The organism is Streptomyces sp. NPDC107550, from assembly GCF_055639095.1.
The window spans coordinates 1-55,268 of record NZ_JBVKBC010000005.1; the positions used below are offsets into that span (position 1 = coordinate 1).

General features: G+C 73.4%; 52 protein-coding genes, 2 tRNA genes, 1 pseudogene and 1 riboswitch (1 of these 56 running past the window's edge). Of the genes and pseudogenes, 29 read left to right on the forward strand and 26 right to left on the reverse strand.

The annotated features are described in order from the left end of the window. Positions 1–461 precede the first annotated feature (461 nt). On the reverse strand, positions 462–1,016 hold the full coding sequence (locus tag ACZ7LY_RS09000; RefSeq protein WP_471623863.1) for a MarR family winged helix-turn-helix transcriptional regulator: 555 nt from the start codon (positions 1,014–1,016) through the stop codon (positions 462–464). A gap of 184 nt (positions 1,017–1,200) precedes the next feature. On the opposite strand from ACZ7LY_RS09000, the gene ACZ7LY_RS09005 reads away from it, so the two are divergent. Continuing rightward, positions 1,201–2,478, forward strand: a complete 1,278-nt coding sequence (locus tag ACZ7LY_RS09005) for an MFS transporter (protein WP_471623864.1) — start codon at positions 1,201–1,203, stop codon at positions 2,476–2,478. 314 nt (positions 2,479–2,792) lie between these two features. Here the strand turns inward: ACZ7LY_RS09005 and ACZ7LY_RS09010 are convergent, their stop codons facing one another. Both ACZ7LY_RS09010 and ACZ7LY_RS09015 read right to left on the reverse strand, forming a co-directional pair. Then, on the reverse strand, positions 2,793–4,433 hold the full coding sequence (locus ACZ7LY_RS09010; protein WP_471623865.1) for an ATP-binding SpoIIE family protein phosphatase: 1,641 nt from the start codon (positions 4,431–4,433) through the stop codon (positions 2,793–2,795). Between the two features lie 164 nt (positions 4,434–4,597). After that, complete coding sequence (locus tag ACZ7LY_RS09015; RefSeq protein ID WP_471624151.1) at positions 4,598–5,959, reverse strand: NAD(P)/FAD-dependent oxidoreductase; 1,362 nt, start codon at positions 5,957–5,959, stop codon at positions 4,598–4,600. Positions 5,960–6,427: 468 nt separating this feature from the next. On the opposite strand from ACZ7LY_RS09015, the gene ACZ7LY_RS09020 reads away from it, so the two are divergent. Both ACZ7LY_RS09020 and ACZ7LY_RS09025 read left to right on the forward strand, forming a co-directional pair. Then, positions 6,428–7,222, forward strand: a complete 795-nt coding sequence (locus tag ACZ7LY_RS09020; protein WP_471623866.1) for a TetR/AcrR family transcriptional regulator — start codon at positions 6,428–6,430, stop codon at positions 7,220–7,222. A 259-nt stretch (positions 7,223–7,481) separates the two neighbouring features. Beyond that, positions 7,482–9,503: a sigma-70 family RNA polymerase sigma factor gene (locus ACZ7LY_RS09025; RefSeq protein WP_471623867.1), complete on the forward strand. Its 2,022-nt coding sequence runs from the start codon at positions 7,482–7,484 to the stop codon at positions 9,501–9,503. Positions 9,504–9,533: 30 nt separating this feature from the next. Here the strand turns inward: ACZ7LY_RS09025 and ACZ7LY_RS09030 are convergent, their stop codons facing one another. Further along, positions 9,534–12,884 carry an AfsR/SARP family transcriptional regulator gene (locus ACZ7LY_RS09030; protein WP_471623868.1) on the reverse strand — a complete coding sequence of 1,117 codons (3,351 nt, stop codon included), beginning with the start codon at positions 12,882–12,884 and terminating at the stop codon, positions 9,534–9,536. A gap of 185 nt (positions 12,885–13,069) precedes the next feature. Then, positions 13,070–15,160, reverse strand: a complete 2,091-nt coding sequence (locus ACZ7LY_RS09035) for an asparagine synthase-related protein (RefSeq protein WP_471623869.1) — start codon at positions 15,158–15,160, stop codon at positions 13,070–13,072. A gap of 626 nt (positions 15,161–15,786) precedes the next feature. Between ACZ7LY_RS09035 and ACZ7LY_RS09040 the strand changes: the two genes are divergently transcribed. The 4 genes from ACZ7LY_RS09040 (at position 15,787) to ACZ7LY_RS09055 (ending at position 21,190) form a co-directional block, all read left to right on the forward strand. Beyond that, complete coding sequence (locus ACZ7LY_RS09040) at positions 15,787–17,208, forward strand: MFS transporter (RefSeq protein WP_471623870.1); 1,422 nt, start codon at positions 15,787–15,789, stop codon at positions 17,206–17,208. A 149-nt stretch (positions 17,209–17,357) separates the two neighbouring features. After that, the gene (gene lhgO, locus ACZ7LY_RS09045; RefSeq protein WP_471623871.1) at positions 17,358–18,557 is read left to right on the forward strand and encodes an L-2-hydroxyglutarate oxidase; all 1,200 of its coding nucleotides are present in this window, start codon (positions 17,358–17,360) and stop codon (positions 18,555–18,557) included. Positions 18,558–18,940: 383 nt separating this feature from the next. Further along, complete coding sequence (gene trmB / locus ACZ7LY_RS09050; RefSeq protein WP_471623872.1) at positions 18,941–19,774, forward strand: tRNA (guanosine(46)-N7)-methyltransferase TrmB; 834 nt, start codon at positions 18,941–18,943, stop codon at positions 19,772–19,774. 99 nt (positions 19,775–19,873) lie between these two features. After that, positions 19,874–21,190: a PrsW family intramembrane metalloprotease gene (locus tag ACZ7LY_RS09055; protein WP_471623873.1), complete on the forward strand. Its 1,317-nt coding sequence runs from the start codon at positions 19,874–19,876 to the stop codon at positions 21,188–21,190. 61 nt (positions 21,191–21,251) lie between these two features. Here ACZ7LY_RS09055 and ACZ7LY_RS09060 read toward each other — a convergent pair whose 3' ends face one another. The 6 genes from ACZ7LY_RS09060 to ACZ7LY_RS09085 all read right to left on the reverse strand — a co-directional run bounded on the left by ACZ7LY_RS09060 (position 21,252) and on the right by ACZ7LY_RS09085 (position 26,055). Beyond that, a complete protein-coding gene (locus ACZ7LY_RS09060) occupies positions 21,252–22,202 on the reverse strand; it encodes an aldo/keto reductase (RefSeq protein ID WP_471623874.1) in 951 nt (316 codons plus the stop codon). A 215-nt stretch (positions 22,203–22,417) separates the two neighbouring features. Continuing rightward, positions 22,418–23,470, reverse strand: coding sequence for a M23 family metallopeptidase (locus tag ACZ7LY_RS09065; protein ID WP_471623875.1), 1,053 nt, complete (start codon positions 23,468–23,470; stop codon positions 22,418–22,420). 11 nt (positions 23,471–23,481) lie between these two features. Then, positions 23,482–23,617: riboswitch (cyclic di-AMP (ydaO/yuaA leader) on the reverse strand. Positions 23,618–23,883: 266 nt separating this feature from the next. Next, complete coding sequence (locus ACZ7LY_RS09070; protein ID WP_471623876.1) at positions 23,884–24,987, reverse strand: PP2C family protein-serine/threonine phosphatase; 1,104 nt, start codon at positions 24,985–24,987, stop codon at positions 23,884–23,886. A 202-nt stretch (positions 24,988–25,189) separates the two neighbouring features. Beyond that, positions 25,190–25,263: transfer RNA gene (locus tag ACZ7LY_RS09075), tRNA-Met, on the reverse strand. A gap of 74 nt (positions 25,264–25,337) precedes the next feature. Further along, entirely contained in the window at positions 25,338–25,793 is a 456-nt protein-coding gene (locus ACZ7LY_RS09080) for a tellurite resistance TerB family protein (RefSeq protein ID WP_471623877.1), read from the reverse strand. Positions 25,794–25,881: 88 nt separating this feature from the next. Beyond that, positions 25,882–26,055 (reverse strand): hypothetical protein, encoded by a 174-nt coding sequence (locus ACZ7LY_RS09085; protein WP_471623878.1) that lies wholly within the window; start codon positions 26,053–26,055, stop codon positions 25,882–25,884. Positions 26,056–26,277: 222 nt separating this feature from the next. Between ACZ7LY_RS09085 and ACZ7LY_RS09090 the strand changes: the two genes are divergently transcribed. After that, the gene (locus ACZ7LY_RS09090; RefSeq protein WP_471623879.1) at positions 26,278–26,559 is read left to right on the forward strand and encodes a hypothetical protein; all 282 of its coding nucleotides are present in this window, start codon (positions 26,278–26,280) and stop codon (positions 26,557–26,559) included. 81 nt (positions 26,560–26,640) lie between these two features. Here the strand turns inward: ACZ7LY_RS09090 and ACZ7LY_RS09095 are convergent, their stop codons facing one another. After that, entirely contained in the window at positions 26,641–27,051 is a 411-nt protein-coding gene (locus ACZ7LY_RS09095) for a rodlin (RefSeq protein ID WP_471623880.1), read from the reverse strand. Positions 27,052–27,341: 290 nt separating this feature from the next. Between ACZ7LY_RS09095 and ACZ7LY_RS09100 the strand changes: the two genes are divergently transcribed. Further along, positions 27,342–27,539: a hypothetical protein gene (locus tag ACZ7LY_RS09100; protein WP_471623881.1), complete on the forward strand. Its 198-nt coding sequence runs from the start codon at positions 27,342–27,344 to the stop codon at positions 27,537–27,539. Positions 27,540–27,641: 102 nt separating this feature from the next. Here the strand turns inward: ACZ7LY_RS09100 and ACZ7LY_RS09105 are convergent, their stop codons facing one another. Continuing rightward, complete coding sequence (locus ACZ7LY_RS09105; protein ID WP_471623882.1) at positions 27,642–28,052, reverse strand: rodlin; 411 nt, start codon at positions 28,050–28,052, stop codon at positions 27,642–27,644. Between the two features lie 261 nt (positions 28,053–28,313). Here ACZ7LY_RS09105 and ACZ7LY_RS09110 point away from each other — a divergent pair, with 261 nt between their 5' ends. From ACZ7LY_RS09110 to ACZ7LY_RS09125, 4 genes are all read left to right on the forward strand, one after another. Continuing rightward, entirely contained in the window at positions 28,314–28,724 is a 411-nt protein-coding gene (locus ACZ7LY_RS09110; protein WP_471623883.1) for a rodlin, read from the forward strand. A 302-nt stretch (positions 28,725–29,026) separates the two neighbouring features. Next, positions 29,027–29,260 (forward strand): chaplin, encoded by a 234-nt coding sequence (locus tag ACZ7LY_RS09115; protein ID WP_471623884.1) that lies wholly within the window; start codon positions 29,027–29,029, stop codon positions 29,258–29,260. Between the two features lie 95 nt (positions 29,261–29,355). Continuing rightward, positions 29,356–30,084, forward strand: coding sequence for a chaplin family protein (locus tag ACZ7LY_RS09120; protein WP_471623885.1), 729 nt, complete (start codon positions 29,356–29,358; stop codon positions 30,082–30,084). A 424-nt stretch (positions 30,085–30,508) separates the two neighbouring features. Beyond that, positions 30,509–31,903 (forward strand): glycoside hydrolase family 26 protein, encoded by a 1,395-nt coding sequence (locus ACZ7LY_RS09125; RefSeq protein ID WP_471623886.1) that lies wholly within the window; start codon positions 30,509–30,511, stop codon positions 31,901–31,903. A 34-nt stretch (positions 31,904–31,937) separates the two neighbouring features. On the opposite strand, the gene ACZ7LY_RS09130 is transcribed toward ACZ7LY_RS09125, so the two are convergent. The 8 genes from ACZ7LY_RS09130 to ACZ7LY_RS09165 all read right to left on the reverse strand — a co-directional run bounded on the left by ACZ7LY_RS09130 (position 31,938) and on the right by ACZ7LY_RS09165 (position 41,342). Continuing rightward, a complete protein-coding gene (locus ACZ7LY_RS09130) occupies positions 31,938–33,089 on the reverse strand; it encodes a GNAT family N-acetyltransferase (protein WP_471623887.1) in 1,152 nt (383 codons plus the stop codon). After that, entirely contained in the window at positions 33,089–33,760 is a 672-nt protein-coding gene (locus tag ACZ7LY_RS09135; protein ID WP_471623888.1) for a YveK family protein, read from the reverse strand. Before ACZ7LY_RS09135 ends, ACZ7LY_RS09130 begins: the two co-directional genes overlap by 1 nt. Then, positions 33,757–34,899 carry a glycosyltransferase gene (locus ACZ7LY_RS09140; protein WP_471623889.1) on the reverse strand — a complete coding sequence of 381 codons (1,143 nt, stop codon included), beginning with the start codon at positions 34,897–34,899 and terminating at the stop codon, positions 33,757–33,759. The genes ACZ7LY_RS09135 and ACZ7LY_RS09140 overlap by 4 nt, the downstream gene beginning before the upstream one ends. Further along, positions 34,896–35,597, reverse strand: a complete 702-nt coding sequence (locus ACZ7LY_RS09145) for a polysaccharide deacetylase family protein (protein WP_471623890.1) — start codon at positions 35,595–35,597, stop codon at positions 34,896–34,898. Before ACZ7LY_RS09145 ends, ACZ7LY_RS09140 begins: the two co-directional genes overlap by 4 nt. A 70-nt stretch (positions 35,598–35,667) precedes the next feature. After that, positions 35,668–37,329, reverse strand: coding sequence for a lipid II flippase MurJ (locus ACZ7LY_RS09150; protein WP_471623891.1), 1,662 nt, complete (start codon positions 37,327–37,329; stop codon positions 35,668–35,670). Continuing rightward, a complete protein-coding gene (locus ACZ7LY_RS09155) occupies positions 37,326–38,651 on the reverse strand; it encodes an O-antigen ligase family protein (RefSeq protein ID WP_471624152.1) in 1,326 nt (441 codons plus the stop codon). Before ACZ7LY_RS09155 ends, ACZ7LY_RS09150 begins: the two co-directional genes overlap by 4 nt. Positions 38,652–38,727: 76 nt before the next feature. Further along, a complete protein-coding gene (locus ACZ7LY_RS09160) occupies positions 38,728–40,191 on the reverse strand; it encodes an exopolysaccharide biosynthesis polyprenyl glycosylphosphotransferase (protein ID WP_471623892.1) in 1,464 nt (487 codons plus the stop codon). Further along, complete coding sequence (locus ACZ7LY_RS09165) at positions 40,188–41,342, reverse strand: glycosyltransferase family 4 protein (protein WP_471623893.1); 1,155 nt, start codon at positions 41,340–41,342, stop codon at positions 40,188–40,190. The genes ACZ7LY_RS09160 and ACZ7LY_RS09165 overlap by 4 nt, the downstream gene beginning before the upstream one ends. Positions 41,343–41,691: 349 nt before the next feature. On the opposite strand from ACZ7LY_RS09165, the gene ACZ7LY_RS09170 reads away from it, so the two are divergent. The 8 genes from ACZ7LY_RS09170 (at position 41,692) to ACZ7LY_RS09205 (ending at position 47,072) form a co-directional block, all read left to right on the forward strand. Then, a complete protein-coding gene (locus ACZ7LY_RS09170) occupies positions 41,692–41,931 on the forward strand; it encodes a chaplin (RefSeq protein ID WP_471623894.1) in 240 nt (79 codons plus the stop codon). A 239-nt stretch (positions 41,932–42,170) separates the two neighbouring features. Beyond that, entirely contained in the window at positions 42,171–42,935 is a 765-nt protein-coding gene (locus ACZ7LY_RS09175) for a hypothetical protein (RefSeq protein ID WP_471623895.1), read from the forward strand. 276 nt (positions 42,936–43,211) lie between these two features. After that, the gene (locus tag ACZ7LY_RS09180) at positions 43,212–43,499 is read left to right on the forward strand and encodes a hypothetical protein (protein WP_471623896.1); all 288 of its coding nucleotides are present in this window, start codon (positions 43,212–43,214) and stop codon (positions 43,497–43,499) included. 374 nt (positions 43,500–43,873) lie between these two features. Next, entirely contained in the window at positions 43,874–44,377 is a 504-nt protein-coding gene (locus tag ACZ7LY_RS09185; protein ID WP_471623897.1) for a DUF5949 family protein, read from the forward strand. A 142-nt stretch (positions 44,378–44,519) separates the two neighbouring features. After that, positions 44,520–45,068 (forward strand): vitamin K epoxide reductase family protein, encoded by a 549-nt coding sequence (locus tag ACZ7LY_RS09190; protein ID WP_471624153.1) that lies wholly within the window; start codon positions 44,520–44,522, stop codon positions 45,066–45,068. Between the two features lie 123 nt (positions 45,069–45,191). Continuing rightward, complete coding sequence (locus tag ACZ7LY_RS09195) at positions 45,192–45,695, forward strand: hypothetical protein (RefSeq protein WP_471623898.1); 504 nt, start codon at positions 45,192–45,194, stop codon at positions 45,693–45,695. 96 nt (positions 45,696–45,791) lie between these two features. Next, on the forward strand, positions 45,792–46,196 hold the full coding sequence (locus ACZ7LY_RS09200) for a tyrosinase family oxidase copper chaperone (RefSeq protein WP_471623899.1): 405 nt from the start codon (positions 45,792–45,794) through the stop codon (positions 46,194–46,196). Positions 46,197–46,202: 6 nt separating this feature from the next. Further along, entirely contained in the window at positions 46,203–47,072 is an 870-nt protein-coding gene (locus tag ACZ7LY_RS09205) for a tyrosinase family protein (protein WP_471623900.1), read from the forward strand. Positions 47,073–47,175: 103 nt separating this feature from the next. On the opposite strand, the gene ACZ7LY_RS09210 is transcribed toward ACZ7LY_RS09205, so the two are convergent. Continuing rightward, on the reverse strand, positions 47,176–47,475 hold the full coding sequence (locus ACZ7LY_RS09210; RefSeq protein WP_471623901.1) for a chaplin: 300 nt from the start codon (positions 47,473–47,475) through the stop codon (positions 47,176–47,178). A gap of 251 nt (positions 47,476–47,726) precedes the next feature. Here ACZ7LY_RS09210 and ACZ7LY_RS09215 point away from each other — a divergent pair, with 251 nt between their 5' ends. Together ACZ7LY_RS09215 and ACZ7LY_RS09220 are read left to right on the forward strand one after the other, a co-directional pair. Further along, on the forward strand, positions 47,727–48,938 hold the full coding sequence (locus ACZ7LY_RS09215) for an FAD-dependent monooxygenase (protein WP_471623902.1): 1,212 nt from the start codon (positions 47,727–47,729) through the stop codon (positions 48,936–48,938). Positions 48,939–49,460: 522 nt separating this feature from the next. Then, complete coding sequence (locus ACZ7LY_RS09220) at positions 49,461–49,712, forward strand: chaplin (protein ID WP_471623903.1); 252 nt, start codon at positions 49,461–49,463, stop codon at positions 49,710–49,712. Positions 49,713–49,802: 90 nt separating this feature from the next. Here the strand turns inward: ACZ7LY_RS09220 and ACZ7LY_RS09225 are convergent, their stop codons facing one another. After that, complete coding sequence (locus ACZ7LY_RS09225) at positions 49,803–50,510, reverse strand: DUF4232 domain-containing protein (RefSeq protein ID WP_471623904.1); 708 nt, start codon at positions 50,508–50,510, stop codon at positions 49,803–49,805. Positions 50,511–50,697: 187 nt separating this feature from the next. Here ACZ7LY_RS09225 and ACZ7LY_RS09230 point away from each other — a divergent pair, with 187 nt between their 5' ends. Further along, complete coding sequence (locus ACZ7LY_RS09230; protein WP_471623905.1) at positions 50,698–51,216, forward strand: DUF6584 family protein; 519 nt, start codon at positions 50,698–50,700, stop codon at positions 51,214–51,216. Positions 51,217–51,321: 105 nt separating this feature from the next. Then, positions 51,322–51,975 (forward strand): HAD-IA family hydrolase, encoded by a 654-nt coding sequence (locus tag ACZ7LY_RS09235; RefSeq protein WP_471623906.1) that lies wholly within the window; start codon positions 51,322–51,324, stop codon positions 51,973–51,975. A 25-nt stretch (positions 51,976–52,000) separates the two neighbouring features. Here the strand turns inward: ACZ7LY_RS09235 and ACZ7LY_RS09240 are convergent. Next, a pseudogene (locus tag ACZ7LY_RS09240) lies at positions 52,001–52,177 on the reverse strand (HD domain-containing protein); the annotation flags it as partial. A gap of 220 nt (positions 52,178–52,397) precedes the next feature. Between ACZ7LY_RS09240 and ACZ7LY_RS09245 the strand changes: the two are divergent. From ACZ7LY_RS09245 to ACZ7LY_RS09260, 4 genes are all read left to right on the forward strand, one after another. Beyond that, positions 52,398–53,591, forward strand: a complete 1,194-nt coding sequence (locus tag ACZ7LY_RS09245; protein WP_471624154.1) for a helix-turn-helix domain-containing protein — start codon at positions 52,398–52,400, stop codon at positions 53,589–53,591. Between the two features lie 84 nt (positions 53,592–53,675). Then, positions 53,676–53,879, forward strand: a complete 204-nt coding sequence (locus ACZ7LY_RS09250; protein ID WP_471623907.1) for a hypothetical protein — start codon at positions 53,676–53,678, stop codon at positions 53,877–53,879. Continuing rightward, entirely contained in the window at positions 53,876–54,211 is a 336-nt protein-coding gene (locus ACZ7LY_RS09255; RefSeq protein WP_471623908.1) for a hypothetical protein, read from the forward strand. Before ACZ7LY_RS09250 ends, ACZ7LY_RS09255 begins: the two co-directional genes overlap by 4 nt. Beyond that, positions 54,208–54,708 (forward strand): hypothetical protein, encoded by a 501-nt coding sequence (locus tag ACZ7LY_RS09260; protein ID WP_471623909.1) that lies wholly within the window; start codon positions 54,208–54,210, stop codon positions 54,706–54,708. Before ACZ7LY_RS09255 ends, ACZ7LY_RS09260 begins: the two co-directional genes overlap by 4 nt. A gap of 152 nt (positions 54,709–54,860) precedes the next feature. On the opposite strand, the gene ACZ7LY_RS09265 is transcribed toward ACZ7LY_RS09260, so the two are convergent. Together ACZ7LY_RS09265 and ACZ7LY_RS09270 are read right to left on the reverse strand one after the other, a co-directional pair. Beyond that, positions 54,861–54,933: transfer RNA gene (locus ACZ7LY_RS09265), tRNA-Lys, on the reverse strand. An 88-nt stretch (positions 54,934–55,021) separates the two neighbouring features. Further along, positions 55,022–55,268: the final stretch of an amino acid permease gene (locus ACZ7LY_RS09270; RefSeq protein ID WP_471623910.1), read on the reverse strand. It continues 1,271 nt past the right edge of the window; only the last 247 of its 1,518 coding nucleotides appear in the window; the start codon falls outside the window, past its right edge; the stop codon is at positions 55,022–55,024.

Genomic DNA, 55,268 nt, shown 5'->3' on the forward strand with positions numbered 1-55,268 from the left:
TCACCCTCTCGGGCTTTCCTCCGGGCGCTTCCCTTCGGTCTTGCTGTCTTGCGTTTCCGACTCTATCAGACCGTTTCACCGGCCGATTTCCTCGGGGTTCTGCTCCGCTTTCCGGCCTTTCGGCTTTCCGGCGGTTCCGACTCTATCAGATCCTTTCGGGCCTGATTCCCGGTCGAACGGGGCCAACTTGGTTTGTCTTCCCGGCTGTTGGGCCGTTCCGACGTCCCAGACTTTAGCGGATCCGCTCGGCAGTTCCTAATTCGGGTGCCGAGCCCATTCGAAAGCGAATTCGGGCGTGCCGAAATCGATCCCGTTCGGGAGGTCGCGCTGGAAGTGTGGGTGCCGCTTGAGCGGCGGAAGGTGCTGTCGCGGAACTGTTACGGCTCCGTGGCAACCCGAAGAACCTTACGGACCGGGGCCGGTCGTGTCAACCCCCGCCTCCATGAACGTCGTACGGACGTTCAGTCGAGGTCGGTGAGGCGGCCGCCGGCGTCCGGCTGGGCATGTTCGACGCGGCGCAGGAGGCGGGTGAGTACCTCGCCGAGCAGGCCGCGCTCGACCGCCGTGAGGTCCTGGAGCAGATCCTCTTCGAAGACGGTGGCCAGGCGCATGGCCGCCAGCCACTTCTCGCGGCCCTGCGGAGTCAGCTCGATGATGACGCGGACCCTGTTGCTCTCGTCGCGGTCGCGGGTGACCAGGCCCTCCTGGACCATCCGGTCGATGCGGTGGGTCATCGCGGCGGGGGTGAGGCCGAGGCGCTTGGCCAGCTCGCCGGGGCCCATCCGATAGGGGGCGCCGGAGAGGACGAGGGCCTTGAGGACCTCCCACTCCGCGTTGCTGATGCCGATCTCGGCGGTCTGGCGCCCGTAGGCCACGTTCATACGGCGGTTCAGCCGGCCGAGCGCCGAGACGATCTGCTCGACCTGCGGATCGAGGTCCTGGAACTCCCGCTGATACGCGGCGATCTGCTCTTCGAGTGTCGGCTCGGCTGTCGGCCCGCCGGGGGTGTCGGCCATGCGCTGAGTATGGCACGGCGGGCGTTGGCATTGAAGTCCTTGGGTGTGTATAGTTTAGGTTCTAAGTTTAGCTTCGAAGTCTTCAGGGTTGAGCCGTGCTCGGCGCCTGGGGCTTCTCTCCATGTCTGTGGGCCCCACGCGGGGCCCGTGTGCTGCGAAAGGGCAGGTGAAAGTGACCAGGGCGATGGGCGCTGCGATGCGCCGGATTCAGATGGGCAGTGCGCTGAGCTCGTTCGGCATCGGCTTCACCGTTCCGTTCCTGTACGTCTATGTGGCGCAGGTGCGAGAACTTGGTGCCGGTGCTGCCGGCATCGTGCTGGCCGCGTTCGCGATGGCCGCCCTCGTCGTCCTGCCCTTCACCGGCCGCGCGATCGACCGCCGTGGACCTCTCCCCGTACTGGTGACGGCCTCGCTGGTCGCGGCGGTCGGCGCGGTGGGCCTCGGCCTCGCGAGCAACGAGCCGGCGGCCATCGGCGCCGCGGCCGTGCTCGGTGCCGGTACGGCGGTGCTCCAGCCCGCGCTCGCCACGATGATCGTGTGGTGCTCGTCGCCGGAGACGCGGACGCGGTCGTTCGCCACGCAGTTCTTCCTGCAGAACCTCGGGCTCGGTATCGGCGGTCTCATCGGCGGCCAGATAGTCGACGAGAACCGTCCCTCCAGCTTCCTGCTGCTGTTCGGCATCGAGGCCGTGATGTTCCTGGTGCTCGCCGGGGTCGTGCTGAGCGTGCGGATGCCGCATGCGCCCTCGCTGGGCGAGGCCGTGCCCAAGGACGGCTCCGGCGGCGGGCTGCGGGCGCTGCTCGGGCACCGGGCGATGGTGCAGCTGTGCGTGCTCGGGTTCGTCCTGTTCTTCGCTTGCTACGGACAGTTCGAGTCCGGGCTGAGCGCGTACGGCGTCGAGGCCGCCGGGATCTCGCCGTCCACGCTGGGCATCGCGCTCGCGGCCAACACGGCGATGATCGTCGTGGCGCAGTTCGCCGTGCTGAAGTTCGTCGAGCGGCGCAAGCGGTCGCGGGTGATAGCCGCGGTGGGGCTCATCTGGGCCGTGGCGTGGGTCTTCGCGGGGTACGCGGGGCTCGGGCACGGGAGCCAGGCGATGGCGACGGCGGCGTTCATCTCTACGTACGCGCTGTTCGGGCTCGGTGAGGCGCTGCTGTCGCCGACGGTTGCTCCGCTGGTGGCGGATTTGGCGCCGGCCGGGATGGTCGGGACGTACAACTCCGCGTTCGCGCTGGTCAAGCAGTTGGCGTTGGCGGTCGGGCCTGCGGTGGGTGGGCCCATGGGGGCGGCGCTGCATGGGCCGTACATCGTGACGTTCCTGCTGTTCTCGCTGGGGATCACGGGGTTGGCTCTGCGGCTGGGGAAGCGGCTCACTGCCGTGCAGGATCAGCCGTCTCTTGCGGGGAGTCGGGTCGTCATGCAGAGCGTGGAGTCCGAGCGGGCGTCTTCTTCCTCGGTCTGAGGGGAGTCCCCCCTCCCCCCCAGGTGACAGCGGTGACAGCCCCGTCGGGCGGGTTCTTCGTCTGACGGTCACGTCATGGCTGGTCGCGCAGTTCCCCGCGCCCCTAGGAGGGGCGACTACGTCGACACCTCCCCCCTGGGGAGCAGGGGCGAAGCCCCGCTCCCTCAGGGGCGCGGGGAACTGCGCAACGTTCAGGTCAGCGGGCCTCGACCGGAGAACTCCCCAGGGGCGCGGGGAACTGCGCGACCAGCACCTACCGGCCCGCAGGTGAAGGACGGCCTCAGGGGGCTGCCCCTGCGCTTCAGCTCCGGTGATCAAGAGGCAGGCGGCAAGAGGAATTCGCACCAGACCGCCTTCCCGCCCCCCGGCGTCCTACGGCAGCCCCAGTTGGAGGCGATCGTGGCGACGATGGCGATACCGCGGCCCGTCTCGTCCCCGGGTTCCGCGCGCCGCCGCCGAGGCAGATGGTCGTCGCCGTCGGTGACCTCGATGATCAGCCGCCGGTCCGTGCGCCGCAGGCGGAGCCGCATCGGCGGCGTCCCGTGCTGCAAGGAGTTCGCCACGAGTTCGCTGGCCGCGAGGACGCCGAGGTCGTGCAGGTCGGGCGGGAACCGCCAACTGGAGAGCACGCCGGAGGCGAAGGCGCGGGCGCGCGGGGCGGCCTCGACCCCGCCGAGGAGTTCGAGGGCGGCGTTGCGGAACCGTTCGCCGTCGCTGCCCTGGCGGGCCGGGTGCTGGAGGACGAGGACGGCGACGTCGTCGTCGTGGTCGGCGGCGACCCCCGAGGCGCGGATCAGCCGGTCGCAGACGACTTGCGGCGTCCCGGTGGCGCCGGCGAGGGCGTGTTCGAGGGCGGCGACGCCCTCGTCGATGTCCTCGTCACGCCGTTCGACCAGGCCGTCGGTGTAGAGGACGGCGGTGGAGCCGGGGCCGAGCGGCACGGAGCCGGACTGATGCAGCCAGCCGCCGGTGCCGAGGGGCGGGCCGGTGGGCTCGTCGGCGCGGTGGATCGTGCCGTTCTCGTCGCGTACGAGGATCGGCAGATGGCCGGCGGACGCGTAGACGAGGCGGCCCTCGTTGGGGTCGTGGACGGCGTAGACGCAGGTGGCGATCTGGTGCGGGTCGATCTCGGTGGCGAGGCCGTCGAGGAGTTGCAGTACCTCGTGCGGGGGCAGGTCCAGACGCGCGTACGCCCGTACGGCGGTGCGGAGCTGGCCCATGACGGCCGCCGCGCGCACCCCGCGGCCCATGACGTCGCCGATGACGAGCGCGGTGCGGCCGCCGCCGAGGGTGATGACGTCGTACCAGTCGCCGCCGACGGCGGCCTCCGTGCCGCCGGGCTGGTAGGTGGCGGCGATGCGCAGGTCGTCGGGCTCCTCCAGTTCCTGCGGGAGCAGGGAGCGCTGGAGGGTGACGGCGGTCTCGCGCTGGCGGCGCTCGCTGGTGCGCAGCCGCTCGGCGGCCTCGGCGTGGTCGGTGACGTCGGCGGCGAAGATCAGTACGCCGGGACCTTGAGCCGTCTCCAGGGGGGTGCAGGTGACGGTGAAGGAGCGGCCGGCGGCGGTGCGGCGGGACTTGACCGTACGGGGCTTGGCGCTGCGCAGGACCTGGTCGAGGAGCGGGAGCAGGCTCAGTTCGTCGAGTTCGGGCAGGGCGTCGCGAGCGGGGGCGTCGGCGGGGCGGTCGCCGAAGGCGGCGATGTAGGCGTCGTTGAGGTAGGCGACGCGGTGGTCGGGGCCGTGCACCAGGGCGACGAGGCCGGGGACGCGGTCGAGGACGTCGCGTACGGGCAGGGCGTCGACGCCGCTGCGGGTGAGGGGGTCGTCGTCGGGCAGGTGCTCGGCGCGGGCCGCGGGCACCGCGCCGTCGCCTCGCTGGGGGACGCCGTGGTCGGCGCGCGCCGCGGCGCGGCGCTGCGTTCCGGGGAGCCGGGCGCTCCAGCGCGTGAAGTTCACTGTGGGGAAAGCCTCGTGGGGTCGAGGGCGGAGGTGGCCGCCCAGGTCGTGGACCAGTCTGGCCGACCGTACTGACAAACGTCAGACGCCGGTCCGTGGGCGGGAGTTCCGTGCTCCGCTCGTCGGGGTGGGGTCGGATGCCGTCGGATGCGTCAACGGAACGGTCAGGGCGACCCTTTCGGGGTGGCGGGCGGCTCGCCGGCCGGGCCGGGGCCGGGTCCGGAAGGGTCCTCAGGGGGGACTCCCCCGGCCGCGAGTTCGAACTCGGCGCGCGGTCGTTCCAGCGAGCCGAGCGAGACGATCTCCCGCTTGAACAGTCCGGAGAGGGTCCATTCGGTCAGGACGCGGGCCTTCCGGTTGACGGTGGGCACCCGGCTGAGGTGGTAGACGCGGTGCATGAACCAGGCAGGGTAGCCCTTCAGCTTGCGTCCGTAGACGTGTGCGACGCCTTTGTGGAGGCCGAGGGAGGCGACGGAGCCGGCGTAGGCGTGCGCGTAGTCGGTCAGGGGCTGCCCGCGCAGGGAGGCCGCGATGTTGTCGGCGAGTGCCTTGGCCTGGCGGACGGCGTGCTGGGCGTTGGGCGCGCACAGGGCGCCGGGTGTGCCGGCGGTGGCGTCGGGGACGGCGGCGGCGTCGCCCGCGCCCCAGGCGTGCGGGGCGCCCTCGACGGCGAGGGTCGCGGCGCAGGCCAGGCGGCCCCGGTCGGTGAGGGGCAGGTCGGTGGCGGCGAGCAGGGGGCTGGGTTTGACGCCGGCGGTCCACACGACCGTACGGGTGGGGAAGCGGGAGCCGTCGGAGAGGACGGCGACGCGGTTCTCGCAGGACTCCAGGCGGGTGTCGAGGCGTACGTCGATGTTGCGGCCGCGCAGTTCGCGGATCGTGTACTGGCCCATCTCAGGGCCGACTTCGGGCAGGATCCGGTCGCTGGCCTCGACGAGGATCCATTTGAGGTCCTCGGGTTTGACGTTGTGGTAGTACTTCGCCGCGTACCGGGCCATGTCCTCCAGCTCGCCGAGGGCCTCGACGCCCGCGTAGCCGCCGCCGACGAAGACGAAGGTGAGGGCGGCGTCGCGGACGGCGGGGTCGCGGGTGGAGGAGGCGATGTCGAGCTGCTCGATGACGTGGTTGCGCAGGCCGACGGCCTCTTCGACGGTCTTGAAGCCGATGCCGTGGTCGGCGAGGCCGGGCACGGGCAGGGTCCGCGAGATGGAGCCGGGCGCGAGGACCAGTTCGTCGTACGGGAGGGCCGCCGGGCCGGTGCCCTCCTCGTCGCTGGCGAGGGTGGTGTAGGCGGCGGTGCGCTTGGCGTGGTCGATGGCGACGACCTCGCCGACGACGACCTGGCAGTGCGCGAGAACGCGGCGCAGGGGGACGACGACGTGGCGCGGGGAGATGGATCCGGCCGCGGCTTCCGGCAGGAACGGCTGGTACGTCATGTACGGGTCGGGGGTGACCACGACGATCTCGACGGCACCGCTTCTGAGCTCGGCTTTGAGCTTCTTCTGGAGGCGCAGGGCGGTGTACATCCCGACGTAGCCGCCGCCGACGACGAGAACGCGCGTGCCCCTTCGGGGTTCGGGGTCCGTGCCCCGCAAGTTTCCAGCCCTCACCCTCCCATGACGCATCGGGCCTCGGATTTTGTCCACAGCCCCGACAATTTGTGTGACGGAACGGAGGGCTCCGCACCGCTGCGGTCGCCGGGCGGTGTACGGGACTTGTGCGCAGGTCAGCGGGGGCGGCGGGGGGCGCGGGGCGGGGCGCATTCAGGGCGGAACCACCGCGTACTCCGTTCGGGGGGCGCTCCGTGCGGAACCTGCCCCTTCTGAATTGACTCCGGCTCAACTATGTTCGTGTGTCGTCGGGGTGTCGGGGGACGCACTGGCCGGGGTCGCGCAACGGAACGGCGCCGGGAAAAGACTGTCTGTTCCTCACGCTCCGGCTGACAATGGCGGGGAGTGTCTCCGGGGGGAGACGTCATTACCGGGGGAACACATATGCACATTCAGGACTCTCAATGGACCTCGGCCTCGTCCGTCACGCCCATGGGCGCGGCGGCCGGGGCCAACGGGCGGGGGGCGGGCGACAGTTCGCGTGCCACGCCGCTGCGCGTGGACGCCCAGCGCAATCTGGAGCATGTGCTGCGCGCGGCCCGCGAGGTCTTCGGCGAGCTGGGGTACGGGGCGCCGATGGAGGATGTCGCGCGTCGCGCCCGCGTCGGTGTGGGCACGGTCTACCGGCGCTTTCCCAGCAAGGACGTACTGGTGCGGCGGATAGCCGAGGAGGAGACGGCCCGGCTGACCGATCAGGCCCGCACCGCGCTCGGGCAGGAGGACGAGCCGTGGTCGGCGCTGTCGCGGTTCCTGCGCACGTCGGTCGCCTCAGGCGCCGGGCGGCTGCTGCCGCCGCAGGTGCTGCGGGTGGGCGTGGCCGACGAGGGTGCCGAGCAGGGTGACGGCGCGCGGGACGAGGCGCGGGTGCCGCAGCAGCGGGCCGCGGTGGACGGGCCCGAGCTGCGTCTCGTGGAGCAGCGCACGGCACCGGCCGAGGAGCACGCGCTCGGTGCGGGCACGGTCGGCGACGACTCGGGGGCCGCGGCCCTGCTGGACGTCGTGGGGCGTCTTGTGGACCGGGCGCGGGAGGCCGGGGAGCTGCGGGCCGACGTGACCGTGTCGGACGTGCTGCTGGTGATCGCCACGGCGGCGCCCTCGCTGCCGGACGCGGCGCAGCAGGCGGCGGCGTCGTCGCGGCTGCTGGACATCCTGCTGGAGGGGTTGCGTTCGCGGCCGTAGGCCGGTCCGGCCCTGGTGAGAAACGTCCCGTTGGGCGAAGCGGGGCGATGTGGCCGCGGACGGCTGTGCGACCGTCCGCGGCCAACTCGCGTCAGCGAGCGGCCCGTTGTGTCTGCCCCGAAGGGGTGAACTCTAGAGCAGATGTGCCGGAAATCCCCACGGATGAGTGGTTGCTGTGCACGGACCGGCGCACAAGAGGGCGCGTATGGCACTCTTTCCCGGTGTTCGGGTCAGAGTGTGCGGTCGGGGGCTTTCCGCGATGAGCGTTGACGGGCGGGACGAGCAGCGGTCCGACAGTGGGGGCGAGAGCGGGGGCGCGAGCGCCGAGGATCTCGCTTCGCAGGTGCCGTCGCAGGGCGGGACGCAGGTGCCGTCGCAGGGCGGGCCGGGCGCGGGCGCCGCTTCCGAACCGTCCGATACTCCCGAATCATCCGGCTCATCCGGCTCATCCGGGGCGTACGAGACTGCCGGGGCGCCCGATGTGCCCGAGGTCTCCGTCCCTGCCCAGCGCGAGAGCCTGCCGGCCGGCCCGTCCGGCGGTGACGTACCGCCCGCCGACGCCGATCTGATCTCCCTGATGCGCGGCGGCGACGACAGCGCGTACGAGGAGCTGTACCGCCGGCATGCCGGTGCCGTGCGCCGCTACGCCCGTACCTGCTGCCGGGACGCGCACACCGCCGACGACCTGACCGCCGAGGTCTTCGCCCGCATGCTCGGCGCCGTGCGCGGCGGCAGCGGGCCCGAGCACGCGGTGCGCGCGTACCTGCTGACCACGGTCCGGCGCGTCGCCGCGGGCTGGACGAAGTCCGCGAAACGGGAGCAACTGGTCGAGGACTTCGCCGTCTTCGCCGCGCAGGCCGCCCGTTCCAACGAGGTCTCCGACGACGACACCCTCGAACTCGGCGCCGACGTACGCGCGATGCACGAGGCCGAGCAGTCGATGGCCATGCAGGCGTTCCGCTCGCTGCCCGAGCGCTGGCAGGCCGTGTTGTGGCACACGGAGATCGAGGACGAGTCGCCGAGCGATGTCGCCACCCTCTTCGGCCTCGACGCCAACGGCACGCGCGTCCTCGCCAAGCGCGCCCGCGAGGGGCTGAAGGAGGCGTACCTCCAGGCGCATGTCTCCGCGACCCTCACCGAGTCCGAGGAGTGCTCCCGCTACGCCGACCGGCTCGGCGCCTACGCGCGCGGCAGCCTGCGCACCCGGGCCGAGCGCGGTCTGCGCAAGCACCTGGAGGAGTGCGCCAAGTGCCGGCTCGCCGCCGGGCAGATCAAGGAAGTCGCCAGCGGTATCCCCGGGGTCGTGCCGATCGCGGTCATCGGCTGGTTCGGTGCCGCCGGGTACGCGAAGGTCGCCGCGCTCATCGGCGGTGGCGCCGCGAGCGCGGCCGGCGCGGGCGCCGGTGCGGCAGCGGCGGCGGGCGGCTCCTCCTCGGGCGGTTCGGCCGGGGGCGCCGCCGCGTCCGAGGGGCTCGGGGCGCCCGCCAAGGCCGGTATCGCGGCGGGTGTCGTGGCGGTGGCGACGGCCGCCGCGCTCGCCCTCGCGCTGACCGGCGGCGAACCCCACGACAAGCCGGAGGCCCGCAAGGAGCAGCCGCCGGTCTCCCAGCCGCTCGAACCGGCGCCGACGCCCACACCGAAGCCGAAGTCGCCCGCGCCCGAGCCCCCGGCGCCCGCCGCCCCGAAGCCCACGCCGAAGCCGAAGCCGCCCGCGAAGGCGGCTCCCGCGCCCCGGCCGACGCCGAAGCCCACCCCGCCGCCGAAGCCGACCACCCCCACGCCACCGCCCCCGAAGCCCACCCCGCGGCCGCCGCGCCCGACGCCGAAGCCGACCCCGCCGCCCGCCCCCGCGGTCTACCAGCTCAACCGGCTGGACTACAGCGCGAACGGCGACGGCACCAAGCCCGAGATCCGGCTGGGCGAGAGCAGCCCGGTGTGGCAGCGCACGGGGCTGAAGGTCGCCGGGCAGGAGTACGCGTACGGCGTCTCCGTGCCCGCCCGCTCCTCCGTCACCATCGATCTGAACCGCGCCTGCACGTCCTACGACGCGTACGCGGGCGTGGACGACATGACCCTCGGGCTCGGCGCCGTCCGCTTCTCCGTGTTCGTCGACGGGGTGCGCGCCTGGCAGTCGAAGGTGCTGCGGGGGCACGACGCGGCGGTGCCGGTCCATGTGGACCTGGCCGGGCACAAGACGATCCGGCTCGTCGTCGAGCCCGACTCGCCGTGGGACAGCGTGGCGTTCGCCGACTGGGCGCAGTCCCGCTTCACCTGCGGCTGACCGGCCCCGGCCCGGCCCGGCCCGCGCGGCTCACGCCGGGTCGAGCGCGGCGAGGATCTCGCCCTGGGTGAGCCGGGCGCCCGCCGCCTCCTCTGCCGCGACCCGCTCCTCCCCCAGCTCGGTGTGCGCGCGCTCCCGTACGGCCTGGTGCTCGTCGCGTTCGGGGAGCGGCCGGAGCAGGCCGCCGCGCAGCCGGTCCGACGCGGCGTAGAGGCGCAGCGCGGCCGCCAGGTCGCCGCGCCGGGCGAGCAGTTCGGCGCCGAAGTCGATCAGGCCGCCGGTCATCGCCTCCGAGCAGCGTTCGATGACGGGGTCGCGCAGCACGTCGGCGAGGACGGTGAGGCCGGCGTCGGGGCCGGACTCGGCTGCCGTCACCCGCGCGTCCACCAGGCCGATGACGGCGACGAACTGCGGCGGGGGCGTGCCGTCGCCGGCCGCCGTGCGGGCCCGCTCGCAGTCGGCACGCGCGCGTGCCGGGTCCCCGTCGGCGAGCGCGAACTGGGCGCGCAGCAGTTGCGCGAACGCCGTGGTGTCCTTCACCCCGAGCCGTTCGGCCTCCTCGCTCGCGACGTCGAGCGTCTTGCGTGCGGTGTCGCGGTCCCCGTCGCGGAAGGCGATCTCGGCGAGGCGCGCCATCAGGAACGGCGTCTCCGCGTACGCCCCGACCTCGTACGCGAGCCGCAGCGCCTCCTCGTACTCGGCCTTCGCCTCGTCGAACCGGCCGCGGCCCAGGGCTGCCTCGCCGGCCGCGCTGCACACCTGGGCGCCCATCCACCGCTCGCCCACCTCGCGGGTGAGGACGCGCAGCTCGGCGAGGTCGTCGTCCACGCCCCGCATGCGGCCCGGGGTGTCCACGGCCATGTGGGTACGGAACATCAGGGTGACGCCCAGCTCCCAGGGGCCGCCGAAGCGGCGGCAGAGGCCGACCGCCGCGTCGAGGGCCGCGCGTACGTCGCCGACGCTCCCGGTGAGGAACAGCGAGAACGGCCAGATGATGCCGGGGAAGCGGGCGCCCCGGCGGCTCGGCGGGGTGAACGCGCCGCGCACCCGGTCCACGTACGCGTGCCGCTCGGGGTCGTCCACGCCGGCTGTGGGGTGGGCCTCGGTGGCCAGGAACAGGGCGAACAGGCGCAGCTCCCTGCGGGGCCAGTGCAGCGGGTCCGCCGGGTCCTCGGGGTCGGTCCACGGCGGCAGGAGGGTCAGGACCGCGTCCAACCACGCGGTGCCCTCCGCGCGGTAGTTGCGCAGCCACCAGAACCAGCCCATGCCGAGCGCGAGGGCGATGCCCGTCGCCTCGTCCCGGTGGGCGGGGGCGGAGGTGACGCGGGCGAGTGCGGCGCGGATGTTGTCGAGTTCGCCCTCCAGGCGTTGGATCCACGGGAGCTGGGCGCGGGTGCGCAGGAGGGGGTCGGCCTCTTCGACGAGGGCGCGGACGTACGCGGTGTGGCGCTGCTCGGCGGCGTGCAGCAGCGCGGGGGTGGCGGCGGCGCGCTCGGTGGCGTACTCGTGGATGGTCTCCAGCATGCGGTAGCGCATGCCGGGCAGGCCGGGTCCTCCCGGGGCCGCGACCAGGAGGGACTTGTCGAGGAGCGCGCCGATCAGGTCGGCGGCCCCGGGCGGGGAGCAGACCGCCTCGGCGGCCTCCAGGTCCCAGCCGCCGGCGAACACCGACAGCTCGCGCAGGGCCGTGCGTTCCCGGTCGTCGAGCAGGTCCCAGGACCAGTCGACGACCGCGCGCAGGGTCTGCTGTCGGGGCAGGACGGTACGGCTTCCGCTGGTGAGCAGGCGGAAGCGGTCGTCCAGACGGTCCGCGATCTGGCGCGGCGTGAGCAGGCGCAGCCGGGCCGCCGCCAGTTCGATGGCGAGCGGCAGCCCGTCCAGGCGGCGGCAGATCTCGGCGACGGCCTGCGCATCCTGGCTGGGGTGGAAACCGGGCCGGACGGCCGCTCCCCGCTCTGCGAACAGGCGGTGGGCGGGGTCCGGGGGCAACGGCTCGACTGGACGGACGGACTCCCCCGGTACTCCGAGGGGTTCACGGCTGGTGGCGAGGATCGTCAGGCGTGGGCAGTGAGTGAGCAGGGTCTCGGCCAGCTCGGCTGCCGCGTCGATGACATGTTCACAGTTGTCAAGGATCAGGAGCAGGCTGCGCTGGGCGCAGTGCTCGACGAGCACGGTGGTCGGGTCGTCGTCCGCCGGTCCTGACAACTCGCTCGTCTTCAGGACTGTCTCGCGCAGGCCCAGCGCGCTGACGACCGCGCCCGGCACGGCCCTCGGGTCGTCCAGCGGCGCCAGCTCGGCCAGCCAGGCGAGGGGAGCCGTGGACGCGGCCTCCTCCGCCAAGCGGGTCTTGCCGGAGCCGCCCGGACCCGTGAGCGTCACCAGGCGTGCTCCTTGCAAGTCCGAACGGATGGCCTCCAGTTCGAGTTCCCGGCCCACGAAGGAATTCAGCCGGGGCCGCAGATTGCCCGTCCGGGCGGGGGGTCGGGTGGGGTGCGGGGGGTTCGCCGGGGCGGGCGGGGGTGGTGGGGTTGTTGGGGTTGTTGTTGGGGTCGCTGAGGTTGCCGGGGACGGTGAGGTCAGTGGGGCCACTGAGGTCGCCGGGGGCGCCGAGGTCGGTGAGGCCCGTGGGGTCCGAGGGGTGGGCCGCGGGGGCGTGTCCTCGGCGGGCTCGGTGAGGAGTTCGTGGTGGAGGCGGGTCAGTTCGGGCCCGGGGTCGGCGCCGAGGCCCTCGGCCAGCGTCCGCCGCGCCCGTTCGAAGGCGGCCAGCGCGTCCGCCCCGCGGCCGGTCGCGCGCAGGGCGCGGATGAGGAGGGCGTGCAGGGGTTCGTCGTAGGGATGCGCGGCGGTCAGTTCGCGCAGTTCGGGTACGAGTTCGGCGGCCCGGCCGAGGCGCAGGTCGGCGGTGGCGCGGGTGCGGGTGGCCTCCAGGCGCAGGGCCTCGGGGCGGGTGCCGGCGGTGCGGTCGGGCAGGTCGGCGAGCGCGGGCCCGCGCCACAGGCCGAGCGCCTCCCGCAGCAGACGGGCGGCGCTCTCCGCGTCCCCCGCGTCCAGCGCGCGCGTGCCGTCGCGGACGAGGCGTTCGAACACGTACAGGTCGATGTCGGCGCGGGACGCGGCGAGGCGGTAGCCGCCCGCCTCTGAGGTGACGGCGTCCTTGCCGAGGGCGCGGCGCAGCCGTCCGACGAGCGCCTGGAGGGCGGCCGGGGCGTCGGCGGGCGGAGCGTCGGCCCAGACGTCGGCGATGAGGGCGTCGACCGGGGCGGTGTGCGGGGTGTGCAGCGCGAGCGAGGCCAGCAGGGCGCGCAGCCGGGCACCGCCCACGGGCAGGGGGCGGCCGGTGTCGTCGTGGGCCTGTGTCACGCCCAGGAGGGAGAACTGCACCCGGGCATTGTCGCCGCTCCGGCGCGGGAGGGCCCGCGCTCATCGGCCTGGCCGTACGCGGGCGGGCGCCCCACCGGGCCCGGGCGGGCTGTCGGGGGCGGGCCGGGGCCGGGTGCGGCGGCGGCGCTCACGAGGCCGGCACGACCCGGGAGGGCCGCCCCAGGGTCTGTCCTTCGGATCAGGCGCTAGCGGCCCGCTCCGAGGGCGCGTTCGGGGACCACCGTGCCGGAGGGGACCGCACGCGCACGCGCGGGTGTGCCGGTCCAGCAGGTGCCCCGGCGGGACAGCAGGCGGCGCAGCCACAGTTCGAGGGCGACGATCTCGGCGAGGCCGTCCAGCGGCAGGGGTTCGCCGTCGGCGGCCGCGCGCAGCGCCTTGCGGACGACCCGCGCTTCGACCAGGCCCGTCTGCGCGAGCAGCGGTGTGTCGAACAGGGCCACCAAGTGGTCGGCGGAGATGCGCATCCCCGCGCGCGCGGCGGCCGCGGAGGAGGCGTACGAGGGTGCTCCCCAGCCCGGGGGCAGTTCGGTGACGCCGGCGCCCTCCAGGACCGTACGCAGGATCTCGGCGCGGGCGCCCGGCTGGACGCGGAGGGTCTCGGGGAGGGCGCGGCAGGCGCGGACGACCTGGTTGTCGAGGAAGGGGGCGTGCAGGCGCTGGAAGCGGATCTCCGCGGCCTGTTCGAGGATGCGCAGGTCGGCGGCGTGCCGGGCGAGGGCGGCGCGGGCGCGGAACTCGCCGGGGCGCTGGCCGGGGCCGGGCCCTGGGCGGGTGCCGCCGTCATGGAGGCGAACCGATACTTCTGCGAGCGCCTCACCCGTCAGCCAGCGCGCGGCGGGCCCGGGCCGGGCCCAGGCGAGCGCGGCGAGGGACGCGCCGAGTGCGCCCCTCGGCTCGTCGAAACGGCGGTGCAGCAGTCGGTCCGCCAGATGTTCGACGCCCGCCTTGTAGGGCGTACGGGCGAGCTTGCGGGCGGCGCCGTACACGCGCGCGGGCACGGTGAACGAGCCGTCGGCCTTGGTGAGCGCGGCCATCGGGCGCAGCAGTCCGCGCCGGCGCCGGTCGAGCAGCAGGTCGGCGAGGCGGGCCGGGTGGGCGTCGAGGACCTGGCGGGCGCCGTAGCCGGTGAAGTGGTCGGCGCTGCCGGAGGCGAGCCGCGCGCGGTGGCGGGCGGCGGTGACGAGGGTGGGGCTGGGTTCGTCGGTGAGCGGCCCGTCCAGGTCGGCGTACGGGAGTGCTTCCTCGCCGGCGGCGACCACCACGTGGTGCAGGCGGGGGTTGGCGGCGATGGCCCCGGCGCGCTCCAGTTCGGCCTCGCGGTGCGGGGCGGCGGACGACAGGTCGTTGAACGTGACCGCGAGCAGCCGCTCACCCGCGCCCGTGCCGTGGCCGAGGACCGTGCCGGGCAGTCCGGGCAGGCCGGCGGCGAGCAGGGCGAGGGTGCCGGAGGCGGGGCCGCCGGAGAGGTCGGCGCCGATGCCGGGGACGGGCATGCCGCGCGCGGCGCGCCGCTCGGCGGGGCCCATGCCGGGCACGGGACCCGGGTCGAGGTCGGTGCCGGGGACGTGGCGGGGGGCGGCGAGGCGGGCCCGTACGGCGTCCACGAGGGCGTCGCGTACGCCGTCCACGGCGTCCTCGGGGTCGGTGGGCGCGGCGGAGACGGCGAGGGAGGCCACGGGCTCGTACCCGGCGATCTCGCGTGCGCCGGCGCGCAGGATGAGCGCGTGCCCCGGCGGGATGCGGCGCACGCCCTGGTAGGGCGTGGAGTTCTGGAGCGCCTCGGGGACCTCGGGCGCGGCGAGCAGGGCGGCGAGATGGCCGACGTCGAGGTCGGCCTCGACGAGGTCGGCGAGGGGGAGCGCGGCGGTGGCGTACGCGGTGCCGCCCCTCCACGGCGTGTAGAACACCGGGCGCGCGCCCGCGAGGTCGCCGATGACGGTGACGCGGCGGCCGGCGCGGACGACCGCCGTGTAGCTGCCGGGCCAGTTCGTGAGGTGGCGCAGGGCGCCGCCGCGCGCGGCGAACAGGCCCACGCGCAACTGCTCGTCGCTCGCGCCGCACACCCCGAGGACGGCGATGCTGGTCTGCTCGTCGGCGGCGACGACGCGCACCTCGTCGGGGCGCCAGTCACCGACCGCCCAGAGCGGATCGGGGTCGCCCCACAGGGGTTGGGAGCCCACCGGCTGGACGGTCTCGCCGTCGGGGCCCGTGGCTCCGGCGGTGCCGGGGGTGACAGGACCCGCGGTGGCACTGCTCCACCCCACCAACCACCGCATCGCCGCCTCCACACCCTGTGGACCATCAAGAGGTCCCCATGCTGCCACGAAGGTGGCGCGGAAGAGGTGCCGAGTGAGGCGACAGGCACGGAGCGCGGCGGGGCGTGTGCGCCCCCCAATGTGCCCCGTTCGCGCCCTGGTTGTACCGGAGTACTCCCTCGGTGAGCGAGCACGACAGGGGCGAGATTCGGCCAAATCGGCGCGGGATGGCCGGAGGTGGACACCCCGCTTCGGCCACAGCGCGCAACGCACGGTCCGGGAGGCGGAGTTCGCCTCCCGGACCGGTCCGCCGCCCGCGGGGATGTAGGCGGCGGTCTCCCCCAGCCCACTGGATCCAGTACAGCGGGCCGACCCACGCAGGTCTCATGGAAGCGCTCCCGGGGTGGAGGGTTAAGAGCGCACGGCCGGGCGCACGGCACCACACCCGGAGCACGCGGTCGCACGGTCACACGGCGTGGCCTGCGCCGTACTTCAGTACGGACAACAATCCCGCCATCTGAAATTACGACCCTTAACGCTTGGGATGCGGCGAACTACGCTGTGTGTACGAATGCCGCGCGGTTATGCCAGGCCGAATCGGTCGACGTGGTGCCGGCGCGGCAGCCGTCTGTGTCGAGGGGTGGCGCATGTCCAGGGAGCAACGCGGGCCGAACGAGAAGCTCGGCGCCGTTCTCGCCCTCGCGGGAATCAGCAACGCAGGACTCGCGCGGCGCGTCAACGACCTAGGAGCGCAACGCGGGTTGACGCTTCGCTACGACAAGACGTCCGTGGCGCGCTGGGTGTCGAAGGGCATGGTGCCGCAGGGCGCCGCCCCGCACCTGATCGCCGCCGCCATCGGGCAGAAGCTCGGGCGGCCCGTGCCGCTGCACGAGATCGGCCTCGCCGACGCGGATCCCGCGCCCGAGGTGGGTCTCGCCTTCCCGCGCGACGTGCGCGCGGCGGTGCGGTCGGCGACCGAGCTGTACCGGCTCGACCTCGCCGGGCGCCGGGCGGGCGGCGGCGGGATCTGGCAGTCGCTCGCCGGCTCCTTCGCGGTGAGCGCGTACGCGACGCCCGCCTCGCGGTGGCTGATCACGCCGGCCGACTCCTCGGTCGCGCGCGAGCCGCACGCGGCGGAGGACGGCGCGCCGCAGAAGGTGGGCCACAGCGACGTGCGCAAGCTGCGCGAGGCCGCCGAGGACGCGCGCCGCTGGGACTCCAAGTACGGCGGCGGCGACTGGCGTTCGTCGATGGTCCCGGAGTGTCTGCGGGTGGAGGCGGCGCCGCTGCTGCTCGGCTCGTACGCGGACGACGTGGGGCGCTCGCTGTTCGGCGCGGCGGCGGAGCTGACGCGCCTCGCGGGCTGGATGGCGTTCGACACCGGGCAGCAGGAGGCCGCGCAGCGGTACTACATCCAGGCGTTACGCCTCGCGCGCGCGGCGGCCGACGTGCCGCTGGGGGGATACGTCCTGGCGTCCATGTCGCTCCAGGCCACCTACCGGGGCTTCGGCGACGAGGGCGTGGATCTCGCGCAGGCCGCTCTGGAGCGCAACCGGGGGCTCGCCACGGCCCGCACGATGAGCTTCTTCCGCCTCGTGGAGGCACGCGCGCACGCGCGCGCCGGTGACGCGCAGGCGGCGGGGGCGGCGCTGCGGGCCGCGGAGGGCTGGCTGGAGCGGGCCAGGGACGGCGACAGCGACCCGTCGTGGCTCGGCTTCTACTCCTACGACCGGTTCGCCGCGGACGCCGCCGAGTGCTACCGCGACCTGAAGGCACCCCGGCAGGTGCGGCGGTTCACGGAGCAGGCGCTGTCGCGGCCCACGGAGGAGTTCGTGCGCTCGCACGGACTGCGGCTGGTCGTGTCGGCGGTCGCGGAGCTGGAGTCGGGCAACCTCGACGCGGCGTGCGAGCAGGGCACGCGCGCGCTGGAGGTCGCCGGGCGGATCTCGTCCGCGCGCACCACGGAGTACGTGAAGGACCTTCTGCACCGCCTGGAGCCGTACGGGGACGAGCCGCGGGTCGTGGAGCTGCGCGAGCGCGCCCGCCCGCTGCTCATGGCCCCGGCGTAACCGGCCGGCGCGGGGCGGCGCGGGGCGGGGCGGGGTGCCGGGCGGTGCCGTGGCGCGGGCCGGGGATGGCCGGGTTCCGGTATTCGGCGGGCGGGCCGGGTGGATTGTCAGTGGCGTCGGGCAAGATGCAGTCGTGGAGGTGAGGCGCGGTGGGGACGGCTGTGTTCGATGGGGACGTGCTGGTGGTCGGCGGCGGGATCGTCGGGCTCTCCACCGCCTATGCCGTCTCGCGCGCCGCGCCGGGCACCCGCGTCGTCGTGCTGGAGAAGGAAGCGGGCCCGGCCCGGCACCAGACCGGGCGCAACAGCGGAGTGATCCATAGCGGGATCTACTACCGCCCGGGCTCGCTCAAGGCGCGGTTCGCGGTGCGCGGCGCCGCCGAGATGGTCAAGTTCTGCGCGGAGTACGGGATCGCGCACGCCGTCACCGGCAAGCTGATCGTCGCCACCGAGCGCGAGGAGCTGCCCCGGCTGCACGCCCTGGTCCAGCGCGGCCGGGAGAACGGGATCCCGGTACGGGAGCTGGGTCCCGCCCAGATCCAGGAGTACGAGCCCGAGGTGCGGGGCCTCGCCGCGATCCACGTCGGCACGACCGGCATCGCCGACTACCGGGCGGTGACCGAGCGGCTGGCGGAGGCGTCCGGCGCGGAGATCCGCTACGGGGCGGACGTGGTGCGGATCGACCGGCGGCCCGAGCGCGGGGTCGCGGTGCGGACCGCCGCCGGGGACATCGTGCGCGGGCGCGTGCTGGTGAACTGCGCGGGGTTGCAGTGCGACCGGATCGCCCGGCTGACCGGGGACGACCCCGGGATGCGGATCGTGCCGTTCCGCGGGGAGTACTTCGAGCTGGCGCGGCCGGAGCTGGTGCGGGGTCTTGTGTATCCGGTGCCGGATCCGGCGTTCCCGTTCCTCGGGGTGCATCTGACGCGCGGGATCGACGGCGGCGTCCACGTCGGGCCCAACGCGGTGCCGGCGCTGGCGCGCGAGGGGTACGACTGGCGGACCGTACGGGGTGGTGAGCTGGCGGGGACGCTGGCGTGGCCCGGGTCGTGGCGGATCGCTCGGCGGCACTGGCGGTACGGTGCGGGGGAGCTTCGGCGGTCCTTCTCCAGGCGGGCGTTCACCGATGCGGTGCGCAGGATGGTGCCGGCCGTGGAGGTCGGGGATCTTGTTCCCGCGCCGGCGGGGGTGCGGGCGCAGGCGGTTCTCCGGGACGGGACGTTGGTCGACGACTTCCTCATCCGGGAGGCGCCGAGGGCCGTCCACGTCCTCAACGCGCCATCGCCGGCGGCGACAGCGTCCCTCCCCATAGGCAGAGAAGTAACCTCCCGAATCCTCCCCCACCTGTAGAACGGGGTGCGCTGCCGCTGCGAGCGGACGCTCAGGTCAGCCCCTCCAGGGGCGCGGGGACGCTGCCGCTGCGAGCGGACGCTCAGGTCAGCCCCTCCAGGGGCGCGGGGACGCTGCCGCTGAGAGCGGACGCTCAGGTCAGCCCCTCCAGGGGCGCGGGGAACTGCGCGCCCAGCCACAACGCACCCGGCACTCTGGGGCGCTGCCCCAAACCCCGCTCCTCAATCGCCGGAGGGGCTTGATTGACCGGCGCTGAGACCAGCCCCGTAAGGGGCGCGGGGAACTGCGCGAGAAGCCCCACCGGGGCCGCACCCGACCCACAACGATCACACCCCCGGCGCTCCCCCCCCCAGCGGCAGCGCCCCCGTAGACTCGGCCCCATTGTGTCTGAGCCGCCAGAGATCACCGCAGAACCGCCCCGCCCCGGCACCACCGCCCCCGCCACGGAAACCGGCACGGGAACCGGCGCCCCGGCTACCGGTGCACGCAAGAACACCCCCCGCTTTCCGGAGGGCCCGAGGCCCGACCCGGCGGGGTCGCATCACGAGCGCCGCATCCGCAGCTTCCAGCCCCGCCGAGGCCGCGTCACCGCCGCCCAGGACGACGCCCTGCGCCGCCTGTGGCCGCAGTGGGGCCTGGACATCGACGGGCAGAGCGTCCTCGACCTCGCCAAGCTCTTCCCGGACGCCGACCGCGTCGTCCTGGAGATCGGCTTCGGCATGGGCGAGGCCACGGCCCAGATGGCGGAGGCCGACCCGACGACCGGCATCCTCGCCGTCGACGTCCACACCCCGGGCCAGGGCAACCTGCTGAACCTGGCGGAGCGCGCCGGCCTGACGAACGTACGCGTGGCGAACGGCGACGCGATCATCCTGCTCCGCTCGATGCTCCCGGACGCGAGCCTGGACGGCCTGCGCGTCTACTTCCCCGACCCCTGGCCGAAGAAGCGGCACGTCAAGCGGCGCCTGATCCAGCCCGAGTTCCTGACCCTCGCGGCGGCCCCGCTGAAGTCCGGCGCCCTCGTGCACTGCGCGACGGACTGGGAGGACTACGCGGAGCAGATGCTGGAGGTGCTCGGCGCGCACCCCGACTACGAGAACACCGTGCCGGACGGCGGCTACGCCCCGCGCCCCGAGTTCCGCCCGCTGACCCGGTTCGAGGGCAAGGGCCTGGACAAGAGCCACGTGGTGCACGACCTGCTGTTCCGGCGCCGCTGACCGACGCCGCTGACCGGCGCGCGAACGGCGCACGGGGCGCGGAAGCCGCCCGCCCCGGGCGCCGTCGCACCGCCCGCCCTCCCTCGTTAGGGTCAAGAGGTGGCTTCGTACCCCACCTTTCCGCCGCGCCCCGACCACGCCCCCGGCACCCCGCCGGGCGGCGCCGTCCCGCATGCGCGCTGGTGGGAGCGGAAGGGCGTACGGGTGCCAGGGCTCGCCACGCTGCTCGCGCTGTCCGGGGTGGTGATCCTGGCGCTGGTGCGGGAGCAGACCGGCACGCAGGGCTTCCTGGTGGGGCTCGGGCTCGCGGTGCTGCCGGTGCCGCTGCTGATAGCCGCGTTCCGCTGGTTGCAGCGGGTGCGGCCGGGCCCGTGGCGGAATCTGGTGTTCTCGTTCGCGTGGGGCGCGTGCGCGGCGGCGCTCATCGCCATCGTCGCCAACAGTTTCGCCACGCGCTGGATGGAGACGGCGATGGCCGACCCGTCGAGCGCGGACACGCTGGGCGCGACGGTGATCGCGCCGGTCGTGGAGGAGTCGGCGAAGGCGGCGGCGGTGCTGCTGGTCTTCCTGTTCCGCAGACGCGACTTCGCCAGGGTCGTGGACGGCATCGTCATCGCGGGCGTGACCGCGACGGGCTTCGCGTTCACGGAGAACATCCTCTACCTGGGCAACGCGTTCGGCACCGACCAGCTCGCCGGCACCGGCCCCGGGCTCAGTTCGGTCACCGCGGCGACCTTCTTCGTACGGATCGTCATGTCACCGTTCGCGCACCCGCTGTTCACGGTCCTGACCGGCATCGGGTTCGGCCTCGCGGCGGTGTTCGCGCCGGGCCGGGCGCGGCTGCGGCGCGTGCTGCCGCCGCTCGCGGGGCTGCTCGCCGCGGTCGGCATGCACGCCTTCTGGAACGGCTCGTCCTCGCTCGGCGACTACGGGTTCTTCGCGGTGTACGCGGCGTTCATGGTCCCGGTGTTCGCGCTGGTGACGTGGCTCGCGGTGTTCCTGCGCCAGCGGGAGCTGCGCACCGTGCGCGAGGAACTGCCGGTGTACGTGGCCGCGGGCTGGCTCGCGCCGCCGGAGCCGTACGCGCTCGGCTCGCTGAAGGCGCGGCGGCTGGCGAAGGAGTTCGCGGAGTTCTACGGCGGACGGCCCGCCGCCCTCGCCGTCGCCGAGTACGAGGCGTACGGGACCGCGCTCGCGGTGCTGCGCAGGCGGGCCCGGCACGACCGGGCCGGCGACGACTTCGCGCGGCGGGAGCGGGAACTGCTGGAGGCGCTGTGGCAGCGGCGCGGATACGCGGCGGCGGCGCTCGCGTACGGGGCGCGGGCGGCGGCCCCGGCGCCCTGGCCGCCGCCCGGCCCGCCCGGGTACGCGGCCCCCTGGCCCCAGGGCGCCGCACACCCCCCGTACCGCTACTGACAGCCGCCTGCGCGAGCGCCGCCGGAGCCATACACCCGTACGCGCTGACGCACGTACGCCCTTACGCGCTGGCGCGGTCGAGGCGGGTGAGGTCGGACTCGGTCAGTTCGAGGTCGGCGACCGCGAGCAGCGCCGGCAACTGCTCGACCGTACGCGCGGAGGCGATCGGCGCGGTCACCGTGGGCTGCGCGGCGAGCCAGGCGAGGGCGACGGTCGGGATCTGCGCGTCGCGCTCCTGGGCGATCTCGCCGAGGGCGGCGAGGACCTTGCGGCCGCGCTCGGTCTCCAGGTGCTTGCCGGCGCCCTCGGCGCGCGCGCTGTCGACGGTCACGCCGGGGCGGTACTTGCCGGTGAGGAAGCCGGCGGCGAGCGCGAAGTACGGCACGGCGCCGAGCCCGGCGCGGGAGGCGACGTCCTGGAGGCGGCCCTCGTAGGTGTCGCGGGAGACGAGGTTGTAGTGCGGCTGGAGGGCGACGTAGCGGGCGAGGCCCTCGCGGTCGGAGAAGTCGAGGGACTCCTGGAGCCGCTCGGGCGAGATGTTGGAGGCGGCGATGTGCCGGACCTTGCCCGCCCGCACCAGCTCGTCGAGCGCGCCGATGATCTCCTCGACGGGCGTCTCGGGCTGGTCGAAGTGCGTGTAGTACAGGTCGATGTGGTCGGTGCGCAGGCGGCGCAGGGAGGCGTCGGCGGCGGCCTTGATGTTGTCGGCGCTCAGGCCCTGGTACTCGGGGTGCTGGCTGACCTTGGTGGCGATGACGACGTCGTCGCGGCGGCCTCGGCGGGCCAGCCAGTTGCCGATGACGGTCTCCGACTCACCGCCCTTGTTGCCTTCGATCCAGGCCGAGTAGACGTCGGCGGTGTCCACGAAGTTGCCGCCGGCGGCGGTGTAGGCGTCGAGGACGTCGAAGGAGGTGGGCTCGTCGGCGGTCCAGCCGAAGACGTTCCCCCCGAGGGCGAGCGGGAAGACCTCCAGGTCGGAGGAGCCGAGCTGACGAAGAACGGAAGAAGTCATGCTCTGCGTCAACACCCGTGCCGTGGGCCGTATTCCGGCGCGGGCGCCCCTGGCGGATCAAGGACGGGCAAAACCGGCGGCCCTGGCGTCGGGGGGTTGCCGCCAGGACCGCCGGGGTCACAGAAGCCGGACGGACCGCGGGGACCGTACGGAATGAAGGGACCGTACGGACTGAAGGGGCCGCAGGGACTGGAGGGGCCGGGGCTCCGGGACCGTCAGAGCGTGAGGCCCTTGCCGCGCAGCCAGGCCGCCGGGTCGATGCCGGTGGCCTGCCCGCCGGGGTGCACCTCCAGGTGGAGGTGGGCGCCGGTCACGTTGCCCGTGGCGCCGACGCGGCCGATGACGTCGCCGGTGCTGACCTTCTGGCCGACGCTGACGTTCATCGAGGACTGGTGGCAGAACCACAGCTCGGTGCCGTCGTCGAGGGTGAGGACCGTGCGGTAGCCGTACGCGCCCGCCCAGCCGGCCTCCGTGATGGTGCCGGAGTGGATGGCCATGATCGGGGTACCGGTGGAGGCGGCGAAGTCCAGGCCCGTGTGGTAGCCGGAGGACCACATGGCGCCGGGCTGCCCGAAGGTGCCGGTGAGCGTGTACGAGGCGACGGGGAGGCGGAAGCTCTTGGCGAGCTTGGCGAGACGCTCGGCCTCGGCCTTGCGGCGGGCCTCCTCCTTGGCCTTCGCCTCGGCCTTCTCCTTCGCGTCGGCGGCCTTCTTGTCGGCCGCCTCCTTCTTCTGGGCGGCCTCTTCGGCGGCCTTCTTCGCGGCGGCCTCCTCGGCGGCGCGCTGGGCGGCGCTGTCGGCGGCGTCCTGCTGCGTCTCGGCCTGCTGCATGATGCGGGCGCGCAGGGCCTCGCCCGCGTCGCCCTGGGCGCCCCCGCTCATCGCGGTGAGCGGGGCGGCTTCGGCGCCTGCCGGGGCTGTGTCGTCGCCGGAGTCGTGGGAGATGAGGGCGCCGACGCCGGGCAGCGACTTGGCCTCGGGCAGCGAGTCCTTGACGGCGCTCAGGTCGGGCATGGATATCCGGACGGCGGGCTTGCCGCCCTGCGCGGTGGCGATGCCGCCCGCGCCGACGGCGGCGATGACGCCGACGCCGAGGACCGTGGAACTACGGGCGAGGCCGCCGCGCTGGCGGGCCACGCGGTGCCGGCCGCGGACGGGGCGGACGCTCTCCTCGGTGGGGTTCCACTCCTCCCAGCTCTCGCGGGGGGCGCCGAGTTCGTCGTCGCTCGGCGGGTAGGAGAACTCGGGGGCAGGCCGGTTGGACGCCACGGGGGCGCGCTCCTTTCCTTCCTTCTCGCCTACCGGGTTAGCTGACGGGTTCGGAGCAGGAAGGTCTCCTACCGGCATCGTGGATGCCCGATTCACCCCAAGTTGGTGGTTCCCCGGCTCCCTTGCGGGATTAAGCGCGTGCGCGCGGAGCCGTCTCTGGTGACGGCTGGGACGACCGCGCTGCGTTATCGAACGTTAATAGACAGCCGACAGTAATTCCAAGCCGTTCCCACTGATCGTTCACGACTCTGGCCAGGACTTATCGGGGCACGCGTGGGCGGATACGGGCGAGTTGACCGTACGTCACCGCGCACCGGCCCTTCACATGGAACTGACGGAGTGTCAATTGTTATGCGGTGAGGCGTCGCCCGGTCACCCCCTGTCACCCTGGCCCGGGCCCACCGAGTCGGGCATCAGGGCCGGCGTACGGCGAGCAGCGCCATGTCGTCGCTCGCGCCGCCCCCGGTGTGCTCGCGGACCTCTTCCACGAGCGTGGCGAGCAGATGGTCGGGGCCGGGGAAGACGCGTCCTGCGAGCCGGGCGGCGGGGTCGTAGAAGACGCCGCGCGCGTCCCGCGCCTCGGACAGCCCGTCGGTGTACAGCAGGAGTGTGGCGGCGGGCGGGAAGTCGGCCTCGGTGGCGTGGTCGGGCCAGGTGCCCAGTTCGCTCATGCCGAGCGGGAGCGCCGCCTCGTCCGGTCCGACGACCCGTACGGTGCCGTCGCCGTGCAGGACGATGGGCTCGGGGTGCCCCCGGTTGAGGACGCGGACCCGGGCCGCGCCCGGCGGGAACTCGGCGAGGACGGCCGTCGTGAACCCCTCGAAGTCGTCGATGCCCCGGCGTCTGACGCCCTCCCGGGCCAGCGCCCGCTCCAGGCGCTGGGCGACCGCCTCCAGGGTGCCCTCCTGCTCGGCCGCCTCCCGGAACGCCCCGATGACGACGGCGACGGCGGCGACCGCGCCCATGCCCTTGCCCCGCACGTCCCCGACGATGATCCGGACCCCGTGCGGCGTGTCCTGTACGGCGTAGAGGTCGCCGCCGATGAACGCGCCCGCCTGGGCCGCCTCGTACCGCGCGGCGATGGCGAGGCCCCCGATCCGCCCCGCCGGCTCCGGCAACACCGCGAGTTGCGCCGCCTCCGCGATCCGGCGGGCGGACGCGAGCTGCTCGCTGCCCCGGCGCACGATCCTGTTGATGAGGCAGGCCAGCACACACACGGTCGCCACGGTCGCCATCTCCGTGTAGACGTCCGTGTCGAACAGCGCGGAGAACCGCAGGTGCACGGCGAAGATCGCGGCGATGGACGTGACGCCCGCGAGGATGGTCGCCCCCAGCGAGAAGAACGGCGCGACGACCAGCGGCGCCGCGCTGAACAGGGGCGAGCCCGCGAATCCGGCGGGGGTCGTGTACTCGTACAGCGCGCCGCCCGCGATCAGCAGGACCGGCAGGAGCCGCAGGAAGGCACGCGTGGTGTGGTCCTCCGACGCGTGTGCGTGCCGTCCTCCTCGCTGCCCCACCGCTCGTCTCCTGCCGCGTCCAGCGCCTGGTTCTTGGCGTCTCACCAAGGGTTCCCGCGCGCGCCCGCACCGGCGACCGCTGTGACCCGTACGGGTGAGCGGGGGCCTGGGCCGGACGAGGGCGACGGGCCTCGGCGAGAGGGCCGGAGACAGAAAAGAGACCGGGCCGGAATCCTCATCGGATTCCGGCCCGGTCCTTCAGTAGCGGGGACAGGATTTGAACCTGCGACCTCTGGGTTATGAGCCCAGCGAGCTACCGAGCTGCTCCACCCCGCGTCGGTGAACCCAACAGTACGCATGTGGGGAGCAGAAAGCCAATCGGTTCCCGCGCGGCCCGCGCGGGGCGGGTCCTACAGGTCGAACTCGTGCGGCGCGAGGCCCAGCATCAGGCACGCCTCGCGCACGACGGCCCGCTCGGTGGCGTCGAAGTCGCCGTCGGCGCCGCCGATGACGATGCCGATCTGGATGACGGCCCGCGCCTCGTTCTCCTTCTTCTTCGCCTTGGCGATCTCCTGGAGGACGGTGACCTTGCCGAAGTCGAAGTCGGCGACGAGCTTGTCGAGGTTGGCCTCGAAGCGCCGCTGGAGGTCGTCGCCGGGGAAGTTCTGGAGCACCTCGTTGCTCGTGATCAGCTGCGCGACGCGGCGCCGCTCGGCCGGGTCGACCGTGCCGTCGGCGGCGGCGACCAGGGCGCACATCGCCATGGAGGCGTCCCGGAACGCCCCGGACTTCAGGTCGTTCTTCTTCGCCACGAGCTGCGTCTGCATCGTGGACGCGGACTCCTTGATGCGGTCCCACAGGGCCATACGTCACTCACTCCTCGCCGTTCGGTTTCTACAGCGATGTAGAAACTACGGGCGGGGCGCGGAAGTTCCGGGGGCCGTCCTCGCACACTCACTCGGGGGGCGGCGCCGGGGCCGCGCCGCCGAGCGAGGCGCACCAGGGGCACTCCCCCTCCCCGTGTTCGTCGCGCGCCGGCGCGCAGAGCCAGAAGTCGTCGGGCACCTCGAAGCGCACTCCGCTGACGTACTCGTCGCGCTCCTCGCGCCCCAGCCACCTGTCGTCCATGTGATCGTCCAAGGTCGCCCGGTGAACAGTCCTGGTCGCGCGCGTCCCCTCACCGCACCGCGCGGGGCCGCGCCCCTCCACGATGGCACCGACCGCCCCCGCCGCCGGGGCAATTCACCGGTCCGTGGCGTGCCCGCGGCACGCCGGTTCGCCGGGTAGACCTGACGAGTGGGGCTCGGCCGTCCTCCGTATCGGTTGCCCGGCCCCGCTCGTTGACACGGCATGATCTCCACTCGACGCGCCCTGACCGCCGCCCTGCTGCTCGCCGCCGGCACCTCGGCCCTCGCCGCGCCCGCCGCGCAGGCCGCCCCGCTCCTCGACGGCAAGCCCATCTCCCCGATGGAGACGATCGACTCGGTCTCCACGCTCGCCGTCCCCGCGGACCAGCGCGCCCAGATGCCCAGCACCACCGCGCAGCTCTCCGGCCTGAACCGGCTGAGCGAGCTGCACCAGGCCACCGACCTGGTCGCCCCCGTCACCAACGCCCTGCCCTCGGTCCAGTAACCACGAACAAACCGCGCCCGCACACGACGATGGCGGTGACCCCCGGCCGGGGGTCACCGCCATCGTGCTGGAACCGGCGCCTCAGTGGTTGGCGACACCGTTCCCGGACAGGACCGGGATGTCGTTCAGGAGGTGCGACAGCGGCTCGTCGCCCTTGGCCTGCGTCGAGTTCTCCACGCACTGCTGGTTCTGCGGCGCCGACAGGATCGGGACGTCCTGGACCGCGACCGGCACCAGGCCGACGAGCGAGCCCACGTTCGCCTTCGCCGGCAGGCCGACACACGGCTTGTTCAGCGAGCCCTGGACCAGGCCGAGCTGCGGGCTCATGTCGCCGTGGGTCTCGGAGTTGCCGTACGCCTGCTGCGCCCCGTTGCCGCTGTTGGAGGTCGTACCGGTCTCATCGCCGATGGCCAGCGCCTGCGGGGCGGCCACCGCGGAGAGCCCGGCGACGGAGGCGGCGATGGTCGCGGTCGCCCACAGCTTCTTCTTCATGGGTTTTCCCTTCGATGCAATGCGTTGCGAAAACGGAGCTACGCGAGGATCAACTTCCCACGCCGTGTACCGGTTGCGGTCCGAAACCCGTTCGGCTCATCGCCCGAAAGACACGCGCCCCGCACGCCCCCGGAAAACCTCCCGTACGCCCCCGTACGCCCCCGTGGTGAATTCCCGTACGGCGACGCGGACGGAGCATGCGGTAACCCTTTTGCCGCATAGTCGGATTGACGCCACTCGCCGGCGCGGTAGGAGACGGGGAAACCGCCGGACGACAAAAGGCGAACGTCATGGAAGGTCCGCACGCCCGCTGGAAACGCCGGGCCCTCATCCCGTCGAGCAGAACGGCCCCGGAAAACCCGACCGACACCCCGCTGTACGACAAACTCGTCGCGCGCCGGGAGGCCGAGGGAAAGACCGTTCCCGGCCGCTACGACAAGGAATGGCACGCCATCGCCACCCGCGACATCTGGCCCCGCACCCTCTGATGCGTACTGCTTGATCCGCGCTCCCTGATTCGGGCGCCGGAAAAAGGCACAAAAAATTCGGGCCGCCGGTATGGGCGGCGGCCCGAACGGTGTGGCAGGTGCTCAGTTGTTGGCGGCACCGTTGCCCGAGAGAACCGGGATGTTGTCGAGGATGTGCGAGAGCGGCTCGTCGCCCTTCGCCTGCGTCGAGTTCTCCACGCACTGCTGGTTCTGCGGGGCCGACAGGATCGGGACGTCCTGGACCGCGATCGGCACGACGCCGACCAGCGAACCGGCGTTGACCTTGGCGGGCAGGCCGATGCAGGGCTTGTTCAGCGAGCCCTGGATGAGCGCCATCTGCGGGCTCATGTTGCCGTACGTGGCCGAGTTGCCGTACGCCTGCGAGGCGCCGTTGCCACTGTTGGACGTGGTGCCCGTCTCGTTCCCGATCGCCATGGCCTGCGGAGCCGCCGCCGCCGCGATACCGACGAGAGAAACGGTGGCAGCCGCGGCGGCCACAGCCTTCTTCATCATGGGTTTTTCCCCTTCATTTGCTGGTGCGAGCACCCGGATCAACTGCGTTCGGCGGCATCGGTTGCTCCCGTTCACCCGGACGGGGCTGTGTACGAACCTTTCCGTGGCGATAATCAGACTTCTCGGCCTTCCGAACATCTTCTCTCTCACTCGAACCGATGCTGGAAACCGGGCCGTTCGGGTGAATCCGCGCAACTATCTCCGCGGTCGACCTGTTGTCCCGGGTGCAGCAACCGGTGCCTGTCAGATAAGGAATCAAAAATGCTCAAGAAGGCTATGGCCGCAGCCGCGGTCGCCGTGTCCGTCGTCGGCGTCACCGCCGCCGCCGCTTCCCCGGCCCTCGCCATCGGCAACGACCAGGGCACCACGTCCAACAGCGGCAACGGCGCGCAGCAGGCCTTCGGCAACTCGATGACCGAAGGCGACATGAGCCCGCAGCTCGGCCTGGTCCAGGGTTCGCTGAACAAGCCCTGCATCGGCCTGCCGGCCAAGGCCAACGTCGGTTCGCTGGTCGGCGTCGTGCCGGTCGCCGTCCAGGACATCCCGATCCTCTCGGCGCCGCAGAACCAGCAGTGCACCGAGAACTCGACGCAGGCCAAGGGCGACGAGCCGCTCTCGCACATCCTCAGCAACATCCCGGTCCTGTCCGGCAACGGCGCGGGCAACGGCTGATCACTCAGCGGTACACCGGCTCGGGCCGTCCGTCCCCTCGGGGGCGGGCGGCCCGAGCCCTTTTTCCGCGCCCGAACCCTTTTACGGGCCCGTGCGCTCTCCGCCATGCCTCCCCGCGCGGCTTCCTGCGATGTCCCTGATGTCGCATTCGGCTTCAACCGAGTGAATCTGGGCGGACCGTGTTCCGTATGACGTTTCTTATGCGTCGTGCGTCTCGTTTTCCAGGCGTGGCGCCGACCCGCGAAATCCGTCGTCCGGTCGGAGTGCCCGGTTTCCGATCCTCAGGAAAAAAGGAGAGAAGAATGTCCTTCAAGAAGAGCGCCACGATCGTGGCCGGCACCGTCATCGCCCTCGGCATGGCGGCCCCGGCGTTCGCCGACGCCGGCGCGGAGGGTGCGGCCGTGGGCTCCCCGGGCGTCCTGTCCGGCAACCTGCTCCAGGTTCCGGTCCACGTCCCGATCAACCTCTGCGGCAACACCGTCGACGTCATCGGCGCCCTGAACCCCGCGTTCGGCAACACCTGCGTCAACAGCTGACACACGCGGTCGCTCCACGCTCCTCGGCCGGCCCTGGACACCTTCGGGTGCCGGGGCCGGCCGCCCATGTCACGCGACGCAGGAAAGGAAACCCATTGAGGCAGGCACTGAGGATCACGGTGGCGGCGGCCGCGGCGGCGACGGGCGTGCTGTCCCTGCCGGCGGCCGGCGCCTACGCCCTGACGGGCGATCAGGAGACGACGACCGGTTCGGCGGGCATCCTCTCGGGCAACTCGGTCGCGGTCCCGGTCTCGGTCCCGGTCGAGGTGTGCGGCAACACCGTCGACGGCGTCGCCGCCGCGAACCCGTCGACCGGCAACTCCTGCGCCACGACCTCCTCGTCCACGGCCACGGGCACCCCCCACACCCCGGCCCACGCGGGGTACGGGGACGGCGGCCACGGCCACTCCGGATACGGCGATTCCGGATACGGCGACTCCGGGTACGGGGATTCCGGATACGGCGACTCCGGGTACGGGGACTCCGGTTACGGGGACTCCGGTTACGGGGACGACAACGGATACGGCTACGGCGACTCCGGTCCGGGCGCGCCGCACGCGGGCGGCAGCGAGGCGTCCTCGTCCACGGGGTCGAGCCCCCGCACCCCGCCCGGCGACCGGGCGATCTCCGCGACGCACCGGACCGTCCCCGCGCAGGCCGCGCCCGGCACGAGCGGCGCGCACAGCGCTCCGGTGACGGGAACGCGCGCGCGGCTCGCCGAGACCGGCGCGGACCAGAACCTGCTCGCTGCGGCGGCCGCCGCCGGTGGCCTGCTCCTCGGCGGCGGCATCCTCTACCGCAGGGCGTCCGGCTCCGGCCGCTGAGGAACCGTCAGCCCGGCGGCGGGGGGCGCGGACACGCGTCGGGCCGGGAGGAGTCGCGGCGGACTCCTCCCGGCCCTCAAAGGACGCCGCGCCGGTCGCCTCCCCACGGCGTGAGCCGACGGCTGGACGGGAGGCGGCGCCGCCTTCCGATGACTCTCCCAGTGCACCACCGGCCGCGCCCCCGGCCGCCCCCTCTTCACCCGTTCGCCCGCGACATCACTCCAACGAGGTCGCGGGCTTTCGCGTATCCGCGTCCCCGCCGGGAAGCCATTTACCGTCAGCACACGCCCGCCGGACGGGAATTAACCCGTGAGGGTGAGGGGGCGTGGGCCGACGGGCGGTCCCCGATTGGCGCCATAACCATTCATATGACTGAGTGTCAGAAATGGAGCGAGTGCGGTACGAGCGGTTCTGAGGAGCAGGCATGGCCAGACAAAGCCGTTGGACAAGGCGTAGGCGACTTCCACTGATCGTGACGGGTCTGCTGGTCACGGCGCTGCTTGCGACCGGCCCCGTCACCGTCGAGCACGCGGACGCGAGCCCGCGCGCCGATCCCACCCCGGCGGCACCACCCCCGCCGCCGGCGACCCCCGCCCCCACACCACCCACCACCCCCGCGCCGCCGGCCGCGAAGCCCGCGGTCCCTGCCCCACCGTCCACGTCGGCGTCCGCGTCCCCGGGCGCCTCGACCCCGGCGCCCTCGGCGAGCCCCTCGCCGTCCGGTTCGGCCTCGCCCGCCACCCGGTACCCGGCGTTCGGCGCGTACCTGGACTACGGGCCCATCGGCGTGACCCGGATGGGCCAGCTCTCGCAGTGGCTCGGCGGCGCCGACCTGCGCGTCGGGCACACCTATCTCCCCGGTGACAGTTGGCTCGGCATCGAGGGCAGCGCCGGTTTCCTCGGCAACTGGGCGCAGTGGCGGCGCGAGCGCGACGACCGCATGTTCGTCCTCAACGTGCCGATGCTGGAGCGCAACGAGGCGGGCGTCTCCGACCCCCAGGTCCGCATGCTGCTGCGGCAGGGCGCGGCGGGCATGTACGACCGGCACTTCCGGGCGCTCGCCCAGCGGCTCGTACGGCTGGACGTCCCGGACACGGTGATCGTGCTCGGCTGGGAGATGAACGGCACGACGTACACCCACCGCTGCGGGCCCGACCCGGCCGCGTGGAAGCAGTACTGGAAGCGGATCGTCACGGCGATGCGCTCGGTGCCCGGCCAGAAGTTCAAGTTCGACTTCGCGCCGAGCCGGGGCCGCGACGCCGTGCCGTGGACGGACTGCTACCCCGGTGACGACGTCGTCGACATCATCGGCATGGACTCCTACGACCAGCCGCAGGGCAAGTCGTTCGACCAGCAGGTCTCCGAGCCGTACGGGCTTCAGGAGCAGGTCGACTTCGCCGTGCAGCACGACAAGCCGATCTCGTACCCCGAGTGGGGGCTGTTCCGTAACGGCGACAACCCCGAGTACATGCGGCGCATGCTCGCCTGGATGGATGAGCACAAGCCGCTGTACAACACGCTGACCGACTACTGCCCGCACGGCGTGTGGCAGTGCTCGGCGAACCCGAAGGCGTCCGCGGTCTACCGGTCCGTGCTCAGCGGGCGGGACAAGCCGACGGGCACCCCGACACCGACCCAGCCCACAAGCCCGACGCCGACGCCGACGACGCCCACGAACCCGTCGGTGCCGACGACGCCGGTGCAGCCGCAGCCGACGCATCCGCCGCACTGCTCGCCGATCGACCTCGGCGACTGGGTCGAGCACTGGCTCGGCGGCAAGCTGTGCCTGCGGTTCGACTGGTGGGAGCGCAAGTCCTAGGACGCGCGCGCGAGGAGCGCGGCGCCCGCCCGGGTCACTCCGGGCCGGTGCCGCGCTCCCGCCATGTGCGGCGGGCGGCCTTCGCCCACGTACGGGCGCGGTCCTCGGCGAGCAGGGCAGCGAGCTGCGGGGCGCCGGCGCGGCGGGCGAGCAACAGGCGCTGGTTGCGCAGGTGTTCGGGCCGCCAGTGCAGCTTGTACGGTTCGGTGCCGCGCAGCAGGCTGAGCACGGCGTCCCGGCGCCCGCCACCGGCCTCGCCGCCCTCGCCCTCGCCCTGGAGGTGCTCGGCGCACGAGCGCAGCAGCATGGTCGCCACGTCGATCTTGCGTTCGCGCAGGTCGGGATGGGCGCCGTAGAGGTAGCCGCCGGCCAGCCGGGGCGAGAGGAACGTGAGGTCGGCGGCCATCACCGTGCCGTCGAGGGCGAACTCGGTGAGCACCGCGTCGCCGGTCTGCGCCATCCGCGTCACCGACCGCGCCAGATGCTCCGCGAACCGGGGCCGCAGATGCTCCGTCGTCACCTTGCGGTCCGCCCATTGCAGGCGGTGCAGGTCGAGGAGGCGGCCGACGCACTCGGCGGCCTGGGCGGGGGGCACCACCCGGCGTTCGATGCCGAGGGCGTCGAGCTTGCGCATCTTGGCGCGGGCCCGCTGGGCGCGCGGCCGGGGCAGCCGTGCGACGAGTTCGTCCATGGGCAGCGCGGGCAGTTCCAGGCACGGCGAGTCGTCCAGGCGCCGGCGCGGGCCGGGCCAGCGCTCGTACAGGAGTTCCGCGGTGCTGCCGGGCCGAACCTCGCGCAGGTCGACGACGGCGGTACGGGCGAGCCGCCACAGGCCGGTGCCGAGCGCGGCGAGGACGGGCTCGGGGTCGGCGCCGGGGCCGCCGTCGACGAGGACGTCGCTGAAGTCGGAGAGGGCGGCGCCCAGCGGGGTCAGCACGGGGAACGGGCGCAGCCGCAGCATGAGCGGCGCCGCCCCGACGAGCCGGTCGCCCGCGCGCACGGTGACGACGCGCAGTCCGCGCGGGCCGCCGTAACTCAGCCACCAGGAGTGCAGCCAGGCGTGGCTCTGGAACGGGGTGGCGGTCGGGGACGCCCGGTGCAGCCGGTGCCAGCCGTCCGCGAGGGCGCCGAAGCGGTCCGCGTCCGCGCACACCTCGACCGTGAGCGCCGGGGCGCCGCCCGCCATCAGGCGCCGCTCCGGGGCTGCGGCGCGGCCACGGAGGCGCCGGCGGGGGCCTGTGCGCGGCGCGGGCGCAGCAGCAGGGCGAGCGCGCCGAGCAGTCCGCCCGCGCTGGCGCCGACGAGGGCGGTGAGCCCGGCGGACGGCGAGGAGGGCGCGTCGGGGCGGACGGCGCGGGTGAAGCGGAGGAGTTCGACGTGGGTGTCGGCCTTGGCGTGGGCGGCGTTCGCGGTGAGCGCGCGGGCGACGGCGTTGGCCATCTCGGTGGCCTCGGCGGGCTTGGTGGAGTTCGCGGAGATCGCCACCATCGGGGCGTCGGGCGAGGTCTCGGCGCGGACGTCGGAGCGCAGCCGGGAGACGGGCACCCGGGCGGCCACCTGGGCGTCGCTGAGCACGGCGACCTGCGTGGCGACCTTGCCGTACGCCTGCGCGAAGCCGACGGCGGACATGGGGTCGGCCTTGGCGGTGGGGACGGCGATGACGTAGGCGGTGGCCGTGTACTGGGCGGGGGTGACGACGCCGTACGTGCCGCCCGCGAGGGCGCCGAGCAGCAGGCCCGCGGGCAGCGGCCACCAGCGGGGCAGGCGGCGGGCGCGGCCGGCCGGCGCGGGGGCGGCGTGCCCGGCGCGGGCGGGGGTGTCGGGGTGCGGGGCGGTGTGCTGGGCGGCTTCGGTCATGACGTACTCACTCCTCGGGTCGATGCGCCCATGGCCGCCGCGTACACCGTCAGGTGCTGAGCCGCGCTGCGGGCGATGCTGTAGTGCAGGGCGGCCGGGGACGGCGTGCGGGGGCCGGCCGGGGCGTCCTGGATTCTTCGGACCTGCGAGACGAACGAGCCGGGCGCGCACGGGACACGCGCCGCCCGGCCGTCCGGACCGCCGGGCAGGTCGTCGAGGGCGGGGCAGGTCACGTAGGCGACGGGCAGGCCGCAGGCCAGGGCCTCCACGACGGCGAGGCCGAACGCCTCGTCGGTGGAGGGCGAGGCCAGCACGTCCATCGCGGACATCAGGGCGGGCAGGTCGGGTCCGGCCGCCGTGCCCGGGCCCGCCAGATGGGGCCGCTCCCCGGCGAACACCACGCGGGGCAGCACCCCGGCGCGGCGGGCGGCGGCGCGCAGGGCGTCCTGTTCGGGTCCGGTGCCGACGAGCAGCAGGCGGACGCCGGGCAGCGCGGCGAGCGCCTCGACCAGGACGTCGAAGCGCTTGCCGGGGACGAGCCGGCCGACGCCGCCGACGACGAACTCGCCTTCGTCGATGCCGAGTTCGCGGCGGGCGCGGGCGCGGGCGGCCGGGTCGAAGGCGAACGCGTCGACGTCCACGCCGTTCGGCACGACGTGCACCCGCTGCTCGGGCACGCCCCAGCGGCTCAGCCGGTCGGCGACCGCCGGGGAGACGGCGATGGTGGCGCGGCCGAGCCGTTCCCCGGTCAGATACAGGGCGCGCACGCCCCGGGTGAGGGGGCGGCCCTCGATCTGGGCGTCGCCGAGCGAGTGCTCGGTGGCGACGACCGCGCGCACGCCCGCCGCGCGGGCCGCGAGGCGCCCGTACAGGCACGCCCGGTACAGATGGGTGTGCACGAGGTCGTAGCGGCCCGCGCGGATGTGCCGGACCAGGCGGGGCAGCGCGCGGGCGTCGCGGTTGCCGGCCATGCCGAGGTGGGTGACGCGCACGCCGTCGCCGGTGAGGGCGGTGGCGACCTGGCCGGGGTTGGTCAGCGTCAGCACGTCGTGGCCGGGCGGCAAGTGGCGCAGCAGGAGGCGCAGTTGCTGCTCGGCACCGCCCGCGCCGAGCCCGGTGATGATGTGCAGGGCCTTCACCGGGGGGCCTCCCCGACGTGCCAGGCGCGTCTTCGTACGCGGTTGAAGCGCCGCTTGAGTTCCAGGCGCCAGGGCGTGTCGCGCTGGCCGACGTAGATGCGGGGCAGGGCGTACACGTCGGTGAGGCCGCCGGGGGAGATCGCGCAGCCGTACGCGTAGCGGGCGCGGCGCACGGCGGCGACGGTGCGGGAGTCGACGGCGCCGTAGGGGTAGCAGAAGCCCTGCACCTCGCGGCCGATCAGCTCCTCCAGCTCGGCCTTGCTGCGTTCGGTCTCGGTACGGAGCTGCTGTTCGTCGACGCGGGTCAGGTCGACGTGGTACATGCCGTGCGAGCCGATCTCCATGCCGGCGTCGGCGGCGGCCTTGATGCCCTGGGCGCTCAGCAGCGGCTTGCGCGGCCCCTCGCGGTCCCAGGCGTTCTCCCCGCCGAGCCGGCCGGGCAGCACGAACACGGTGGCCGTGCAGTCGTACGCCTCGAGTAAGGGCAGCGCGTGCTCGACGAAGTCGCCGTAGCCGTCGTCGAAGGTGAGGCCGACCAGGCCGCGCCCGCCGCCGCGCCTGCGCGCGTCGAGGAGGCGGGCCATGCTGACGCCGCGCAGCCCGCGCGAGCGCAGCCAGCCGAGCTGCTGGCGCAGCCGGTCGGGGGTGACGGTCACGTTGTACGGGTCGTCGGGGCAGGTGTCGACGGAGTGGTACATCGCCACCCAGGGCAGGCCCCCGGGCGGACGGCCACGGGTGCGGGGGCCGGGCGGACCTTGGCGCACTGTTTCAACGGGCATGGCGGAGCTTTCTGGTCACGACGCGGACGGCGGGCGCGAACGCCCGCACTTTCAGGGCGCACAGCAGGGAGCAGAAGACGACGACGATGACCGTGCAGGAGGCGGCGAGGGCGGTCAGCGGCTCGGCGACGCGGGCCGCGCACAGCAGCCCGGCGAGGGCGGCGACGAGGGCTGCCACGAGCGTCTTGCCGAGTTCGAGCAGCACGACGGGCAGGCGTACGGGGACGCTGCGCTCGCCCATGGCGACGAGCAGCAGTACGGCGGTGAAGGTGATGCCGAGGGCGTTGGCCGCGGCGATGCCGCCGACGCCCCAGACGGTGACGGCCCAGGTGCCGGCGCCCGCGGTGAGGGTCATCCCGGCGGCCATCGCCGCGACCGGGTACCAGGTGGGGCGGCCGGCCGAGAAGTAGGAGCGCACGAGCGCGCCGACCAGGCAGTGCCCGAGCAGGCCGAGGGAGTACACGCGCATGACGGAGGCGGTGGCGGCGGTGTCGGCGTCGGTGAACGCGCCGCGCTGGAAGAGGAGTTGTACGATCTGCGGGGCGCAGGCGAAGACGACGGCGGCGCCCGCGAGGACGACGCAGGCGGCGAGGGCGACGTCGCGTTCGACGCGGTCGCGGGCGTGCTCGGTGTCGCCGCGGGCCAGCGCCTTGGCGACGACGGGGAACGTCACCGTGCACAGCATCAGCGACAGCACCATCGGCAACTGGGCGACCTTCTGCGCGTAGTTGAGGTGCGAGATGGCACCCGAGGGCAGCGAGGACGCGAGGAACCGCTCGATGAAGACCTGCGCCTGCCTGCACAGCGCGAACAGCAGCACGGCCGCGATCAGCGCGAGGTTCATCCGGTCGCCGGGCGCGGTCTTCGTCCCGGCGGCGATGCCCTGCCCGGCGCGGTGCAACCGGGCGCGCAGCGCGGGCAGTTGGACCAGCACCATGAGGCAGCCGCCGACGGCGACCCCGGCGGCGGCTGCCCGGACGCCCCAGCGGTCGGCGAGGACGAGCAGGGTGGCGATGATGCCGATGTTGTAGGCGACGTAGATCGCGGCTGGCGCGAGGTAGCTGCTGTGGGCGCGCAGCGCGGCGCTGCAGTACCCGGTGAGCCCGAAGGTGAGGACGCAGGTCGCGGTGAGCCGGGTGCAGTCGACGGCGAGCTGGGGGTCGGGCAGTCCTGGCGCGAGGAGTTCGACGAGCCAGGGCGCGCCGAGGACGAGCAGGACGGCGGCGGCGACGAAGCCGAGGGCGAGCCGGGGCAGGGACGTCGCCACGAGGCTGCGTACGGGGTCCTGGCCGGGGGCGGCGGTGGCCCGGGCGGCGATGGCGGCGCTGAACGCGGGCACCAGCATGAAGGCGAGGCCGTCCTCGATGAGGAGGGTCGCGGCGACCTCGGGCACGGTCCACGCGACGAGGAACGCGTCGGTCGCGCTGCCCGCCCCGAACAGGTGGGCGAGCGCCTGGTCGCGGCCGAGGCCGAGGAGCGAACCGGCGGCCGACAGCAGCGCGGTCAGCAGGGCGGCGCGGGCCAGGAACGAGCTGGAGCTGCGCGGCGCGTCCCGCTCGGCGGCGCCCGTCCCGGCGGCCCGCGGCGCGGGCGGCAGCGGCGGGGCGCCGGCCGGGTCGGCGTCCTCGGTGCGGGTCGTCGGGCCGGTCATCGGGCTCCCGCCTCCGTCCCGGCATCCTCGGCCCGGGCGCCCTCGTGGCGGGCGGCGGGGGACAGCGCCCACCAGGCGACGATGCCGAACACGACGGCGGTGAGCACGGTCGAGGGGCCGCCGATGTCCGCGTACGCGAAGTCGATGAGCTGCCACACGAGCAGTCCGCAGGCGAGCAGCGCGCAGTCCAGGCCGCGCCGCGCCCGGTGCGCGCCGATCAGCCGCCGCCCGCCGCACACGAGGAGCGCGGCCCAGCTCCCGACGACGGCGGTGAGCCCGAGCAGGCCCTGTTCGCTGAGGACGAGCAGGTACATGTTGTGCGGGGACAGCAGCGGCTGGCGGTGGAAGGAGGCGACGCCCGCGCCCGCGACGTCGCTGCCCGACGACAGGGCGAGGGAGGCGTGGCTGTCGCGGTAGGCGGGGAAGTTCTTCAGGCCGACGCCGCGCACCGGGTGCTCGCGCCACATGTCACCGGCCGCCGCCCACATCGTGTACCGGTCGGTGACGGACTGGTCCGGCGCGGCCGTGACCTGCGTGATGCTGCTGAGCCGGTCCTGGAGCATGGCGGAGCCGACGCCGAAGCCGCCGACGAGGACGACAGCGGCGGCCGCCGCCACGAGGAACAGCCGGGCCGCCCGGCGAAGACCCGCGCAGCAGACCTGGAGGACGCAGACGACGGCGGTGGCGATCCAGGCGCCCCGGCTGAACGACAGCGCGAGCGGCACGACGAGCGCGAGCGCGCACACCAGGGCGACGGTCCGCGCCCGGCGGGTGGCACCGCCGAGGGCGAGGGCGACGGCGCAGATCAGCCCGTACGCGACGACCGTGGACATGCCCATCACATCGGTCGCGCCGAACGTGCCGACGGCCCGGATGTCCTCGCCCGCGTACGAGGCCCCGGTCCCGGTCGCGTACTGCTGGACGCCGATCGCGCCCTGCCACAGGCCGAGCCCGATCAGGCCCCAGGCGAGGCGCCGCAGGTCGTCCCGGTCGCGGACGAGGAGAAGCACGGCGGCCGGTACGAGGACGAGGATCTGGTAATAGCGCACCAGGCCCTGGATCGCGTCGCCCGGCGATCCGGCGCCGAGCGCGGCGACGGCCACCGCGAACGCGGGCAGCCCGAGGACCGCGTACGCGAGCCGGGTCAGGGGGCGCTCGCCGCGCCGCACCACCCGCAGCGCGCAGAAGAGGACGACGAGCCCGGAGACGGCGTCGGCCACCGTACCGCCGCCGCCGTCGCCGCCCTGCGCGCCCGCGCCGGTGGGCAGGCCGAGCGCGGCGATCAGCGCGAGCACGGGCAGCACGGGCCCGGCCCGGCGCAGGGCGCGCAGGCAGGCGTCGGCCGGGCGGTCCCGGTGGGCGTACGGGACGGCGAGGTCGGGCAGGACCGTCAAGGCGTCAGCTTCCTGTCGGGCGGAAGAACCCGGTCGCCGTGCGCGCGAGGATCGTGATGTCCTGCCACGGCGTCCAGGTGTCGATGTAGGCGTTGTCGAACCGGCAGCGGTCCTCGATGGAGGTGTCGCCGCGCAGCCCGTTGATCTGGGCGAGCCCGGTGATGCCGGTGGGCACCCGGTGGCGGTCGCCGTAGCCGGGGTAGGTCTCGCTGAACTGCATGACGAAGTACGGGCGTTCGGGGCGCGGCCCGACCAGGCTCATGTCGCCGCGGAAGACGTTCCACAGCTGGAGCAGTTCGTCGAGGGAGGTGCGGCGCAGGAAGCGGCAGAACCACGACATGCGCTGCTCGTCGGCGACGGACCAGCGCGTCGCGGACTCCTTCTGGTCGGCGGGGCGGTGGGTGCGGAACTTCAGCAGGGTGAACGTCCGCCCGTCCTTGCCGACGCGCTCCTGGCGGAAGACCACGCCCGGCCCCTCGCCGACGCGCAGCCACAGCGCGCACACCGCGAGCACCGGCGCGACCAGCACCAGCAGCAGCGCCGAAAGGACGAGGTCCAGGGCCCGCTTGCCCGGGTGCACGGCGAACGGCGGCCCGGCCAGCGGGCGGCACCGGAAGCCCGCGAGGTGGCGCACGGCGCTCTCCCGCTCGGGCACGTGCGTACCGCCGTACGGGTCGATCTCCCAGACCTCGCAGTCCAGTTCGGCGAGCGCGCGCAGCCGGGCGCGGTGTTCGGGCGCGCCGGCGCTGCCGAGCAGCAGGGCGCGGCGCACGCCGTTCTGGATGACGGCGCGGCGCATGTCGCCGAGGCCGGTGACGACGGGCAGCGCGGCGGCGCCCTCGGGGTGCGGCCCCTCGGCGTCCGGGTCGGGCGCGTCGGCGGCGTCGCTGACGATGCCGACGAGCCGTACCCCGCTGCGCGGGTGGCGCTGGAGCGCGGCGGCGACCGGGACGGCCTGCGCGTACGGGCCGACGAGCAGGGCCGTACAGGGGTGGCGGACCAGGGCGACGCGGCGCCGCCAGTGCACGAGGGCGCGGCCGGCGACGGTGAGCAGGGCGTGCGCGGCGCAGCCGGTGGCGATCGTCGCGGCGGGGACGGGGCGCAGGCCGGGCAGGGTCGCGGCGACGGCGGTCAGCACCGACCAGGCGACGAGGACGCGGCCGGCGAGCGCGGGGAAGTCGTCGAGGACGTACGGCTCGTCGGCCTGGCGGTACAGGCCGGCGTTGCGGTGCAGCAGCAGGACGAGCACGACGAACCCCATGACCAGCAGCGGGTGGCGCTGGAGCGGGGGCAGGGCGACCGTGCTCAGCAGCGCCGCGGTGGTGTCGGCGGCGAGCAGGAACGCGTGCGAGGAGTGGTCCGGTGCGGGTCTGCCGACGAGGCCGCCGCGTCCGGCGGCGGCCCGCTGGGCGACGACCGTCGCGGGGGCACCGGCCCGGGCGACGGCAACGGTTCGTTCCGGGGTCACGTGGTGATCGGCTCTCTGTACGGGGCGGAGGACTGCGGAGCCGGCAGCTCGCCGTAGACGGCGGCGAGGGCCTCGGCGGTGCCGACGACGTCGTGGTGCGCGCGCACGTGCTCACGGGCCCGGCGGCCCAGGGCGCGCAGCTCCTCGGCGTCGCCCAGCAGGGCCGCGAGGGCGCCGGCGAGGGCGGCGGGGTCCTCGGGCGGCACGAGACAGCGCGGGCCGGGGTCCGGCGGCAGGCTCTCGCGGGCGCCGTCGACATCGGTGACGAGCACCGGCGTGCCGCAGGCCATGGCCTCCAGCGGGGCGAGCGCTATGCCTTCCCAGCGCGAGGGCAGTACGACGAGGTCGGCGGCGCGGTACCAGGGCGCGGCGTCCGGGGTGGCGCCGGCGAGGACGACGGAGGGCGGGGCGAGGGCGCGCAGCGCGTCGGCGTCGGGTCCGTCGCCGACGAGGACGAGCCGGGCGCCGGGCACCTGGCGCTGTACGTCGGGCCAGGCGCGCAGCAGCACGTCCTGTCCCTTCTGCCGGCACAGCCGCCCCACGCACACGACGAGCGGCCCGGAGGCGGCGGGTGCGGGTGCGGGTACGGACGCGGCCGGGCCCTCGGGGCTGAAGCGGGTGAGGTCGACGCCGTTGGGGACGATCCGCCAGTCGGCCTCGATGCCGTGGCGGCGGCCGGTGTCACGTTCGGCGCGGCTGACACAGACCACGCGGCTCGCCCAGCGGGCCCCGAACCGCTCCCAGGCGAGGGCGAGCCGGGCGGCGCGGCCCTCGACGGCCTCGAACGACCAGGCGTGCGGCTGGAAGACGGTCGGGACGCGGCCCCGCACCACGAGCCGGGCGACCAGGCCCGCCTTGGCACTGTGCGCGTGCACGAGGTCGGGGCGGGTGCGGGCCAGCACGCGCGCGAGCGCGCGCGCCTCGCGCGGCACCGTGCGCCCCGGGGAGCGTTCGGCGGGCCAGGGGTGCACGGCGCAGCCGAGAGGCGTGAGCAGGTCGGCGAGCGGGCCCTCGGGACAGGCCACGGAGACCCGGAGTCCGGCGGCGACCTGGGCGCGTACGAGGTCGGCCACCACGCGGGCCACTCCCCCGTCGACCGGCTGCGTCACATGGAGAACGTGCGGGGGCACGGCTGCGGACGTCACATGCATCGCCCATTCCTTGGCTGGTGGGAGGGGGTGCGGTTGCGAAAGGGAGCAGAAACGCTGCGACACCGAGCAATAAATATGAACATCGCACTTTCCGGGTGGGACAGGTGCGGGATCGGCCCTGGACAAGGGGCGCTTCACGATAGCGACCAGAAAGCGAGTTTCACTTGATACACGATGTGTGTTGGATTTGTGAAATTGCCGCACGGCGCGCACGTGATTCTTACGACGTCATTCGAAGGCTTAACACTCATTCACCCGTTCGGACCCGCAACTTGGCGCCCGGCATTTCCGTTGCACCACGAGCCAGGCGCCTGTCCTGGTCGTACCGAAAGACCCAAGGAGCATGTTCATGTCGCGTACCGCGAAGGCTGTCGTCTTCTCCGCCGTGGCCGCCGCCGCCATGGCCGGATCCGCCGGCATCGCCAGCGCCGACGCCGGCGCGCAGGGTGCCGCCGTCGGTTCCCCCGGCGTCGGCTCCGGCAACGTCATCCAGGTGCCGGTCCACATCCCGGTCAACGTCTGCGGCAACACCGTCAACGTGATCGGCCTGCTGAACCCGGCGTTCGGCAACACCTGCGTCAACTCCTGACGCACCGCACGACTCTTCCGCAGCCGCCCCTCCGCCAGAGGGGCGGCTGTTCCCTTTCCGCCTCCGCCGAACGGGTGCGGCCGCCACGTATCCGAACCGGCGCTCGACGACCGCTCTCACCAGCGAAGACGGCGTACGGGTGACAAAGAGTGCGTGACGGGGTGTGCCCGCTCGGTTGCAGCGGGTCGCGGGGCGTTCGACGGTGGACAAGCACCGACACACCCGCGAAAGGCAAAAAAATGCCCGCATTGCCCGTACGGCGTCTTGCGACGTCCGCTCTCTGCGCTTCCCTGCTGATCGGCGCGGCGGCGCCCGTCATCGCCGCCTCCCCCTCGGCCGCCGACGAGCGCGTCAGCCGCACGGAGTCCGCGCCCGCTCCTGTCCCCGGCGCCGACAAACTGCTCGCCCAGACCCGCACCCTCGCGGCCGCCGGCGGTGTCATCACCCCGGTCACCGCGCTGCTCGACGACGTACTGAAGGCGCCCGGCGGCAAGCTCGCGCCGGCCGCCGCCAAGAAGCACACCGACGCGATCAAGGCCGCCATCGACGCGGCGAAGGCGAAGGCCCCCGCCCCGCCGAAGGCCCCGGCCCCGGCGCCGCCGAAGACCGTGCCGGACGCGGCCTCGGTCCCGAACGCCGTCGCCCCGGCGGCGGGCGCCCAGGCGCGCGCCCTCATGGACGTCAAGGCCGACGCCCTCGCCGGTCTCCAGAAGTCGGCCGACGCACTGGTGAAGGCGTCGGCCAAGGGCGACCCGGCCGCCGTCGCCAAGGCCGTCACCGACACCGTCACCAGCACGGTCAACGTCCTCGCGGCCACCCTGCTCGGCGGCGGCCTGCCCGCCCCGAACCTGCCGGGCCTGCCCAAGCTGCCCCAGGCCCCGAAGGCGGACCTGCCGGCCGCGCCGACCGCGCCCAAGGCCGACCTGCCCGCCGCGCCCAGCGCGCCCAAGGCCGATCTGCCCGCCGCGCCGAGCGCGCCCAAGGCCCCCGGCCTGCCGCAGTAGCACCCGCGCGCCCCACGAGGCCCGCCGTCCGCGCCCCGCGCGCGGGCGGCGGGCCTTCGCCGTGTCCCGTCCGCCCGGCGGCCTTTCGCACAGGTGCGGGCAATTGTGCGACCGAAGCGGTGCTTTCGCGTGGGATCGGTGAATCACCGTTCCTCCGAGTTTCCCCCGGCGGCGCCGCTCGTTGTTCCGGCCGAAGCGAGACATCGGGCATGCGTAATGCCTCGAACGGTGAATGTTCCACGCCGGCGGCGAATGCCGCCGAAGAAAGGAAGAATGATGAAGGCTATGAAGGCCGCTGCCGTTGTCGCCGGTTCCCTGGTGATCGCCGGTGCCGCTGCTCCCGCCTTTGCCTCGGACCTCACCCCGACGAGCCTGAACGGCGCCCTGAACACGGTGACCAGCCAGCCCACGCTCGACGCGCAGCCGGTGAGCAGCAACCTCCTCGACCCGAAGAACGACGACGGCGTGGTCGGCACCGTCCAGGGCGCGGCGAACAGCCTGAACCCGCACGGCGGCACGAACACCCCGGGCAACCTGCTCGGCGGGCTCCCCGTCGGCCAGTAAGTCCCGCCTTTCGCTCCCTGATCCGAAAGAGCGAACGACGGAAATGCGGGTGCGTCCCGGACGAAAGGCGCCGGGCGTTCCTCATGCGTTCCTCATTCCGTCCAAGAACCCCCAGGGAAGCGGCGTTCGGCAACTCCGCCGCCCACCCGTAAGCACGCACCGGCGAGGAAACAGCGGCGCACACCCCGCGCCCCGCACGGAAGGCCGGTCCGGAACCCCCGTTCCCGGACCGGCCTTCCGCGTTTCCCGCGTCCCCGGGCGCTTCCGTACGGCATTCGGACTTTTGTTTGCACGCCCTCGATCGAGTGGCCCTTTTTCCCCCGCGCGAGTGAATGCCACCCGGTCCGCGGAAAACGCCTCGCTAGGCTTCCTCGGTGACTTCAACGTCGAGTATTGACACGGAATTTCGAGCGGCCGACCTCGGCACGCTGGCGGTCGTCGCCTGGAGCGGGCAGCCCGCGGGCGAGGACACGGACATGGCGTTCCTGCTCGCCTACACGATGGGCGACGCGGCGGCCGGCCCGGAGGCGTCGGAGAACGCCGTGCGCGCCCTGCTGCGCAACAACGGCCTGACCGTCGGCACCACCGTCCACGACGGCACCCACCAGCCCGGCTTCCCCGTCTCGCTGCTGGTCGAGGCCGGCCAGGCGGTCGTCTCGCTGCCGCCGCTGAACGCCCAGTGCCCGGTGCCGCCGGAGTGGCAGGCCGCCGCCGAGCAGCGCGGCAGCGCCTACTTCATCTTCACCGCCCGCCCCTGGCCCACCGCCACCCCCGGGCAGGCGATCGGCGAGAGCGCGCTCCAGGAGTTCGCGGGCGCCGAGGAGACCCTGATGTCCGCCGCGCACTGCGTCCTGCCGGTGCGGCGCGTGCGCGGCTGAGGCGGGCGCCGTGAGCACCAGCCCTCAGCAGGCCGCACCCTCCGCGTCCCGGGTCGTCGGGCAGCGCGGCGCCTCCGCTCCCGCCCCGGACGCGTCCGGGGCGGGCGGGGACGGCCGCGCGGGCGCCGGACGCTTCCTCGCGCTGCTCCTGGTCGTCACCGGGACCGCCGGGGTGCTCGCGTCCTGGGTCATCACCCTCGACAAGTTCAAGCTCCTGGAGGACCCGGCCTTCGTACCGGGGTGCAGCCTCAACCCGGTGGTCTCCTGCGGCAACATCATGAAGAGCGCCCAGGCGGCCGCCTTCGGGTTCCCGAACCCGATGCTGGGGCTCGTCACGTACGGCGTGGTGGTCTGCGTCGGCGTGAGCCTGCTGACCGGGGCCCGCTTCCCGCGCTGGTACTGGCTGACCTTCAACGCGGGGTGCCTGTTCGGCGTGGGGTTCGTGTCCTGGCTGCAGTTCCAGTCGCTGTACCGGATCAACAACCTGTGCCTGTGGTGCTGCCTGGCGTGGGCGGCGACCATCCTCATGTTCTGGAGCCTGGCCGCGTTCAACGTACGGCAGGGCTTCCTGCCCGCGCCGCGTCCCGTACGGACCTTCTTCGCGGAGTTCGCCTGGGTCGTGCCGGTGCTGCACATCGGCGTGATCGGACTGCTCGTCCTGACGCGCTGGTGGGACTTCTGGACGAGCTGACGGGCCGACGGGCTGACTGGCCGTCATGGATTAGCCCCGCCGGGCGAATTATGCGCTGATGCCGACGCGCTCCTCGTTGTTCCGGATACGTCATCGTCCAGAAACGAAGAGGATCACACCGACATGAGCTTCAAGGCCAAGGGAACGTTCGCGGTTCTGGTCGGCTGCCTCGCCGCCGCGGCGGGCGCGGGTCCGGCCGCCGCGGCGAGCGAGGTGCCCGTCCCCGTACCGCTGGAGGGCGTGGAGAACGCCCTGCACACGGATCTGCCGGACGTGAGCACCGCCGCTCCCCTGCCGCTGCCCGGCACGCCCGAGGGCCCCCGGTTCGCCGAGGACCACGTGCTGCCGCAGCGGATCCTGCCGCGGCTGCCGCTGAGCGGCGGGCTGCCCGTCACCGAGGCGGACGTGCCGCTGCCGCAGGTGCTGCCCGGCGCCCACCTCGACCGGGTGGAGCTGCGCACGCCGGACTCGCCGCTGCACGCCCTGACGCCCGGCGCCTCGGTCAACCCGCCGCTGACCGGCCCGCAGCCGCAGCGGTTCGGGCTGCCCGAGGTGTCGGCGCCCCAGCTCGGGCTCGGCGCCCCCGACCTCCAGACGCGGCCGGGAGCCGACCTGGCGACGGGCTGACCTCCCGTGCGGGCCAGGCAGCCACGGCCCTGGCCCGCTTTCCCACGGGCGCCGCACGGCCGTGAGCGTACTTCGGACACGGAGGAGGAGACGGTTGTGAGAACCCCACTGAGCCGCCGCAGCCTGGGCCTGATCGCGCTCGGCGCGCTGCCCGCGACGGCGGCCGTGCTGGCCATCCGCCCGCGCCCCGGCGACCTGGCCGACCCGGCCGGCCCGGAGCCCGGCTCCGGCGGCGCGCCGGGCGCCGGCGCGTTCGACGAGACGTACCGGGGCCGGCATCTCGTCGGCCGGGAGCTGCCCGGGGCCGTGGGCGCGGGCGTCTGGCAGGTCACCGTCGACGGGCGGCCGCTGCACCTCATGCGCCGCGCCGACGGCACGTACCTGAGCATGCTCGACCACTACACCTGCCACGCCACCGCGCTCGACGCCACGCGCGCGGCCGTCGCGGAACTCGGTGACCAGGAACTGCGCGCCCACGGCGGCGCACGACGAGGGGCGTGAGCGGCGATGGCCCACACCAGGCAGAACCAGCGGACGCTGACGAAGGCGCAGAAGCGGCGGTTCGTGGACGCGGTCCTCGCCGTCAAGCGCTCCGGGCGCTACGACGACTTCGTGCGCACGCACATCGAGTTCTACCAGGGCGACGGGGACGGCGGTCCGCGCTATGCGCACATGACGCCGTCGTTCTTCCCCTGGCACCGCAAGTTCGTGCTGGAGTTCGAGCGGGCGCTCCAGCGGGTCGATCCGGGCGTCACCGTCCCGTACTGGGACTGGACCGTGGACCGTACGCCGGCCGCCTCGCTGTGGGCCGACGACTTCCTCGGCGGCAACGGGCGCCGCTCGGACCGGCAGGTGATGACCGGCCCGTTCGCCCGCCGCAACGGGCACTGGACGGTCAACGAGTCGGTCACCGACGGCGACTTCCTCATGCGGGACTTCGGCCGGCCGCAGGACCCGATCAGCCTGCCGGCCAAGGCGGACCTCGCGGAGGCGATGAACGAGCGCACCTACGACGTCAGCCCGTGGAACTCGCTGGCGCCGCGCGGCTTCCGCAACAAGATCGAGGGCTGGCCGGTGAACCGGGGCGACCAGCGCTGGGCCCTGCACAACCAGGTGCACCGCTGGGTCAGCGGGCACATGCTGGGCGCGGCCTCGGTCAACGACCCGGTGTTCTGGCTGCATCACGCGTTCATCGACCTGTGCTGGGTGCGCTGGCAGCGCAAGCACCCGGACGCCGCCCGCTACCTGCCGCGCACGAACCCGCCGCTCGGCAACGCCCAGCACGACAAGGCCCTCGCCCTCGACGACACCATGCCGCCGTGGGACACCCCGCTACGGGACATGCTCGACCACAGCAGGTACTACACGTACGCCTGATCCGGTGCCCGGCAGCAGGTGCTACCCGTACGCCTTATCCGGTGCCCGGCATGACGGAACCGGCCCCCGCACCGCCGCGCGGGAGCCGGTTCCAGGCACGTGGTCAGCCGCCGTAGCCGTAGCCACCGTCGTGGTCGCCGCCGTGGCCGTGGCCGTGGCCGCCGCTGGCGTTGACGCAGGTGTTGCCGAACGCCGGGTTCAGCACGCCGATGACGTCGACGGTGTTGCCGCAGACGTTGACCGGGACGTGGACGGGGACCTGGAGCAGGTTGCCCGAGAGGACACCCGGCGAGTTGGTGGCAGCGCCCTGGGCGCCGGCGTCGGCCATGGCCAGGCCGGCGCCGCTGACGACCACGGCGCCGGTGCCGAGAGCGACAGCGGCGACCTTAGCGATGCGAGACATCACTTTCTCCTTCTGGTTGGCGGTGCGGCCACGTGATCGCAGCCGTCACCCTCTAACAACGGCAGGACTCACCCGCAGTAACGGGGTTACAGCCAATACGGGGATACATATAGACAAGCCAGGAAATCCGATCCGGCCGTCCGGGCGAAAGCGCCCCGATCGCGCGATAACCCCGCGAACTCCCCGTCGTTTCCCAGGCATACGGACCAGCAGGCATACGGCCGAGCCCGTACGGACGCCGAGGAGCGCGCGTGAAGGTCATCTGTGCCGGGGGCGGACCCGCCGGCGTCTACCTGGCGATCCTGCTCAAGCAGCGGGACGCCGCCCGGGACGTCACCGTCCTCGAACGCAACCCGGCGGGCACCACGTACGGCTGGGGCGTCACCTACTGGCCGGAGATGCTCCAGACGCTGCGCGAGCACGACGAGCCCTCGGCGCGGGCCATCGAGGAGCTGTCGGTGCGCTGGCGCGACGGCGTCGCCCATGTCGGCGACCGGGTCACCGTCCACGAGGGCGACACCGGGTTCGCCGTCAGCCGCCACGAACTGCTGCGCGTGCTGACCGAGCGCGCCCATGACCTCGGCGTACGCACCGAGTTCGGGCGGGCGGTCACCCCGGACGACCCCCGCCTGTCGGGCGCGGACGTGGTCGTCGCCGGGGACGGCGCGCACAGTGTGCTGCGCGAGCGGCACGCGGAGAGCTTCGGCACGCGCGTCACCGAGGGCCGCAACAAGTTCGTCTGGCTCGGCACGACGAAGGTCTTCCGCTCCTTCACCTTCGCGTTCGTCGAGACCGAGCACGGGTGGGTGTGGTGTTACGCGTACGGCTTCGACGCCACGCACAGCACGTTCATCGTGGAGTGCGCGGAGCCGGCCTGGCGGGGGCTCGGCCTGGACACGCTGGCGCAGGACAAGGCGCTCGCGCTCCTGGAGGACCTGTTCGCCGGGCCGCTGGAGGGGCACCGGCTGATCGGGCGCAGCGACCTCGACGGGCCGTCGCAGTGGCGGGCGTTCCCCACGGTGACCAACCGGTCCTGGTCGCACGGCAACCTGGTCCTGCTCGGCGACGCGGCCCACACCACGCACTACTCCATCGGGGCCGGTACGACGCTGGCCATGCAGGACGCGATGGCGCTGGCCGCCGCCCTCGACCGGCCGGCGGACGGGCCGGGGTCGGTGCGGGAGGCGTTCGCCGAGTACGAGCGGGTGCGCAAGCGGGAGTTGCTGCCGTTGCAGAGCGCGGCGCGGCACAGCGCGGGCTGGTACGAGAACCTGCCGCGGTACATCGGCCTCGAACCGCACCAGATGTTCGCGCTGCTCGGCCAGCGCCACTCGCCGCTGCTGCCGTACGTGCCGCCGCAGCTCTACTACCGCGTCGACCGGGCCGTCAGCCGCTCCACCGCGCTGCGCTCGCTCAAGCGGTGGGTGGGGCACCGGCTGGCGGGGGCGCTCCAGAAGGACTGACGGGCTTTTCCGTACGGGTGGGGGCGGGCGCGGCGCGGGCGCGGGGCCGGGTGTCAGGCGTTCGGCGCGGAACCACCGGGACGAGTGAGAGCCCGTTGCGGCGGGATAACGTCCGGGCCTCCCGGCGGGCGGGCGTCGTTGGTCCTGGCATGGAGCAGAAGACGAGCGTTCCGGCGGCCGGTGCGGGCCCCGCCTCGGAGACACCCATCTACGAGACGGTGCTGCGGCTGTGGCGGGCGCATGGGCGGGCGGTGCCGCGTATGGGTGTGGGTACGGGTGCCGGTGCTGGCGCTGGCGCTGGCGCGAGTGCACGTACGGGGCAGCCCGTGCGGCCCTCGCGCGGGTGGGTCCGCGTCGATCCGGCGGCGCCCGCGCGCGGTCAGGGCGTTTCCCGCGGCTGAGCCCCTGCGGTGGACTCTGACGGTTGGTGACACGCCCCCGTTTGCACCAATTTGCCGGTTCTTACGCTGTACGACGGTGTGATTGACGCGTCATATTCCCTCACCCGTAAGGGGAGAACCGATGCGTATTCGCGCATTCGCAGCAGCCGCCGTTCTGGCCGGTACCGCTGTCCTGGGGACCGCCGCCACGGCCTCCGCGCTGGACGGCCCCGACGGCGCCTCGGCGCAGGGCGTCGCCGCCAACAGCCCGGGTGTCCTGTCGGGCAACCTGCTCCAGTTCCCGATCGATGTGCCGATCAACGCGTGCGGCAACTCCATCAACGTGGTCGGGCTGCTGAACCCGGCCTTCGGCAACACCTGCGTGAACGACTGACGTAGTCGTTCCCGTGCGCAAAGGGGCTGCCCGCCACCGATCCTCTCGGTGGCGGGCAGCCCCGCGCTCGTCCGGCTCGCTCGGCGCGGGCTACTTGGTGGTGTGCGTCGGGTAGACCTTGACGTCGGTGTACGCGCCCTTGACCGGCCCGGCGCCCGCCGGCCACTTCAGGGTGACGGTGTGGGTCTCGTTCGGGGGCGTGACCAGGATGCGGGTGGGGTGCGTGAGGCTCTTGCCGCTGTTGTCGAGCGGGTACGCGATGTCGAACACCGCGGACTCCCCGGGCTTGAGCACCGTCACGCGGGGCTGGGCGGGGCCGCGCTCGATGGGGCTGGTGGTGTGGTCGGCGTCGGTGATGTCGACGCCGGGGAAGCCGGTCGCGGAGCAGGTGGCGGAGCCCCGGTTCACCATGGTGACGTCGACGCGGCCCTCGGTCTTGTCGGGCGAGGCGTTGACGGCGCTGATGGCGAGGTTCTGCGTCTTGCAGAAGGTGACGCGGGCGGGGCGCTGGGCGGTGCCCTGGGCGCTTCCCTTGGCGGGGGTGGTGGTGTTGCCCTGGGCCTTGGCGTCCGTGCCGGTGTCGCTCTTGCCGGCGTTGTCGGCGGTGCCGGTGCCCTGGGCGGGGGCCTTGTCGGAGGTACCGGCGCCGTCGGAGGCGCCGCCGTCCGAGGAACTGGCGGCGCCCTTGGCGGCGGAGGACTTGGCGGCGCCGGTGTCGCTGTTGCCGCCGCACGCGGTGAGCGAGAGGGAGGCGGCGAGGCCGAGGGCGGCGAGAGCGGCGATGCGGGTGTGCTTCATGGTGTGTTCCCCCGTGAGTGACACCTTGCGGTGCGGGTGTACTGCGTTGCGGTCAGAACAATTTGTACCCCGCACCGAGTCACAGGCCCTCTCCCACGAAGTCCCCGTTCTGTCACAGCGGGCGGGAGGTGCCGGGCCCCGCGGAAACGGATCGACGCCGGGCGCCACGGTGTCCGATCATGACCCCATGCCCCTGGCAGAGACCCTCGCCCGAGCCGACGCGGACCTGGCCGCCGGACGGATCCCCGTCGCGCGCCAGCGCCTGCGCGGACTCCTCTCGTCCTTCCCGCACGATCTGACGCTCCGCCGCCGTCTGGCCGAGGTGTACCGGCTCTACGGGGACGCCGCCGAGGCCGGACGCTGGATGTACCTCGAAGAGGACCGGGACGCGGACGAGACCGCCGCCTTCGAGGCGCGGTACGCCTCTGCCCGCCGGCGGATGAGGGCGCTCGCCTGGCGGGGCCCCGAGACGGAGGCGGCGACGGCGTTCGCGGAACGGCAACTGGGCGCGGTGCGGGCCGCGTGCGCCGAGGAGTTGGGACACGCCGTCGCCTGGGACGACCCGTCCACGTACGGGCACCCGGGCGGCAAGGCGCCCTCAGCCCCGTGGACCATCGGCGGAATCCTGAGACGCGCGGGCTGCGCGACGGCAACCCTCGCGTTCACCGCGATCTGGCTGAACGGCCTGATCGCCCTCTTCGACTGAACGGTTCCGCCCGGTGGGGCTTTACGGCGGGTGCCTACGTCTGTTGATGCGGTCAGTGCGCGATAGCGTCACCGGGAGCACCGATCAGGAAGGAGCGATCACCAGATGCCGCATAGGACTGATGTCGCCGATAGGCGCGGCCTGATCCTCGACTTCGCCGGTGTGCTCACCGCCAGCCCGATCGAAGTTCACCGCGCCTGGTGCGTGTCGGAGGGGCTGGAGCCGGGTGCGTGGCGGGCCACCCTCAACGATCACCCCGAAGGTCGACGCCTGTACGCGGCTCTGGAGATCGGGGAGATCGGGCAGGCCGAGTGGAACGAAGGTACGGCGGCCCTTCTGGGCCCGCAGGTGGATCCGGTGAACCTCATGGGCCGGGCCTGGGCCGGAGTGCCGGCGGCCCACAGGATGGTGTCGCTCGCGCGGGCCGCGCGGGACGCCGGGCACCGGCTCGCCCTGCTGTCCAACAGCTTCGGGCTCGATCCGTTCAACCCGTACGAGCACGTCGGCATCTGGGACCTGTTCGGCGTGCACGTCGTCTCTGAGCTCGTCGGGATGGCCAAGCCCGATCCCGCGATCTACGAACTCGCCCTGGAGCGGATCGGGCTGCCCGCCGAGCAATGCGTCTTCGTCGACGATCACGCGGTGAACCTTCCGCCGGCCGCCGAGCTGGGCATCGCCACGGTCCACGTCACCGACGAGGACTCGGCCGTGGCCGAGCTGGAGGCCCTTCTCGGTGTGACAGCAGTGCTCGCTGGCTGAGTCAACTGCACTCTGAGCAAAGGCCGTCGGCGCCCTCCAGCGTGGCGATCACCGACGCGATGATGGACGTACGCCACGAGTGCTCGGCCACGCTCTCGGGATCGCGGACGCCCGCCATCCACCAGCCTGTTCGGCGCGCCTGCTTCAGCATGCCGGCCTCCCACAGGAAGTGGGCCACGTCCGCCAGGTCCTCGTCAGCCACGGTGTCCCCTTTCACGCCTCGCCGAGGCGGATCGCGTAACGGATGCCCTCCAACGCCCCGGAGTCATGGCTCGGCTCGGTGAATGCCCGCCGGAGCCCTCACACGGGAAGGATCCCGCCCCTACTCTGAAAATGACGAGTTGCTCAGAGAGTGGGGCGAGACCGTGCCATCTGCTGCTACCCCGGACCCGTACGCCGATCCGCTGGTTTTCGGCCAGCGGATGCAGATCCTCCGCACCCGGCGCGGCATGACGCGCGAGCAACTCGGCGGACTGGTCGGCAGGTCCGCGTCCTGGGTCAAGGCTGTCGAGTGCGGGCGCCTGAAAATGCCCAAGCTCCCGGTCGTCCTGCGCATCGCCGAGCTGCTGCGCGTGCGTGACCTGTGCGAACTCACCGGAGACCAGGGCGCGCACATCCCCTTGTTCACCGGCCCCGGCCACCCGCGCCTCGCCGCGGTCAAGGCGGCGGTCGACGCGTTTCCCCTCGCTGCCTCCGGCGAGGCCCCGCCGACCGAGCACCTCACCGCGCGGCTCGCACGCGCCTGGTCGGCCCGGCACTCCGCGCCGAACCACCGCGAGGTCATCGGCGGGCTGCTGCCCGGCCTGATCCGCGACGCGCAACTGGCGGTGCGACAAGCCGACTCGGCGGCCGACCGGCGCGCGGCACAGGCGTGCCTCGCCGAGGTCTACTCCCTGTCGCAGTTCTTCATCGCGTACCAGCCGGACGCCGCACTGCTGTGGCGCGTCGCCGAGCGAGGGCTCGTCGCCGCGCAGGAGTCCGAGGACCCGCACGCCCTCGGCGTCGCCGCTTGGCTCGCCGCCCAGGCCCACCGCGACGCGGGCCCGAACCACTACGACGCCGCCGACGCCGTGAACCTGGAGACGCTCCGCTACCTGAAACCGCTGCTGCCGGACGCCACGGACGACGTGGTCGCCATCACCGGCGCGCTCACGTTCGAGGCCGGTTACACGGCGGCCCGGCGCGGCGAGACCGGCGTGGCCTGGGGGTACTGGGACAAGGCCCGCGCGCTGGCGGACCGGCTGCCGGCGGACTACTACCACCCGATCACCTCGTTCAGCCAGGCCATCATGGGCGCCCACGCCGTGACCGTCGCCGTCGAGCTGCACGCGGGCGGCGAATCAGTACGCCAGGCCGCCGCCGCCGACGCCCTCACGATCCGGTCCCGCCCCCGTCGCGCTCGACACCGCATCGAGCAGGCGCGCGGCTATCAGATGAACGGGCAGCCGGACGTCGCCCTCGCCACGCTGGAGAAGGCACACGAGGCCGCGCCCGAGACGATCCGCTACAACGGATACGCGAAGCGGATCGTTCTGGAGGAAGCCGAGTCGAAGGTCGCCTCCCGTCGCCGACGCGCGTCCGAACTCGCCGTGAAATTGGGCCTCTTGGCCGCCTGAACGTACGGGCACAAACTGTGCCCCCGGACCGCCTGTCCCGCGCCTACGGTCGTCCCACCACTACGGGACCCGGAGGCGGACAGGATGCAGACGGACGCACACAGGATCACGGTCGACATACCGCCCGACCACGAACTCGCCGAGGACCAGCTCTGCGGGCGGGCGTGTGTCCGGTGTGCGGGGCCCCTTGTCGGCGGGGCCAGCGTCGATCTCGGTGAGCGCGTCGACCCCGGCGCCGAGCGGCTGATCTTCCCCAGGGCGTGCAACTCCTGCGCGGGTGCGTCATGAGCGCCCCCGAGATCAAGGCGGCCGAGGCGCCCGCGCGCATCGACGTGGACGTGCCGTGGTCCGAGATGACCGACGCCCAGATCCTGGGGCGTGCCTGCGCCTGGTGCGACGAGAGCCTTGTCGGGTGGGCGAGCGTCAGCCTGGGCGGGCGCCGCGACCCGGACACCGGGCGGGTGATCGCCCCTCGCGGGTGCCACGACTGCACGGTCATGTTCGTCTACCTCCAGTTCCTTGAGCACACCGTGACCTGCCCCCAGTGCGCCCTGCTCCGGCTGACATGCCCCGCCTCGGCCCCGCTGCGGCGCGCCCTCAGCAAAGGACGGTGGACGTGACCCCCATCACCAGCCAGGTGGACTCCGACACCGCCCGCGCCACCACCACCGCCGCCCGGGAACTCGCCCGGATCGCCACCCGCTGGCAGCTCGACGAGATCGCCGTCCAACTCGCCGGACTCGCAAGCCGCATCCTCGCCAACACCACCCTCCACCAGCGCACCCACACCCCCGTCACGGAAGCCGGCCGGGCCGCCAAACAGCTCATCGCCGACGCGCCCCAGCCCACCACCACCGCACACCACATGCGCCAGTACGTGAACCAGCTCGCCGACGCGATCACCACCCTGACCGACACCCTCGACGCAGCCCCCAGAAACACCGCACCCCGCGACCCCTGCTGCGCCCGCTGCGATCTCCCCATCCACGATGACGAGCCGTACGACGTCCACGACGTCTTCAGCGCCTCCGGCCCCGGCCGCACCGTGACCACCCACCACCACTGCCCCCGCAGGACCCCGCGTCGCCCGACCCCACCGCCCGTCATCGTCCGCTGACCGACGACCCCACCGAGGTGCTGGCCGCCCGCCGAATGATCGCTGCCGGTCGCGTCAGATTCGCGTCACCCCGTGTCCAGCACGCCCCGGCGAGGCCCCCGCGAAACACCGAAAGCCCAGCCAGGCGAGTGCCTGAGCTGGGCTTTCTTTCGTAGACCCTGTGGGACTCGAACCCACAACCAATGGATTAAAAGTCCACTGCTCTGCCAATTGAGCTAAGGGTCCACGCGTCGGTGGGTGCCGACGCACCCCTGAGCATAGCGGGAGCCGCCCGCGACGCCGATCGGGTATCGGGAACCGGGAGTGTCCGGGGTCAGCGGCGCAGGAACCAGTGGCGGGCCGAGGCGAGCCACCAGGTGCCGGCGAAGCCGAGGACGACGAGGACGGCGACGGGCGCGTAGTTGAAGGTCTCCCAGGTCACCGGGGAGAGCTGGGGCAGCATGAAGAGGATGGTGATGAAGACGACCCAGGTCACGGCGATCACGCCGATCGGGGTGGAGAGGCGGCCGAGGTGCCACGGGCCGCGTTCGAAGGCGTCGCCCTTGCGCAGCCGCAGCAGG

Excerpts from the sequence above, each read along its gene's own strand:
- ACZ7LY_RS09225 (WP_471623904.1), bottom strand. The coding sequence starts at position 50,510 with ATGAAGCACACCCGCATCGCCGCTCTCGCCGCCCTCGGCCTCGCCGCC.
- ACZ7LY_RS09220 (WP_471623903.1), top strand. The coding sequence starts at position 49,461 with ATGCGTATTCGCGCATTCGCAGCAGCCGCCGTTCTGGCCGGTACCGCT.
- ACZ7LY_RS09245 (WP_471624154.1), top strand. The coding sequence starts at position 52,398 with ATGCAGATCCTCCGCACCCGGCGCGGCATGACGCGCGAGCAACTCGGC.
- ACZ7LY_RS09060 (WP_471623874.1), bottom strand. The coding sequence starts at position 22,202 with ATGACTTCTTCCGTTCTTCGTCAGCTCGGCTCCTCCGACCTGGAGGTC.
- ACZ7LY_RS09025 (WP_471623867.1), top strand. The coding sequence starts at position 7,482 with ATGAGCGTTGACGGGCGGGACGAGCAGCGGTCCGACAGTGGGGGCGAG.
- ACZ7LY_RS09255 (WP_471623908.1), top strand. The coding sequence starts at position 53,876 with ATGAGCGCCCCCGAGATCAAGGCGGCCGAGGCGCCCGCGCGCATCGAC.
- ACZ7LY_RS09085 (WP_471623878.1), bottom strand. The coding sequence starts at position 26,055 with ATGGACGACAGGTGGCTGGGGCGCGAGGAGCGCGACGAGTACGTCAGC.
- ACZ7LY_RS09150 (WP_471623891.1), bottom strand. The coding sequence starts at position 37,329 with ATGACCGGCCCGACGACCCGCACCGAGGACGCCGACCCGGCCGGCGCC.
- ACZ7LY_RS09250 (WP_471623907.1), top strand. The coding sequence starts at position 53,676 with ATGCAGACGGACGCACACAGGATCACGGTCGACATACCGCCCGACCAC.
- ACZ7LY_RS09180 (WP_471623896.1), top strand. The coding sequence starts at position 43,212 with ATGAAGGCTATGAAGGCCGCTGCCGTTGTCGCCGGTTCCCTGGTGATC.
- ACZ7LY_RS09145 (WP_471623890.1), bottom strand. The coding sequence starts at position 35,597 with ATGTACCACTCCGTCGACACCTGCCCCGACGACCCGTACAACGTGACC.
- ACZ7LY_RS09035 (WP_471623869.1), bottom strand. The coding sequence starts at position 15,160 with ATGCGGTGGTTGGTGGGGTGGAGCAGTGCCACCGCGGGTCCTGTCACC.
- ACZ7LY_RS09015 (WP_471624151.1), bottom strand. The coding sequence starts at position 5,959 with ATGTACACCGCCCTGCGCCTCCAGAAGAAGCTCAAAGCCGAGCTCAGA.
- ACZ7LY_RS09005 (WP_471623864.1), top strand. The coding sequence starts at position 1,201 with ATGGGCGCTGCGATGCGCCGGATTCAGATGGGCAGTGCGCTGAGCTCG.
- ACZ7LY_RS09090 (WP_471623879.1), top strand. The coding sequence starts at position 26,278 with ATGATCTCCACTCGACGCGCCCTGACCGCCGCCCTGCTGCTCGCCGCC.
- ACZ7LY_RS09210 (WP_471623901.1), bottom strand. The coding sequence starts at position 47,475 with ATGTCTCGCATCGCTAAGGTCGCCGCTGTCGCTCTCGGCACCGGCGCC.
- ACZ7LY_RS09020 (WP_471623866.1), top strand. The coding sequence starts at position 6,428 with ATGCACATTCAGGACTCTCAATGGACCTCGGCCTCGTCCGTCACGCCC.
- ACZ7LY_RS09130 (WP_471623887.1), bottom strand. The coding sequence starts at position 33,089 with ATGGCGGGCGGCGCCCCGGCGCTCACGGTCGAGGTGTGCGCGGACGCG.
- ACZ7LY_RS09165 (WP_471623893.1), bottom strand. The coding sequence starts at position 41,342 with ATGCATGTGACGTCCGCAGCCGTGCCCCCGCACGTTCTCCATGTGACG.
- ACZ7LY_RS09235 (WP_471623906.1), top strand. The coding sequence starts at position 51,322 with ATGCCGCATAGGACTGATGTCGCCGATAGGCGCGGCCTGATCCTCGAC.
- ACZ7LY_RS09100 (WP_471623881.1), top strand. The coding sequence starts at position 27,342 with ATGGAAGGTCCGCACGCCCGCTGGAAACGCCGGGCCCTCATCCCGTCG.
- ACZ7LY_RS09175 (WP_471623895.1), top strand. The coding sequence starts at position 42,171 with ATGCCCGCATTGCCCGTACGGCGTCTTGCGACGTCCGCTCTCTGCGCT.
- ACZ7LY_RS09095 (WP_471623880.1), bottom strand. The coding sequence starts at position 27,051 with ATGAAGAAGAAGCTGTGGGCGACCGCGACCATCGCCGCCTCCGTCGCC.
- ACZ7LY_RS09115 (WP_471623884.1), top strand. The coding sequence starts at position 29,027 with ATGTCCTTCAAGAAGAGCGCCACGATCGTGGCCGGCACCGTCATCGCC.
- ACZ7LY_RS09000 (WP_471623863.1), bottom strand. The coding sequence starts at position 1,016 with ATGGCCGACACCCCCGGCGGGCCGACAGCCGAGCCGACACTCGAAGAG.
- ACZ7LY_RS09110 (WP_471623883.1), top strand. The coding sequence starts at position 28,314 with ATGCTCAAGAAGGCTATGGCCGCAGCCGCGGTCGCCGTGTCCGTCGTC.
- ACZ7LY_RS09230 (WP_471623905.1), top strand. The coding sequence starts at position 50,698 with ATGCCCCTGGCAGAGACCCTCGCCCGAGCCGACGCGGACCTGGCCGCC.
- ACZ7LY_RS09135 (WP_471623888.1), bottom strand. The coding sequence starts at position 33,760 with ATGACCGAAGCCGCCCAGCACACCGCCCCGCACCCCGACACCCCCGCC.
- ACZ7LY_RS09125 (WP_471623886.1), top strand. The coding sequence starts at position 30,509 with ATGGCCAGACAAAGCCGTTGGACAAGGCGTAGGCGACTTCCACTGATC.
- ACZ7LY_RS09040 (WP_471623870.1), top strand. The coding sequence starts at position 15,787 with ATGTCCAGGGAGCAACGCGGGCCGAACGAGAAGCTCGGCGCCGTTCTC.
- ACZ7LY_RS09105 (WP_471623882.1), bottom strand. The coding sequence starts at position 28,052 with ATGATGAAGAAGGCTGTGGCCGCCGCGGCTGCCACCGTTTCTCTCGTC.
- ACZ7LY_RS09080 (WP_471623877.1), bottom strand. The coding sequence starts at position 25,793 with ATGGCCCTGTGGGACCGCATCAAGGAGTCCGCGTCCACGATGCAGACG.
- ACZ7LY_RS09205 (WP_471623900.1), top strand. The coding sequence starts at position 46,203 with ATGGCCCACACCAGGCAGAACCAGCGGACGCTGACGAAGGCGCAGAAG.
- ACZ7LY_RS09195 (WP_471623898.1), top strand. The coding sequence starts at position 45,192 with ATGAGCTTCAAGGCCAAGGGAACGTTCGCGGTTCTGGTCGGCTGCCTC.
- ACZ7LY_RS09170 (WP_471623894.1), top strand. The coding sequence starts at position 41,692 with ATGTCGCGTACCGCGAAGGCTGTCGTCTTCTCCGCCGTGGCCGCCGCC.